The sequence below is a fragment of the Pedobacter cryotolerans genome, assembly GCF_005116475.1.
In the GTDB taxonomy this organism is placed as follows: Bacteria; Bacteroidota; Bacteroidia; order Sphingobacteriales; family Sphingobacteriaceae; genus Pedobacter; species Pedobacter cryotolerans.
Map to the genome: position 1 here is coordinate 115,344 of NZ_SWBO01000009.1, position 42,823 is coordinate 158,166.

Sequence of the window (42,823 nt, forward strand, 5' to 3'; positions counted from 1 at the left end):
CGGTAAGAGAATTTGAGATTGAAGCTGTTCGTGGTAATATTTATTCTAATGATGGTAGTTTATTGGCTACTTCTGTTCCAGAATATGAGCTACGGATGGATATGATTGCGGGTGGAATAGAAAAAGATGAAGTTTTTTACAGTAAGGTAGATTCTTTAGCTGCTGCATTTGCAGGATTTTTTAAAGATAAAACAGCTAAAGAATATTCAAGGATCTTAAGGAATGCCAGAAGAGATAAAATGAGAGCGCTATTGTTAAAACGTAGAGTTTCTTATGAAGATCTTAAAATCATCAAAAAGTTTCCAATGTACAATATGGGAGCTTACTCTGCTGGATTAAAAGCCGAACAACAAAACAAAAGAATTTTTCCATTTAAAGATTTAGCTGCTAGAACCATTGGTTATAAAAAACCAAATATTAGTGTGGGTTTAGAAGGTGCTTACGGAAACTATATTGATGGAGAAACTGGTAAACAAATGAGACAGCGAGTTGCTGGCGGTTTATGGATGCCAATTAATAGCGATGCAGAAATTGCACCTAGAGATGGCGCTGATATCATTTCAACCATCGATATAAATATGCAAGATTTGGTACAGAATGCTTTAAAAGAGGGCTTAATAAAATCTAAAGCACACCACGGAACTGCAATTTTAATGGAAGTGGCAACTGGTGAGATAAGATCTGTAGCAAATTACACTCGGGTAGAAGAAGGCATTTATAAAGAATCGTTCAATTACGCTATCGCTGGTAATCAGGATCCTGGCTCTACATTTAAATTAGCTTCTTACATGGCGTTGTTAGAGGATAAATTTGTAGATACCAATACTTTAGTTAGAACAGGTTGGTACCAAATACCTGGAAAAAGAATTACCGATTCTCATCCTAAAGATGAGATGGTTACGGTAAAAGCAGCTTTTGAGCATTCATCAAACGCGGCAATTGCCAAGTTAATCAACGATAATTACAAAGATAACCCAATGAAATTTACCAATCATTTATACGAATGGGGTTTCAATGAAATGTTAGGTTTACAAATTCCTGGTGAAGCTAAACCAGTGGTGAAAAATATTGAGGCTAACAAAAGCTGGAATAAGAACATGACTTTACCACAAATGGCTTATGGTTATGAGATGCAGCTAACGCCATTGAAAATGTTAGCTTTTTACAATGCGGTTGCTAACGAAGGAAAATTTGTTTCGCCAATCTTTGTAAAAGAAATTAGAAGGTTGGGTAATCCAATTGAGCAGTTTAAGGCAAAAGTAATCAATGAAAAAATCTGTTCTGATGTAACGTTGAGTAAAATTAAAGCGATGTTGGAAGGGGTGGTGCTTAACGGTAGTGGTAAGCAGGTTGTGTACAATCCGCTTTACAAAATTGCTGGTAAAACGGGTACTGCTCAAGTAGCTGATGATGATAGAGGTTACAAAGGTAAAAAACAATATCAAGCATCTTTTGTAGGTTATTTTCCTGCAGAGAAACCAAAATATTCTTTAATCGTGGTAATTAATGATCCAAAGGGAGAATATTATGGTGCTTTAGTTTCTGGTCCGGTTTTCAGAAAAATTGCTGATAGAATTTACGCTGGTGATGTAAATATGTATAGCGGTGTTAAAGAAAATTTAATTGGTAACACAGTTGCTCCTGCTGCTAAAGCTGGGCACAGCAAGGCAACTCGAAAAGTATATAATGCTTTTGGTATTAAAGCGCTTTATGCTGCAAAATCAGATTACTTCAACACTGTTGATACCAGTAATGGTGTAGCATACCAAGAAAATACACCAATAAAAGGTGTGATGCCAAATATTGCTGGAATGGGTTTAAAAGACGCCATGTATTTAATCGGCAATGCCGGCTTAAAAGCAAGAGTTAAAGGAAGTGGTAAAGTAATTAAACAATCCATCCTGCCGGGAAGTAGAATTGGCAAAGGGTTGATGGTAGAGATAGAGTTAAATTAAAACAAGGTTGAATGATTGAATTTTGAATGATTGAATATTTGCAACATGCTAATTCTATCATTCTCTCACTCTCTAATTCAAAATTATAATAAATATGAAGTTACAAGATTTACTGTACGGAGTAGCGATTAAAAGCTTAGTTGGACAACCAGATATAGAGGTTGCTGATTTGGCTTTAGATTCGCGTGCGGTAAAAAATGGAACAATGTTTTTTGCAATTAAAGGTACCGCGGTTGATGGACATCAGTTTATTGCGCAAACTGCAAAAGCTGGAGCTGCGGCAATTATTTGTGAAGAAATGCCTGCAGAATTTACTGATCTTGTTACCTATGTACAGGTAGAAAATTCTTCAGTTGCTTTAGGTCAGGTGGCCAGTAATTTTTACGGTAATCCGTCTACAAAACTTAAACTGATTGGCATTACAGGTACGAATGGCAAAACCACAATTGCTACTTTGCTCTTTCAGCTTTTTAGAGAGTTGGGTTATAATGTTGGATTAATCTCAACTGTTCAAAACCATATTAACGATAATATTATTCCATCAACACACACCACGCCAAACCCAATTGCATTAAATGCATTGTTAAACGATATGGTTAAGGCCAAATGTGAATATTGCTTTATGGAAGTGAGCTCACACGCGGTTGTACAACACCGTATTGAGGGTTTAAATTTTGTGGGCGGTATTTTCTCAAATATTACTCACGATCATTTAGATTTTCATAAAACCTTCGATAGTTATCTAAAAGCTAAAAAAACATTTTTTGATCAATTGCCAAAATCAACTTTTGCCTTAACTAACGCTGATGATAAAAATGGAATGGTGATGTTGCAAAATACCAAAGCCAGCAAAAAATCTTACGCCTTAAAACAAATGGCAGATTTTAAAGCAAAGGTAGTTGAAAACAAATTTAGCGGTTTGCATTTGGATATTGATGAGACCGAGGTTTTCTTTAAAATGGTAGGCTCTTTTAATGCTTATAATTTATTAGCAGCCTATGGAACAGCTATTTTATTAGATCAAGATAAGTTAACTGTACTAACCATTTTAAGTACACTCGCAGGTGCCGAAGGTAGATTTGATTATACCGTTGCCAAAAGTGGCGTAATCGGGATTGTGGATTATGCACACACACCAGATGCAGTTCAGAACGTGTTAAGCACTATTGCCAACATCAGAAAAGGAACCGAGCAAGTTATTACTGTTTTAGGTTGTGGTGGCGATAGAGATAAAACTAAACGCCCGATTATGGCACAAGTAGCCTGCGATTGGAGCGATAAAGTGATTTTAACATCTGATAACCCACGTACCGAAAATCCTCAAGAAATTATTGCGGAAATGGAAAAAGGCGTTTCTCCAACCAATCAGCGAAAAACATTAAGCATAGCTGATAGAAGGGAAGCAATAAAAACAGCATGTCACCTAGCAAACCCAGGAGATATCATTCTGGTTGCTGGAAAAGGGCATGAAAAATACCAGGAAATTAATGGTGTTAAACATCATTTTGATGATAAAGAAGTATTAACCGAACAACTAAACCAAATCAACTAATGTTATATTTATTATTCGAATATCTGCATAAGCACTATGATTTTCCTGGATTGGGTTTGTTCCAATACTTAACTTTTAGAGCGTCATTATCTATTGTGCTTTCCCTAATTATTACTACCGTTTATGGTCGTAGAATTATCGATTATTTGCACCGTAAACAAGTAGGTGAAACGGTTAGAAACTTAGGTTTAGAAGGTCAAATGCAAAAACAAGGTACGCCAACAATGGGTGGTATCATGATTTTATTAGGTATTCTTATTCCTACTTTGTTGTTTGCAAATCTGACTAACGTATATGTAATTTTAATGATCATTACCACATTGTGGATGGGAGCTGTTGGATTTTTAGATGATTACATCAAAGTTTTTAGAAAAAATAAAGAAGGTTTAGCTGGCAGATTTAAAGTTGTTGGTCAAATTGGTTTGGCTACAATTGTAGGTTTAACCATGTTTTATCACCCAAATATTGTAGTTAGACAAACTGTTGATGAAACTGCAGTTACTAAACATGCTGCGCCAATGGTTTTGAGACAAAAGGGCCAAAGTTTTTATTACACCCAAGATGTAAAATCAACCAAAACGAATGTTCCTTTTTATAAAAATAACGAGTTTGATTACGCTAAAGTTGTGAAATTTTTGGGTGATGGATATGAAAAATATGCCTTAGTAGTTTTCATGTTTTTTGTAATCTCTATAGTTACAGCAGTTTCAAATGGCGCAAATTTAACAGATGGGATTGATGGTTTGGCCACAGGAACATCGGCCATAATTGGCATTACACTCGGTATTTTGGCTTATGTTTCGGGTAATACCGTAATTGCCGACTACCTCAATATCATGTACATTCCAAACTCTGGCGAACTCATTATTTTTGCTGGTGCATTTGTGGGGGCCTGTGTTGGTTTCTTATGGTACAATTCTTATCCAGCTCAAATTTTTATGGGCGATACAGGGAGTTTAACCATCGGAGGTATCATCGCCGTTTTTGCAATTATGATTCGCAAAGAATTGTTAATTCCAATCTTATGTGGTGTTTTCTTGGTAGAAGTTTTATCGGTAACACTACAGGTTAGTTATTTTAAATACACTAAAAAGCGTTTTGGTGAAGGAAGAAGAATTTTCCTGATGTCGCCTTTACATCATCATTACCAGAAAAAAGGATACCACGAAGCTAAAATCGTTACGCGTTTTTGGATCATCGGAATTATGTTGGCCATTATCACTTTTGTAACCTTAAAACTACGCTAATGGAAACTAAAAGGATAGTAATTCTGGGGGCGGGAGAAAGTGGAGTTGGAGCGGCAATGTTGGCGCAAAAGCAGGGTTATGATGTTTTTGTTTCAGATTTTGGTGGTATTGCCGATCGTTATAAGACTGTATTACAAGAATTAAATGTCTCATTTGAAGAGAAACAACATACCGAAGCATTGATTTTAAATGCAACGGAGGTGATTAAAAGTCCGGGTATACCAAATACTGCTCCAATTGTAAAAGCATTGGTTAAAAGTAATATTCCTGTAGTCTCAGAAATTGAGTTTGCAAAGCGATATACAAAAGCAAAAACGGTTTGTATCACAGGTTCTAATGGCAAGTCTACAACATCACTGTTAACTTATCATATCCTAAAAAATGCTGGATTAAATGTCGGTTTAGCGGGTAACATCGGTCAGAGTTTTGCAGCGCAAGTAGCAACAGCAGATTTCGATTGGTATGTTTTGGAGATATCGAGTTTTATGCTCGATGATATGTTTGAATTTAAAGCAGATATCGCCGTGCTTTTAAATATTACGCCAGATCACTTAGATCGCTATGATTATAAATTAGAAAATTATGCTGCATCAAAAATGCGGATCGTTCAAAATCAGACCGAAAATGATGTTTTCATTTACTGTGCAGATGATGAGGAAACACAAAAAGCATTAAAATTTACCAAAACACTAGCTAAACAATATCAATTTTCTATCCATAAAAAGATTGAAGCTGGAGCTTATTTAGCAGATGAAAATATACAAATCAACACACATCCTAAAGACCTATTTACCATGTCAATTTCAGAGTTAGCTTTACAAGGAAAACACAATATCTATAACTCTATGGCTTCGGGCATAGTTGCAAAGGTATTAGAGTTACGTAACAATACCATCCGCGAAAGCATGGGGAACTTTAAGAATATCGAACACAGATTAGAGTTTGTGGCAAAGATTTCTGATGTAACCTACATTAACGACTCAAAGGCAACCAATGTAAATTCTACATGGTATGCATTAGAAAGCGTAGGTACTGATGTGGTTTTAATTATGGGTGGGGTAGATAAAGGTAATGATTACGCTATGCTTAAAGATTTGGTGCGTAGCAAAGTGAGAGCTATTGTGTGTTTAGGTAAAGACAATAAGCGCATTCACGAAGCTTTTGAAGATGATGTTGAAATTATTGTAAACACTTTTTCGGCAAATGAAGCTGTTCAAGTTGCTTATCATTTAGCTAAAAAGGGCAACACCGTATTGCTATCACCTGCTTGTGCTAGTTTCGATTTGTTTAAAAATTATGAAGATAGAGGTAATCAATTTAAAGCGGCAGTTAAAGAATTATAAGCTATGTACAGCGCAAATACACATTTGGGAGAACGCAATAGCGAAGAAGGTGGTGTTTTAAACCGACAATTATCTTGGGTGCAAAAAACCTTAGAACGTACCAAAGGAGACCGATGGATCTGGCTAATTATCATCATGCTATCTATGATTTCTATTATGGCGGTTTATAGTGCAACAGGTGCTATTGCCTACAAAAAAGGTGTTGCAGTAGAAAAGTATTTGCTATTTAAACACATCATTTTTGTTTTAATGGGCATTGGCATGATTTACATTGCTCACTTGTTAGATTATAAATATTATGCCGGAATTTCTAAAGTATTGATGATTGTAACGATACCTCTGCTATTTTACACACTTATTTTTGGTAGTCAAATTAATGGTGCATCTCGTTGGGTACAAGTGCCAGTTATTGGTTTAACTTTTCAAACCTCCGATTTAGCAAAACTTGCTTTAATTACTTTTTTAGCAAGAATGTTAACTAAGAAGCAGGAAAATATAAAAGATGTAAAAAATTCATTTATCCCAATTATGGGTTCTGTTTGTGTGGTATTTGTGTTAATTGCATTGGCTAATTTATCAACAGCTTTAATGTTGTTTGGGGTTAGTATTTTGTTGTTAATTATTGGGCGTATTAGTATTAAGCAAATTGCATTTGTTTGTGCTGGTGGTATAGTATTGCTCATGTTTGTGGTATTTTTGGGGCCTAGAAGAGAAACATACAAGTCTCGTATCAACTCATTCTTGCATCCAGAAATGCAATCATCAGATAAAACATTTCAGTCAGACCACTCGAAAATTGCTTTGGCAACTGGCGGATTATTTGGCAAAGGACCCGGTAATAGCACAGAGCGAAACTTCTTACCGCATCCATATTCTGATTTTATTTTTGCCATTATTATCGAAGAATATGGAACTGTTGGAGGTTTGGGCATAGTTGTGCTTTACATGGTTTTGCTATACCGATGTGTGCGGATAGTCGTCCGAAGTCCGAAGGCTTTTGGTGCTTTGCTCGCCGCCGGACTAAGCTTTAGCTTAACTATACAAGCTTTTGCAAACATGGCTGTGGCGGTAGGCTTAGGTCCAGTAACAGGTGTGCCGTTGCCTTTAGTAAGTATGGGCGGCACATCAATGATATTTACCAGTATTGCATTTGGTATTATTTTAAGTGTAAGCCGAGATGTAGAAGAACATAGCACCAAAAAAGAAGAAAAGGTTGTAGTAGGTACAATACCAGCAATGGGGTAGGATAAAGTCGTCTTTGCGAGGAAGTATGACGAAGCAATCTATCCAGTAAGTAAATAAATAAGAAAGACTGCTTCGTTTCTCGCAATGACGCGGCTTTCTAAAATAAAAATTAGAATTAAACATGAATAATTTCCCAAAAATTATCATATCTGGAGGTGGCACAGGCGGGCATATATTCCCCGCCGTTGCCATTGCCAATGCGCTCAAAAACATTTCGCCTAATTGCGAGATCCTTTTTGTTGGTGCTATTGGTCGTATGGAGATGGAAAAAGTTCCGGCAGCTGGATATAAAATTGTGGGTTTAAATATAAGTGGAATACAAAGAGGGTCTATTTTAAAAAATTTAGGCTTGCCTTTTAAGGTAATCTCAAGTGTTCGCACAGCGATGAAATTGATAGAAGATTTTAAACCAAATGCAGTAGTTGGTGTTGGCGGTTATGCCTCTGGTCCGTTATTGTATGCGGCTAAGTTAAAAGGTATTCCATATCTCATACAAGAGCAAAACTCTTATGCAGGTATAACAAATAAGATGTTGGGTGGTGGCGCTGCTAAAATATGTGTGGCTTTTGATGATATGGAAGCTTTTTTTCCAGCCGAAAAAATACTGAAAACTGGAAATCCAGTAAGGGCTAATATTGTTGACATAAAAGGAAAACATCACGCAGGTGCGGAGTTATTAAAATTAGATCCTTTAAAGAAAACAATTTTAGTTACTGGCGGTAGTTTAGGTGCAGGTACCTTAAATAAAAGTATTGAAAAACACTTGGCAGAAATCATCGCACAAGATGTGCAAGTGATCTGGCAGACTGGTAAATTCTATTACAATGGCGTTTTGGAACGTGTTGGTTTAAACTATCACCCAAACATCATTATTCTAGAGTTTTTAAATAAAATGGATTTAGCTTATGCAGCAGCAGATTTAATTATCTCTAGAGCAGGAGCAGGTACAATTGCAGAGCTTTGTATCATTAAAAAACCAGTGATTTTGGTGCCTTCGCCAAATGTTGCAGAAGATCATCAGACTAAAAATGCAATGGCATTGGTGAAAAATGATGCGGCGATATTAATTAATGATCGCTCTGCAGAAGATACATTGGTTGAAGAGGCTTTAAAACTTTTAAGTAACCAAAAACGATGCGAAATTTTAAGCGAAAATATTAGCAAAATGGCTTATCAAGATGCAGATGTGGTAATTGCCGAAGAAGTGTTGAAATTGGTAAATAAGATATGAGACATTAGATATGAGATATGAGTTTGGGCATTACGTCTCACATCTCATATCTCACATCTCCAATCTAAATAAAATGGAATTAAGTAAAATAAAAAGAGTTTATTTCGTGGGTATCGGTGGTATCGGTATGAGTGCTATTGCTCGTTATTTTGCAAAACGTGGTGTGGTAGTTTGTGGTTACGATAAAACCAGAACTAACTTAACCATTCAATTAGAAGATGAGGGAATTTTGGTTTCTTATCTTGATGAAGAAGCGGCTATTCCGGTAAGTTTTCAGCACAATGATGAAGATATGCTTATCGTTTACACGCCTGCAATCCCTAAAAACTCAGTCATACTTAATCACTTTTTAAACGGAGGTTTCTCCTTAAAAAAACGTTCAGAGGTTTTAGGCATCATTAGTGAAGGTATGTTTTGTGTTGCTGTTGCAGGTACGCATGGTAAAACTACAACTTCATCTATGATTGCTCATATTTTAACCGATACAGGTTTTGGATGCACAGCATTTTTAGGTGGTATTACCAGTAATTACAATAGTAATGTGCTATTTGGTAAAAATAATGTGGTTGTTGTAGAAGCTGATGAATATGATCGCTCATTTTTAACACTTCATCCAGATATTGCAGTAATTACTTCAATGGATGCTGATCATTTAGATATTTACGGCGATGAAAGTCATTTGCATGAGTCGTTTAATTTATTTGCCGATCAATTAAAAGCTGAAGGGAAATTGTTTGTAAAAGAAGGTTTACCAATGCATGGAATTACTTATGCGGCAAATGATAACGCTGCTTTAAGAGCAAGTAATATTTACGTAGAAAATGGAAACTTTGTTTTCGATTTTAGTGATGGTTACACAAGCATAAAAGATTTAAACTTGGCGATGCCAGGCAAACATAATGTAGAAAATGCTGTTGCTGCAATTGGTGTAGCATTAAGTTTGGGCATTCATCCAAAAAGTATTAAAAAAGCAATAGCATCTTTTAAAGGCGTAAAACGAAGATTTGAAAAACATGTAAACAACGCTGAGCATATTTATATTGATGATTATGCACATCACCCAGAAGAGTTAAAAGCTTGTTTTGATGCGGTTAGACAATTGCATCCTGATAAGAAATTGACCGTAATTTTTCAGCCACACTTATTTACCAGAACTAGAGATTTTGCAGATGAATTTGCAAAAGTTTTAAGCACAGCTGATGATGTAATCTTACTAGAAATTTATCCAGCTAGAGAATTGCCAATTGAAGGGATTAATTCGCAGTTTTTGCTGGATAAAATGACTTTAGCTAAAAAAGAAATATGTGGAAAAGATTTGGTTGTTGACTATATCAAAAGCAAAAAACCTGAACTACTTTTGACAGTTGGTGCCGGAGATATTGATACTTTAATAGAACCATTAAAAACAACATTAAATAATGCTTAAAAGAATAAACTGGAAAGCTATTTTTAAAGGTTTTGCTTGGCTTATTAGCTTGGCAGGAATGGTGGTGTTAATGAGTTTTATCAGTATTAAAAAACATGAAGTAAAATGTACTAAGGTTGAGATTTTAATTCCAGGTGCTGATAATTTTATTGAAAGAGAAGAAATTGATGCCATTTTAAAGGCTAATGAAGGAGAATTAGTTGGAAGAAATTTAGAAGCTATTAATATTCATGAAATTGAAAAGACGATTAAAGCTAACCCATACATCGCCTATGTAAAAGTTTTTAACGAGATGAATGGAGTTATTCATATAGAAATTAAGCAACGCCAGCCAGTTTTAAGAATAATTAATGCTGGCGGTCAAGATTATTATATTGATAGTGAAGGATTAAAAATGCCTATGTCGCCAAACTTTACTGCCAATGTTTTGGTTGCTACTGGTAATATATTAGAAGGTTTTAGCGGTAGGGTTGATACTTTATTAACCCCGTTGGCAAAAGACCTTTATAAAACAGCATTATTCTCTAAAAGAGATACTTTATGGGATGCGCAGTTTGAGCAGATTTTTGTAAATGAAAAGAGCGATATAGAATTAATTCCGAGAGTGGGTAACCAGCGAATCATTTTAGGAAATGCAGATTCATTAGCTACAAAAATGAACAACTTATTAGTATTTTATAAACAAGCAATGCCAAAAGTAGGATGGAACGCCTACAAGACAATTAATTTGAAATATTACAATCAGATAGTTGCCGAAAGATATGATTCACTTGCTGTAAAAGAAGCAATTGCAGCAGCCATTGTTGATAGTACTACAATTAAAAGAAAAGCTACTGATTCGGTAATTAGAGATGTAATTAAAGATGAAATAAAAAAAGCAGTTGCCGAAGCAGCTTCAGAGCAGCCAACGGCTAAGAAAGCTACTGTTACTGCTAAACCAGCAACAGATAAATCTGCTATTAAAACTAGTGAGACAAATGCAGCAAAAACTGTAACTGATAAAGGTAAAACTAAACCGGTTACAACAACAAAAGAAAAAACAGATACCAAGAAGAACAAATAAAAAACTCAGCAAAATAATAAAGTTATGGGCAAAGAAAAATCTACCATTCAATCTCCAATCGTAGTAGGATTAGATATTGGTACAACCAAGATTTGTGTAATTGTGGGTCGCAGAACACAACACGATAAAATTGAGGTTTTAGGAATAGGGAAAGCAGAATCGGCAGGGGTAACACGTGGGGTAGTTTCCAATATCCAAAAAACAGTACAAGGTATTGCCGCTGCTGTAGAATTGGCAAGTAGCCAATCTAACGTAGAAATCCGTGTGGTAAACGTTGGTATTGCTGGTCAGCATATTAAAAGTTTGCAACACCGCGGAATTTTAACGCGTAGAGAATTGCAAAATGAAATTAGCAAAAAAGATATCGATAAATTAGTTGATGACATGTTTAAACTAGTGATGCCTCCAGGCGAAGAGATTATTCATGTTTTGCCACAAGAATTTACCATCGATAACGAGCCGGGTATTAAAGATCCAATTGGTATGGCTGGTGTTCGTTTAGAAGCTAATTTTCATATCATATCTGGCCAAGTTACGGCTGTTAAAAATATCATGCGTTGTGTAACCAATGCTGGTTTACAAACCCAAGAATTAATTTTGGAGCCTCTAGCATCGTCTGAGTCGGTGTTAAGTGATGAAGAAAAAGAAGCTGGTGTTTGTTTAGTTGATATTGGTGGTGGTACTACAGATATCGCCATTTTTCACGAAGGCATTATTCGTCACACGGCAGTTATCCCATTTGGTGGTAATAGTGTAACCGAAGATATTAGAGAAGGTTGTTCGGTAATGCGTAACCAAGCAGAATTGTTAAAAACTCGTTTTGGTTCGGCATTGGCAGAAGAAAATAAAGAAAATGAAATTATTTGTGTACCAGGTTTGCGTGGTAGAGAGCCCAAAGAAATTTCTGTAAAAAACTTAGCTTACGTTATCCAGGCCCGTATGGAAGAGATTGTTGAGCATGTTTATTACGAGATTAAATCTTCTGGCTATGAGAAAAAATTGATAGGTGGTGTAGTAATTACTGGTGGTGGAGCGTTATTAAAGCACTTGAACCAATTGGTTGAGTACGTAACTGGCTTAGATTGCCGTGTGGGTTATCCGAATGAGCATTTATCTAAATACGAAGATATGCCTAAGACGATTTACGACGATTTAAAAAGTCCGATGTATGCAACATCAGTAGGTTTATTAATAAAAGGTATACAGAAAGCTGAAGAATTGCTAGAAGAAATGAAGCAGCCGGGTGTTTTTGTAGAGCAACCAAAAGCAGAAAAAGAGAAAAAACGTAGTGGAGGAGGTTTGTTTGATAAGTTACTTAAAAAAACATCAGAATTCATCAAGGATGATATGAATGTGAGTGATGAGGATTACATCAAGCCGTAATATTTTTCCACAATTCGGGATTTTTCCACATTATTAACAGTTGTGGAAAACGCCTGTTAAAAAAGTGTTAATATTACAAAAGGAGATGAACAGAAATTTCAATTTTTAAACAACTGATTCATAACGATATGAAGTTCGAAATGTTAAAAGATAAGTCGTCAATCATCAAAGTAATTGGTGTTGGAGGCGGTGGAGGTAATGCGGTAAACCATATGTACCGTCAAGGAATTACGGGTGTAGACTTTATTATTTGTAATACTGATGCGCAAGCATTAGAGTTTAGTCCTATTCCGAACAAGGTACAATTGGGTGCTAGCTTAACCGAAGGTATGGGTGCTGGTGCACAACCTGAGGTAGGTAAAAACTCTGCTATAGAAAATATTGACGACATTAAAGCAATGTTGGGCAGTACCACTAAAATGCTTTTTATTACCGCTGGTATGGGTGGTGGTACGGGTACTGGTGCAAGTCCTATCATTGCTAAGGCAGCTAAAGAATTAGGCATTTTAACAGTAGCTATCATTACAACTCCTTTTGCTTTTGAAGGTAAAAGACGTAAAATGCAAGCTGATGATGGAATGGAAGAGTTGAAGAAATATGTTGATTCTTACCTAGTGATTTCTAATGATAGGTTACGTGAAATTTTTGGAAACTTAACTTTAGGTTCAGCTTTTGCCCAAGCAGATGATATTTTAACAACTGCTGCCAAAGGTATTGCAGAGATTATTACTGTGCCTGGTTACATCAACGTTGATTTTAAAGATGTAAGCACTGTAATGAAAGATAGCGGTGTTTCTATCATGGGTAGTTTCTCTGCTGATGGTGAAAACAGAGCTTTAGTTGCCGTAGAAGGTGCCTTAGCTTCGCCATTATTAAAAGATAATGAAATTGAAGGTGCTAGATACATCTTATTAAATATCAGTTCTGGCTTGCGTGAAGTAACGATGGATGAAGTTTCGATCATTACAGATTACATTCAGGATAAAGCGGGTTTATCTGCAGATTTAATCTGGGGTAACTGTATCGATGAGAATTTAGGTGATAATTTATCAGTAACAATAATTGCAACGGGTTTTCAAACTACAGAGCAAAGAGCGAAAGATAAAGAAAATGTTAAAAAGATTTCTTTATTAACGCCAGAAGAAGCTCCGCTAGTTAGACCAGTTGAACCTGTAAATTCTTTTATAGAAGCTAAACCGCAACCGATTAGCAATGAGCCTGTTTTAAAAGCTCAAGAAGAGAAACAACAATCAGATTTATTTGGTGATTTATTTAATTTAAGCAGACCAGCAAAAGCTGAAGAGCCAACTAATCAAAATGCAGTTGTGCACCATTTGGTTGAAGAAGAAACGCAAACTAACGAGGCTCAAGAATCTGGCTTTGAGTTTGAAGTTAAAGTTTCTGAAACTGAATTTGTGTTTGAAACTCCTGTAGCCAATTTTGATGTTGAGGAAGAGATTATACCAACTCACGCTGCTCCTGTAAAAGAAGAAGTTGTTGGTTTAGATGATCACCAAAATGATGACTCTATTGAAGATCAGTTGAAAAAATCTAAAGAAAGAATTTTAAAACTGAAAGATTTAAGTATGAAACTGCGTACCACTAACGGTTTGCAAGAATTAGAAAATGAACCTGCTTACAAACGTAAACAAATGCAATTGCAGCAAGTTCAACATTCTTCAGAGTCGCAAGTTTCGAGGTTTACATTAAGTAATGATGAAGATGGTTCTACTGAGATTAGACCAAACAATTCATTTTTACATGATAATGTTGATTAATAAATAAAATAAAAATTTAAAGCCTTAGCAATGTGTTGTTAAGGCTTTTTTGTAAAATAACCTAAACTGGTACGCTGTTTTTTGCATGAGGGATAGCAGTGGAAATCCTTTTGGCATTTTATCCAGCGAATGCGATGGTACCAAAAGATTGCCTGCTTGCGGTAGGCAGGAAATGAATAACCCGACCCTTGCGCAGCTTGGAGCATGTCCCAAGTTCAGTCAACAGTTTGTAGTTTAAGCAGAAAGACAATATTTACACCTTGTTAAATAGCGATTTAAAGCGTAAATTTGGCGCAAAAAATAGATTACATTAAAACAATATAACATTGGATATTTTCGATAAAGTAGCAAAACGCATGGGTCCGATAGGACAACACCAGAAATGGGCTCATGGATATTTCTCTTTTCCTAAATTGGAGGGAGAGATTGCACCACACATGCATTTTAGAGGTAAAAAACTTTTAGTTTGGAGCTTAAACAATTATCTAGGTTTAGCTAATCACCCAGAGGTGAGAAAGGCTGATGAGCAAGGAGCAGCAGAATTTGGTATGGCATACCCAATGGGTGCTCGTATGATGTCTGGAAACTCTAAATATCATGAGCAATTAGAACAAGAATTAGCGGCTTTTGTAGGTAAACCGGATTCTTTCTTGCTAAACTTCGGTTACCAAGGCATGGTTTCTATTATTGATGCTTTAGTAGATAGAAATGATGTGGTGGTTTATGATGGTGAATCTCATGCTTGTATAGTTGATGGTTTACGTTTACACATGGGCAAACGTTTTGTTTATAAACATAATAATGTAGAAGATTGCCGCAAGCAGTTAGAAAGAGCAACTAAACTAGTTGAAACTACTGGTGGTGGTATTTTAGTGATTACTGAAGGTGTCTTTGGAATGTCGGGTGCCCAAGGAAAATTAAAAGAAATCATCGATTTGAAAAAGGAATTTAATTTCCGTTTGTTAATTGATGATGCACATGGTTTTGGTACAATGGGGCCAACTGGTGCAGGTACTCACGAAGCCCAAAACTGCATTGAAGGAGTTGATGTTTATTTCGCAACCTTTGCAAAATCGATGGCTGGTATTGGAGCATTTGTAGCCTCTACTGAAGAGTTAACCACTTATTTTAGGTACAATATGCGTTCTCAAACATACGCTAAAGCATTGCCTATGCCTATGGTAATTGGTTTGTTGAAGCGTTTAGAGCTTTTAAAAAATGCTCCTGAATTAAGAGAGAAGCTTTGGAAAGTAGCTACCACTTTACAGAACGGATTAAAAGAGAGGGGCTTTGATATTGGCGTTACCGATACAGTAGTTACGCCTGTTTTTCTGAAAGGTGAGTTATTAGAAGCAACTGCTTTAACAATGGATTTACGTGAAAATTATAATATTTTCTGTTCTATTGTTGTTTACCCAGTTATACCTAAAGGCATGATTGAGTTAAGGTTAATTCCTACTGCAGTACACTCGATGGAAGACGTGCAAACAACGCTTGATGCATTTAGTGAAGTGTCTGACAAACTGAAAAGTGGATACTATAAGGAAGCTAAAATCCCTGTAACATAGGTTTTTATCAAAAAACTTTAAAAAATGCCCTCACTTAACTGTAGAGGGCATTTTTTTTATAAGTGCATTTAAAGTATTGATTATTAATGTTTTAATATATTTTATTTTATATTCCCTTGTTTATAACCTACTTAAATGTGGAAAAAAACACCAATTTGACACTTTATTTTATCTTTAAAATATTTTTTTATTAAAATAATCCTCTTACTTTAGTATAAGAGTATTAATCAAAACCTTAAAAAAGAACTAAAAAGTATTTTAAAAATGAAAAAATTTGAAGAAGTTAAAGCACTTGTTGCAGCTTTAGAAGCTGATGCAGACAAATTCTACAACAAAGCTAACAGCGCAGCTGGTACACGTGTACGTAAAGGTATGCAAGATTTAAAAAATTTAGCCCAAGCAATTCGCTTAGAGGTTCAAGAAACTAAAAATAAAGCTTAATTAGCTTTCTCGTCTAACAAAAAAAAAGCGCCATTAACCAAGGCGCTTTTTTTGTTTTATCTAGTGATGATCAAATCAATTCTAGCAGTTTAATTAAATAACTTGATTGAAGTGGTTATAAATTTTTTAACTGTTTTGCAATACTATCAGTAAGTGTTGCCGAAGCTTTTACTAATGGCAACCTTACCACATCATCGCAAATACTTAAAGTCTTTAATGCCGATTTAACACCTGCCGGATTTCCTTCAGCAAACATTAACCTTGTGATTTCTAATAAGCCTAGGTGTGCTGGTAAAGCTTCCGCATAATTTCCTTTTAAACAAAGTCTAATCATATCAGACAATTGCTTTGGCAAAGCATTTCCTAAAACGGAAATTACGCCAACAGCGCCAATAGAAATCATTGGCAACGCAATAGGATCATCTCCAGAAATTAGAAGAAAATCTTCAGGTTTGTCTCTCATAATGGCATTAAACTGCTCAAAATTTCCACATGCTTCTTTTGTTGCAATGATATTTTTAAAATCATGAGCTAAACGACAGGTAGTCTCTGCACTCATATTGCTTCCAGTTCTACCAGGTACATTATACAACATAATTGGCATTGCACTTAACTCACTTAAATATTTGTAATGCTGATAAATACCTTCTTGGGTTGGTTTGCTGTAATAAGGGCTAACCGATAATACTGCACTATAATTGTTATTTTCAAAAGTTTTAATGGCATCGCCGATAACCAATGTATCATTGCCACCTATACCAGCAACCAATGGTAATCTACCATCATTAATTTCAGCAGTAAAATCCCACACCTTTTTCTTCTCATCCTTGCTTAATGTGGCTGTTTCGCCTGTTGTACCTAAGGATACAAGGTAATCTATACCTCCATCAACCAAGTGATTGATCAGTTTTTTTAATCCCTGATAATCTACTGATCCGTCTGTGTTAAAAGGCGTAACTAATGCTACACCAGTACCGTGAAATTTGTTCATTTTATATTAATTATTGATTTTTAAATGAGAGAATTTTTAATTTTGAATGATTGAATTTTGAATGAATGTTTACAAATAGCCCAACCCATTCCGTTATTCTGTCATTCCGTTATTCTCTCATTCCATTCTTCTATCATTTAATCCTTCTCTCATTCCATCCTTCTCTCATTCAATCATTTTCTCAAGCTCATCCTCACTTATCAAAGGCACATTTAATTTTGTAGCTTTTTCTAGTTTAGATGGCCCCATGTTATCACCAGCAACCAGGAAATCTAGCTTGGCTGAAATGCCACTTAAAATTTTGCCGCCATTTTCTTCAATTATTGTCTTCAATTCTTCGCGACTATGCTTTTCGAAAACGCCCGAAATTACGAATGTTTTTCCAATTAATTTGTCGCTTTGTAGCAAAATTTCTGTTTCTACCACCTCAAATTGTAATCCAGCTTGTTTTAAAAGCACAATTTGTTGCAAATGATCAGCTTTGCTAAAATACTCTTGTATGCTTTCGGCAATTCTTCCGCCAATTTCGTCAACGGCAGTGAGTTCTTCAACTGATGCACTAATTAAGTTGTCTATATTTTTTAAACCTCTTGCCAATTTTTTAGCTACGGTTTCGCCAACATATCTAATGCCTAATCCAAAAAGCACTTTTTCAAAAGGCATTTCTTTAGATTTTTCTATACCTTTCAGCATATTTTCTATTGAGCGTTCTCCAAAACGCTCAATTTGTTTTAACTCATTGGCTTTTTCGTTTAAAGTATACAGATCGCTAATGTGTTTAACCAAACCACGCTGGTAAAAAGTTTCAATCGTTTCATCACCTAGTCCATCAATATTCATCGCTTTGCGACCAATAAAATGCTGGATTTTACCTACAATTTGAGGCGGGCAACCTTCATCATTTTGGCAATAAAAAGCAACTTCACCTTCTTTTCTAATTAATTCCGTTTCACATTCTGGACAATTTGTAAGGTATACTATCGGAGCCGAGTTAGGTTTCCTTAAATTGAGATTTACTTTGATGATTTTAGGAATAATTTCACCGCCTTTTTCTACAAAAACCGTATCATTTTCATGTAAATCTAATCTTAAAATCTCATCTGCATTATGCAAAGTTGCCCGTTTAACCGTTGTGCCAGCCAATAAAACAGGTTTTAAATTAGCAACTGGAGTAACTGCACCAGTCCTGCCAACTTGGTAAGTTACTTTTTCTAAAACTGTCTGTACTTCTGCAGCTTTGTATTTATAAGAAATTGCCCATCGTGGAGATTTGGCTGTAAAACCCAATTCTTGCTGTTGTGCGTAACTATTTACTTTAATTACAATACCATCAATATCATAACTTAATTTAAAACGCTGCTCTTCCCAATAAGCTATAAATGCTAAAACATCATCAATTGAGTTTACTAATTTGCTATGTTCAGAAACATTAAAGCCCCAATTTTTAACGGTTTGTAAACTTTCCCAATGGGTTTTAAATAATTGATTTTGGCTGTTTAGCGCATAAAGAAAGCAATCTAATGGGCGCTTTTTTACTTCTTTCGAATCTTGCATTTTAACCGTTCCGCTAGCAAAATTTCTGGGGTTTGCATAAGCTACTTCACCTAGTTCTTCACGCTCTTTATTTAAGCGTTCAAAAGCAGCTCTGTGCATAAAAACTTCGCCACGTATCTCAAAAACCTGTGGAATATCATTGCCTTTTAAGTGGTGCGGAATGGTATGTATGGTTTTTATATTATTAGTAACATCATCGCCTTGTGTGCCATCGCCTCTGGTTACCGCTCTTACTAGAACACCGTTTTCATAAGTTAAACTTATCGATAAACCATCAAATTTAAGTTCGCAAACGTATTCAAAATCATCACCTATGGCTTTTCTTACACGTTCGTCAAAATCTCTTAAATCTTGCTCGTTGTAGGTGTTGCCCAATGAAAGCATTGACCATTTGTGCTTTACCGTTACGAAATTTTTGGTGATGTCGCCACCAACTTTCTGGGTAGGAGAGTTGGGGTCGGCAAACTCAGGATGTGCTTTTTCTAACTCGGCAAGCTGCTCTAGTTTTTTGTCAAACTCATAATCGGCAATGGTAGGCATTGCCAAAACATAATAGTTATAAGTATGCTGGTTTAGCTCTGCAACCAAGGCATCCATTTGTTCTTTTACCGCAAAAATAGACATGAAACAAATATAAAAATAGTATTGAGAAGTTAGAGGTGTGAGAACTTTGTTTATTGTTTTTTGAAAAGCAAGTTCAGCACTATGATTAATGTTAGTCCTGCTAAACGCTTTACTCTCCCGATGAAAATCGGGATCGTGCTCGCTAATATCAGGTTTAGATTACTCAGGTTTGTATAGCTATGAGGAGTTGCAAAGGTTGTCCGATTTAGGAGGAATCTAATGGTATGATTTTATCCCAATAGAGATTCTTCTCCGCCGCGGCGAATTTCAATGACAAATATTAAAAATTAGTATTTAATTCTGTTTCAATCTCTTTAAAAATAGTCATATAATCCTTTTCTAAAATTAATTTATACACCTCTAGCTGTTCGGTTAACAATGAGACCGTTTCTTCATCAAAAGGATCTGTCCATAAGCGCATGCAAATTCTTTGTAATGCATAACTGATATTCTCTAACTTTTGGTAACTCAATAAATACCTGCTCGATTTAAAGCTGGTTAAAAACTTAAAAAAGGGGTCTGTATTTTCTGCTCCGCTTGTAGTTAAAAATAGTTTTAGCACTTTATCATCAACGTTGTTTAAGTGATCGTAAAATGCATTGATATTTATTTTTCCATTTATCACCAATAAATGATCTAATACCAACTCTACACCGATGTGAGCTAAAAACGATGGGCGAACTGGACTGTCATTTAATATAGGTAAAAGCAACTGCTTAAGCTTAGCCATTTCGTTAATGAAAAAATCAGAAGAATGAAAGATTTGATCAACTGCTAAGTGACGTTTCCAGCCATCAAGAATTTCATTTAAATTTTTATCGGCAATAAAAAGTTCTGGCTTTTTCTGGGGATATAAGTTCAGCTCTTTCTGTGCATTTTTTACAAAATCTGGCAAAACTGTTCCAATAACCATGTTAGAGTTTAAGTTGTTGCGCTCGAAATAATAATGCGAAAGAAAATTCATTTTGTAAAGATAGTTTTTAGTTGGGAAGTTGAGAAGTCGGGAAGTTGTTGAGTTGGGAAGTTGTTGTTGCGATAAACTTTGGTGTATAGTCTTTCCGCTTTAGTCTTTGGTCTTTGAGCTTCATCTTTGGTCTTTCTGCTTTAGTCTTTCAGCTTAATCTCTTATCTTTGCCCACCTAAAATAATAGAGATGATTAATTTTGTAGAAGAATTGCGTTGGAGAGGTATGTTGCATGATATTATGCCAAATACTGAAGAAAAACTAAACGAGGGCATGACATCGGGATACATTGGTTTTGACCCTACAGCAGATTCGCTACATGTTGGTCATTTAACCCAAATCATGACTTTGATTCATTTTCAAAGGGCTGGTCATAAGCCATTTGCTTTAGTTGGCGGTGCTACTGGTATGGTAGGCGATCCATCTGGTAAATCTGATGAGCGTAACCTGCAAACGCCAGAAATGATTGAGCATAACCTACAAGGTATGAAAAAACAGCTAGCCAAATTTTTAAAATTTGAAGATGCTGGAAATGGTGCCGTTATGGTTAACAATGCCGATTGGTTTAAGGATATGAACTTATTTACATTTATTAGAGATGTAGGTAAGCATATTACTGTAAACTACATGATGGCAAAAGATAGCGTGAAAAGAAGATTGGAAGGAGATTCTGGCCTGTCATTTACTGAGTTTTGCTACCAATTGATACAAGGTTACGATTTCTATTATTTATGGAAAAATAACAACTGTTTGGTGCAAATGGGAGGTTCTGATCAATGGGGGAATATTGTTACTGGTACAGAATTAATTAGAAGAAAAGACCAAGGAACAGCCTATGCCATAACTACTCAACTGATTAAAAAAGCTGATGGAACCAAATTTGGTAAAACAGAAAGTGGTGCAATTTGGTTAGATCCCGAAAAAACTTCGCCGTATAAATATTACCAATTTTGGTTAAATGCTTCTGATGATGATGTGAAAAAGTGGATTAGAATTTTTACCTTAAAAACACAATCAGAAATTGAAACATTAGAAGTAGAGCACGATGCAGCACCACATTTACGCATTTTGCAAAAAGCATTAGCTCAAGAAATTACCATTAAAACCCATTCTGAAGAAGCTTTAGAGACAGCTATTAAAACATCTGAGTTTTTGTTTGGTAACGGCGCATTAGAATTCTTAAAAACATTAGATTCAAAAAGCGTATTAGAAATGTTTGAAGGTGTACCACAATTTAAAATATCTAAAGCAGAACTTGCCGATGGAATTGATATCGCAACGCTTTTAGCTGAAAAAACAACTGTTTTCCCATCTAAAGGGGAGGTTAAGAAAACTATTCAAGGTGGCGGATTGAGCGTAAATAAAACAAAAGTAGCCGAAATTTTAGCGAGTTATTCGACACAAGATTTAATAAATGATGAATTTATCATCGTGCAAAAAGGAAAGAAAAACTATTTCTTATTGATTGCAGAATAAATAAAAAATGTTATCCAGAGCGTAGTCTTTGGATTTTTTATTTATCGAGAAAATATAAATCCCAAGCTGAGAAGTTTGGGATTTTTTTAAAATATTTTTTTAAAATCAGACAAAATGTATATATTTGAGTATAATTGTCTGAAATGAAAAGGAAAACCGAAGATAATCTAAAAGTTGAAGAACCTATGGTAGCTTATGGCATAGCTAATTTTACACCTATGGTAGCCATGATGGGTAATCAATATGCAAACCCTTCAGATTTTGATTTGCTTAAGCTAGCACGTAAAGGGATATCAAAAAAATCTTTATTGGCCTTAGCTAAACGAATATCCTTAACCATAGAAGAAGTAGCATCTGTATTACATATTTCAGAACGTACTTTACAGCGTTACACTCCACAAACCTTAGTAAAAACAGAATATGCTGATAGAGCTATTGAATTGGCACTTTTATACGAGCGTGGCATAGAAGTTTTAGGAAGCGAAAGAGCTTTTAGTAGCTGGATTAAATCTCCCAATTATGCTTTGGGTGGCGAAATTCCATTTAATTTATTAGATACCAGAATTGGTTTTACTATGGTTTTAGATATTCTTGGTCGTATAGAGCATGGAATTTTTAGCTAATGTTGGTTTATAGAATTTCATCTCCAAAATATATTGAAGATTTAAGTGGTGCTGGCTCTAAGCAGTATGGTGCCCGATGGAATGATAAAGGTGTTGCCATGGTTTACTTTGCCGAAAGTAGAGCTATGGCTGTTATGGAAGTTTTAGTTCATTTACGTCCTGAAGACATAGATAAAGATTTTATTTTGGCCGAATTTGAAATTTCAGATGACAGTATTTTAACTATTAATATCAGCGATTTACCTGAAAGTTGGAAAGAGGAGAGTGAAGTTGAAACGTTAAAAGAAATTGGGAATAAGTTTATCAAAGAAAACAAGTTCTTAATAATGAAAGTTCCATCTGTAATTATAGAAGAAGATTATAATTTAGTTTTCAATCCAAATCACCCTCACTCAAATAAAATTAAATTGATAGAAAAACGGATTTTTAAATTTGATGTTAGATTTAAAAACTAATCACTGCACCAACAAATTGCAACCTCTAACATCTGCATTGTCAAACCTTCCTAAGACTTCAAAACTGCCATCTTCATAAACTTTGCCTAAATCTTGGGTAGCGATAAACGAACAGGAATTAAAGTTAGCCAAGTCTATTACATTAATTCCTCCGCTTTGCTTTCCTTTAACCAAACTCAAAGGATCTGAGGTGTCTCTCAATAATATTTTCATCCAAGGTGGACAGTTAAAAATACCTTGCCCATAAGAATAACCTTGCGAAAGCAATTCTGTCATTCCGTATTCGCTATGTATATTTTCTACTCTAAAACCACTACACAAAGTTTCATGTAATTCTTCGCGAACCATTTCTTTTCTTTTGCCTTTCATACCGCCGGTTTCCATTATAATCAGCTCTGGAAAATCGATTTGAAATTGCTCAACAAAATCTAATAAAGCATAGGTTACGCCAATAAGTAATGTTTTTTGTTTGGCGGCTTTTAAAGTCAACAAAGTTGAATAGAGATGAGCCAAATCGTGTAAAAAATATCCACTTTGTGGGTGTTGGCTTTGTTTTAGTAAATCATCTACCATGTAGATTAATGATGATCCTTCTCTTTCTAAATAGGATGGGAGCAAAGCTAAAATGCATAAATCATCCAGCTTGCCATAAAAAAGCTCGAAAGCTTTATTATAACTTTTTTGGTAAACACTTACATCGCTCACCAAATGTTTACTGGTAATTTGCCCCGTAGTACCCGAACTACTAAAAGTAATTTCAGGCTCGGTAGCTGAACTTAATAGTTGATGACTTTTAAAAAAACTAATGGGTAAAAACGGAATTTGAGTATAATGATCAATTCTTAAAAAATCAATTTTTAGATTATTGATGTAAGCCTGATAAATAGCACAGTTTTCAGCTTGATGTCTAAAAACAGTTAAAGCCACTTTGTTAAAAGTAGCTTCATCATTTATAGTAAAAATTTGATCAGCAGAAATGTTCACCCTGTAAAAATACGAAGAATTATGATTTTGGTGCGGGAGTTTTCTTAATTATCATTGCTTTTCTAAACTGGTAGCCACAATAACCCGAGATGCCAGCTGCTAAACCGCCTACTAAACCTGTAGCAATTAATACAATAGGCCAGTATTTTACACTAAGCATTTGTGCCATTCTGCCTGCTAAAACATTATGGTTGGGCAAACTTTTAAATAATGCAACACCAATCCATAGTAAAATGATGGCTAAAAAAGGCTGCCAGAAAGCAATTTTAACAGTTTTGCCAATAATGCCACATGTAGCAAAGCTGATGATAACAACAATCCACCATGGCAAAATAGTTTGTAAAAGAAACGCAGCGATAATGATGACGATGAATACCATATTATTTTTTTGAGATTTTGTAATGAGAAATTATTTTGCCCGATTGATCATCTGGAGATTGCATAAAAAACAATTGATTAAGTTTACCTTCTGCCCAAGTATCAATCATATTATCATAAAACTTGCTACCCGGATTGCCGGATTGCCCACCTGGATAAACACCATAACCTTTTACGTTTTTGCCTAACTCAATAACCATGCGCCAAGATGGACCATTAGTTTCACTCATGGCATTTACCGTACTTTTTGCTCCACCGATTGATAATTTTTTTGAGTTAAAGCCAGGTTTTCTAATCGCAAGATGTGGAATATACGTTCCTTTCACATCGCCCCAATTCCAATTTTTACCTATTGGGCCATATTTGCGCTCTAAACTATCACAAGCAAATTTAAATGATTCGTTAACTAAATCTACCAATGTTTCTGTTTCACTAGTTTTAACATTATCAAACCATTTAGCATTAGGGTCTTTTCTAATCAGCTCAATGGTTCTGTCTCTTGAGGGGTAACGCATTGGTACATCCGCTATGGTAAAATCATCATCCCAAATGTCATAACTTAATCTTTTGGTCCACAAATCAAAAATGCTGGCACCAATTTCTTTCGCTTCAAAATATTTATTCCACTTTGTGATATAGCTTAAACCTTCTTTTTGAGTAGCATTTAATTTGCTTGCATCAATTAATGGTAAAATATGTGGTAATACATCATCGGCCATAATGCTGTATGAATCGCTTTGCAACAAGCGCATGCTATCCACATTAATTTTTGTCATGGCTGCTAGTTTATCATTTATTCTTTGACCACGCTCATAAGGAGAAAACTCCCAGTTGATGTAATAAGGATAACTTAAATCGGTTGATGATTGATTAGCAGAACTCACAAAATTACGTTTAGGATTTTTAACCGTTGGGTTTTGCGAAGCAGGTATCCAACCTTGCCAATCATTACCCGAATCCGAGCCATCTAAAATAAATTTACCTTGGTTTTTCCACTTCAAAGGAAACTTACCATTTGGTGTAATGGCGATATCGTTTGCTGCACTTGCGAAAATAAAGTTTTGAGCTGGTGCCGTATAATAGGTTAAGGCTTTCCTGTAATCATCATAATTTTTACCTCGGTTGAGGTAATAAAAAGTCATCAATTCGTTCGATTGATCATGAGCAATCCACCTTAAAGCATTGCCAATAGGTACATTGTTGGCTCTACTATATTTTGCTTTTTGTAAATAAACAACTGGTCCTTGATGGGTGTAATAAACGGTATCAATTTCATCGGCCCCGCCTCTAATGTTTATTTTTTCTAAACGTTTAGTAGTTTTTTTCCAACTGTTGTTGTACCAATATTCGTTATGGGAATTATCTTTAAATTTAATCTGATAAAAATCTAAAACATCGGCAGCTACGTTGGTAACTCCCCAAGCAATATCCTTATTAAAGCCAATAATTATGCCAGGTGCACCCGGTAATGATACTCCGTAAGAATTTAAGCCAGGCGCATGTAATTGAATTTGATACCATATAGAAGGTAATGTTAAATCTAAATGCGGATCGTTTGCTAAAATCGGTGAACCCGTTTCTGTTTTCGAACCATTTACAGCCCAATTGTTACTGCCGATTCCTTCAATTTTTTGAGCAGTTTTAATATTGCCAGTCATCATTTCGGTATAACCTTTTGGCGTTGGTGGTATAGGTAAAGGCTCAAAATCCCATTTGGTACCTACCGGGATAATCGGACTTTCTTTAAAAGGATAATCAGGGAACAGATCTTTAGTGATTTCTGGGCCGTACTTTTTAAGAATGTTCGTCATGTAAAATTCATCAGAACCCATGGCTAAAACTGCCGACATTTGTTTAAGTAAAAGTGCACACTTTAGCGGTGTCCAATCTTCTGGCTTAAAATCTAATATTTTGTATTCTAGCGGTAGTTTTCCTTTTTTGAGTGAATGAATATAATCATTAATGCCAGCTGTGTAAGCTAAAATCATTTCTCTAGATTTAGGATCAGCCATCATTCCTCTTAAAGAATTTTCGGCACCATAAACCATACCCATTCTACGTTGGTAGCGGTCTACTTCAATGGCTTTATCGCCAACAACTTCAGATAATCTGCCTGCGGCAAAACGTGTTTGAAAATCCATTTGCCAGAGGCGATGTTTTGCCGTTACATAACCTTGTGCATAATACACATCATGATCGTTTTTGGCAAATACATGCGGGATCATTTTGTCATCAAAAAAGATATCAATATTATCTTTTGCACCTTTTAAAGATAGATTTTTAGAGGAAGCAACGATGTCATTTTCAGCATTTTGCCAAAAGCCCATAAACGGATTTAATAGTTTGGCAATAGGTGGGGTGTCGCCAAATTTTGTATTTAGCGCATAGGTTAATAAAATAGGTATGATAATGCAAATAAGCGCTTTTACTTTATTCATATATGTACATAATTACTTTGGTTTGGCTTGTGTTTTAAGTTTTTACTTTAAACAATTGTTGCAATTTAAGATAAAAATGAATTTATTGAGAATCAAATTAGATTTTGTAGATTAAATTTTATGCAGAATAGTATTTGTTAGTTGCGAAATTTGTATTAAGTTTATATTAAATAAACAAATATAAATTATTACGTATGAACAAAATCTTTACAAAAGTTATTTTTGTGCTTTTGATGTTGCTGGTAACTGGTGTTGCCGTACATGCGCAAAATATAATAGTTAGTGGTACTGTAACAGACAAACTAACCAAACAACCTTTACCTGGTGTTAGTGTAACCATAAAAGGGAAAACAGCAGGTTCTTCTACAGATTTAAAAGGACAATTTTCTTTTAATACAACAGAAAAAACACCCTTTACCCTTGTTGTTTCTTATGTTGGTTTTACTCCGGTAGAGCAACAAGTTTCTGGAAATACACAAAATTTAAGCTTTGAGTTAGAAGACGGTGTAGTTTTAGGTCAAGAGGTGGTAATTTCTGCTTCAAGAACGCCAGAACGTATTTTAGAATCGCCAGTAACTATTGAGCGTATGGGAGCAGCTCAAATAAGAGAAGTTGCTGCTCCATCTTTTTATGATGCCATTCAAAATATTAAAGGTGTAGAGATGAGTACGCAGAGTTTAACCTTTAGATCTTACAATACAAGAGGTTTTAACGCCAATGGTAACACCCGTTTTAATCAGTTAATTGATGGAATGGATAACCAAGCGCCAGGTTTAAACTTCTCGGTAGGTAATATTGTTGGTATTACAGAATTAGATGTAGATATCGTAGAGTTATTGCCAGGAGCTTCATCGGCTTTGTACGGTGCTGGTGGTATTAGCGGTACGTTATTAATGACTTCTAAAGATCCATTTAAATATCAAGGGGTAAGTGCACAACTTAAAGTTGGTGTAAATCATGTTAACGATAACAATTCTTCGGTACAAGAATTTAGACAATTTGATTTACGCATGGCGAAATCTTGGAACAATAAATTTGGTGCTAAGTTTGCCTTTTCTTACTTACAAGCAAAAGATTGGTTCGGAACCAACTATTCTAATTTTGATAGAAGCTCTAATATGCCGAAATCGGGCACACGTCAATCAGACCCTAATTATGATGGAGTGAACGTTTATGGTGATGAAACTGCTTATAATATGCGTTCAGTAGCAAACAGCGTTTTGGCTGCTGGTACACAGGGGTATATAACGCAATACGGACAACTTACAGGTGGTTTAACACCAAGTCAAGCTCAAATCAATGCCTTTTTAGCTTCTAATGCTCAAACCAGACCATTCTTTGCAGGTATTAATACTCCAGGTTTATTGCCAAGTCAGGATATCACTAGAACTGGTTACAATGAGATTGATCTAGTAGATTATGGCACTAAATCGTTAAAAATGTCTGGTGGTTTATATTATAATCTAACACCAACTGTGCAGTTAATAGCGCAAGCAAATTGGGGTACAGGTACATCAGTGTATACTGGTTCAGATCGTTACTCTTTACGTAATTTTAATATTGGTTTGTATAAATTAGAATTAAAAGGTCAAGATTTTTATTTGAGAGGATATACCACGCAAGAGCGTTCAGGTGATTCATATATCTCATCAATTTTAGGAGCTTATGTAAGTGAAAAGGATAAATCTTCTCAGACTTGGTTACCTCAATATGTTGGCAATTATATAGGTGCTAGGCTTTCAAATGCAGCAGTAACAGATGCACAAGCTCATGCTGCGGCTCGTCAAGCAGCAGATGCTGGTAGAGCTTTACCAGGAACTGCAAGGTTTGAAACTTTTGCAAATCAGATTAAAGATACCTTCATCAGTCAAACAAATTTAGCAACAGGCGTTTACGGGGCTAAATTTGATGATAAATCTAACCTTTATCACTATGAAGGTATGTATAACTTCTCTAGAGCATTTAATAATGTGGTAGAGTTTCAAGTTGGTGCATCAGCTCGCAGATATGATTTAAATTCTGGAGGAACTATTTTTGATGATTTAAATAGAGAAATTAATATTGATGAGTATGCTGCATTTGCACAATTAGCTAAAAAATTCGGCGAATCATTTAAATTATCAGTTGCTGGTCGTTATGATAAAAGTCAGAATTTTGAAGGTCGCTTAACGCCACGTGTAACAGGTGTGTGGACAGTAGCTCCAAATAACAACATTAGGGCTTCATTTCAAACAGGTTTCCGTAACCCAACTACGCAAAATCAATATATAGATTTAGCTGTAGGTGGTGGTAGTCAGCGTCTAATTGGTGGTATACCAGAATTCTTAAATAAATACAATTTGCTAACCAACAGACCAATTACAGAAGCAAGTTATAGAAATTTAGTTGCAGGAACCGGAGCACCAGTAGTGTATAATTTCGATGCAAGAGGCGTTCGCCCTGAAAGTGTAACTGCTTATGAGTTAGGTTACAAAGGCTTATTAGGTTCTAAATTATTGGTAGATGTTTATGGTTTTATGAACACTTACAAAGACTTTATTACGGCTGTTGTAGTTCGTCAAAACCAAGGTGCGCCTACAGCACCTAATTTTGTTAAATTCGGTGTGCCAGTTAACGCAGCAGGTAATGTTAAAACTTATGGTGGTGCTTTCGGTTTAGATTATGTGATGGGTAAATACACAGTTTCTGGTAACGTATCATACAATAAGTTGCAAGATTTACCTGCAGAATATGACAATGATTTTAACACACCAGAAATTCGTTACAATTTAGGTTTGAGCAATCGCGAAATCATTAAGAACTTTGGTTTTAACATCAATTACCGTTGGCAAGATAGATTTACTTGGTTCTCTTCATTTGCAGGTGGCGAAGTACCAGCATTTGGAACTGTTGATGCTCAAGTGAATTTAAAGGTGCCATCAGTTAATTCGGTAATTAAAATTGGTGGTTCAAATATCTTGAACAAATACTATTTCACTTCTTATGGTAACCCAGAGGTTGGCGCTATGTATTATGTTTCATTAGCGTTTAACCCATAAACAGTTGTTAATATAGAAAATGCTCTCCAATTTTCTGGGGAGCATTTTTTTTGATTTATATTTTGCTAATTCTTTGCGTTTTAAATTAAAAATTTACACTTTCGTTAGTCATATCAACCAAATATAAAATGATGAAGAAATCTATCTTTTTTATACTATTAATTATAGTCCAAATACAGGTTTCCTTTGCTCAATTGGCAGATTTAGAAAGAATTGAACCAATGAATTGGTGGGTAGGTTTTAAAGATCAATCTTTACAATTATTGGTAAGGGGAAACAACATTGCTGATAAAACAGTTAGCCTAAATTACCCAGGCGTAAAGCTAGTGAATGTGCAAAAAGTAGAAAATTCTAATTATCTATTTGTAAACCTGCTCATTTCTTCAACCACAAAATCGGGAACGTTCCCGATAAATTTCGTTAAAAAGGGAGAAAAAACATTATCTTATCAATACGAACTTAAATCTCGGGTAAAACAAAAAAGAGGGGTTACCAATCAAGATTTTATTTATTTGATTATGCCAGATCGTTTTGCCAATGGCGATGTGAGTAATGATCAAATTGCTGGTATGAGAGATAAAAAATTTAACAGAGATTCAATGTATTTCCGTCATGGTGGCGATATTCAGGGCATTATTAATCAATTGCCTTATTTGCAAGATTTGGGAGTTACAGCACTATGGCTAAATCCGGTTTTAGAAAACGATGAAAATAGAACATCTTATCATGGTTATGCTAATACCGAAAACTATAAAGTCGATCGTAGATTAGGAACTAATGAGTTATATAAAAAATTAGTGGATGAATGCCACAAACGTGGGATGAAAATGATTAAAGATTTGGTACATAACCATATTGGCGATCAACATTTTTTATATCAAGATCAACCTGCAAAAGACTGGTTTCATCAATGGCCAAAATACACGGGCACTACTTATAAAGATCAAACATTATTTGATCCTTACGCCGCAAAGGCTGATAAAAAAATAATGACCGATGGATGGTTTGATCGGCACATGCCAGATGTAGATCAAAAAAATTCGTTAGTAAAAAAATACATTACGCAAAGCCACATCTGGTGGATAGAATATGCAGGTTTAGATGGTTTTAGGTTAGATACTTATGCTTATAACGATCGTGATTACATGGCAGAATGGGCAAAGGATATTGCTAAAGAATATCCAGATTTTACTTATTTCGGCGAAACTTGGGTAAATGGAACTGCTAATCAGGTTTTTTTTACCGAGGGCAATACCGCAAACCAAAAGTTTGATACAGGCTTGCAGGCGGTAACCGATTTTCAGACTTATTTTGCCATTAACGAAGCTTTAAACGGCAAATTCGGTTGGACAGATGGCGTTAATAGGTTGTATTCAGTTTTGGCGAGCGATTATCAATATAAAGACCCAACTAGAAATGTAGTGTTTTTAGATAATCATGACATCAGTAGGTTTTATTCGGTAGTGAATGAAGATTTTAACAAATTTAAATCGGGTATTATTTTATTGTTATCACTGCGTGGCATACCGCAAATGTATTACGGTACCGAAATTTTGATGAAAAACTATGCCAATCCAGATGGTAAAGTGAGAGAAGATTTCCCAGGTGGCTGGCCAAATGATAAAATAAATAAATTTATCCCGGCAGGAAGAAATGAAAAAGAAAATGAGGCTTTCAACTTTGTTAAAACTTTAGCAAATTACAGAAAGCAAAACAGCGTATTGCAAAATGGAAAAATGATGCAATTTGTGCCCGAAAATGGTATTTATGTATATTTTAGGTACAATGAAGAGAAAACGGTATTGGTGGTGATGAATAGCAATGAGAAAGAAGAAGTTTTAAAAACAGAGCGTTTTGAAGAAAGAATTGGTAACTGCAAATCGGCAAAAAATATCATTACAAATGAAAAAATTGCCATTGAAACTTTAAAATTACCAGCCAAAACAACTTATATATTTGAATTACAATAATATGTCTAAAATAAAAGCGTGTATTTTTGATCTTGATGGCGTTATAGTTGATACAGCAGTGTATCATTATAAGGCATGGCGCAGGTTAGCCAATCAATTGGGTTTTGATTTTACTGAAGAACAAAACGAAGAATTAAAAGGAATAAGCAGAATAGAATCGTTAAAAATTATTCTAAATTGGGGTAGAGTAACCAAGTCTGCGGAGGAAATGGAAGAATTGGCTACACTTAAAAATACATGGTATGTAGATATGATTACCAAAATGACACCTGACGAAATTTTACCAGGTGCGAAAGAATTTTTGGAGTTGGTAAGGTCAAAAAACTACTTAACAGCTTTGGGTTCGGCGAGCAAAAATTCTGAAACCATTTTAAATCAAATAGGATTAATTAACTTATTTGATGCATTGGTTGATGGAAATAAGGTAACCAAATCTAAACCAAACCCAGAAGTATTTTTGGTGGGTGCAAAAGAATTAAATGTGTTGCCAGAAGAATGCGTAGTTTTTGAAGATGCCATTGCAGGTGTACAAGCTGCCAAAAATGGAAACATGAAAACGGTAGGCATTGGCAAAGCCGATGTTTTAACCGAGGCGGATATAGTGGTTGGTGGATTAAATGAAATGACGATTGAAAAATTGGAGAATTTATAACAAGAATGAAGAATTACATTAAACATAACGAGTGGCAGATTATTGAGAAAGGTTTTGACCCACACTTAAATAAAATATCTGAAAGTATATTTAGTATCGGAAACGGAAGAATGGGGCAGAGAGCCAATTTTGAAGAGACTTATACCGGAGAAACTTTGCAGGGTAACTATGTTGCTGGCGTTTATTATCCTGATAAAACAAGAGTAGGTTGGTGGAAAAACGGTTATCCAGAATATTTTGCCAAAGTACTAAACGCTACCAATTGGATAGGTTTAAATATTACCATTAGCGGTGAAGTTTTAGATTTAAACACCAGTAAAGTATCTGAATTTACGCGTGTGTTAGATATGAAATTGGGTACGCTTACCAGAAAATTTACAGTTGAGTTGGCAAATGGAAATATTCTTAAAGTTGAAGCTATTCGCTTTTGTAGCATTGTTGATGATGAAGCTGGTGTAATTAAATATTCCATCACACCTCAAAATTTTGATGGTAAAATTACTGTTGAATCGAGTTTAGATGGCGATGTGAAAAATCAGGATTCTAATTATGATGAAAAGTTCTGGAATGAAATTACCGCTAAACAAGAAGGCGATTTTGCATTGCTAACTTTAGAAACTAAAAAAACTGCTTTTTGGGTAAGCTCTGCAATTTATACCGCCATTTTTCAAGATGGAAATGATTTAGAATTATCATCTTCTTTTGCTAATAAAGAAAAATATGTATCGCAAAATTTTGAAGTTGATGTTAAGCAAAATGAAGCCATAACGATTTTTAAATATGCAGTTAATTTATCTTCCGAAAATCATGAAAAAGACGCGATTGAGGTAAACGCTATTTCAAAGTTAAAAGAAGTTGTTGCAAAAGGTTTTAAACAAATGTTAGCCGAACAAGCTGCGGCTTGGGCTGCTAAATGGCAAAATGGCGATGTAATTATTGAATGTGATGTAGCTGCGCAACAAGCAATTAGGTTTAATATTTTTCAACTGCACCAAACCTATACTGGCGAAGACGCAAGGTTAAATATTGGTCCGAAAGGGTTTACAGGAGAAAAATATGGTGGCTCAACTTATTGGGATACCGAAGCTTATTGTTTGCCTTTTTACTTGGCCACTGCACCGCAACAAGTAGCAGAAAACTTGTTGATTTATCGTTACAAACATTTAGAAAAAGCGATAGAAAATGCAGAGAAATTAGGCTTTAAAAATGGAGCTGCATTATATCCAATGGTTACCATTAATGGCGAAGAGTGCCATAACGAGTGGGAAATTACTTTCGAGGAAATCCACAGAAATGGAGCAATCGCTTTTGCAATTTTCAATTACATCCGTTATACGGGAGAAAATAAATACTTAGCAGAGTATGGTTTAGAAGTATTAATTGGCATTGCTCGTTTTTGGGCTCAACGTGTTAATTGGAGTATCGACAAAGAAAAATATGTAATGTTAGGCGTTACAGGCCCTAACGAATACGAGAACAACATCAACAACAACTGGTACACCAGTACTATAGCCACGTGGTGTTTAAAATATACTATTGAGGCAATTGAAACAGTTAAACAAAATGATGGATCTCGATTAGATGAAATTGTAGCTAAAACTAAATTCAACCTTGTTGAAGAGCAAAAACATTGGCAAGATATCATCGAAAAGATGTTTTATCCAGAAGATGAAAAATTAGGCATTTTCTTACAGCAAGATGGATATTTAGATAAGGAACAGGTTTTAGTTGCAGCTTTACCTGCAGAAGATAGACCATTGAATCAAAAATGGAGTTGGGATAGGATTTTACGTTCGTGCTTTATTAAACAAGCAGATGTTTTGCAAGGAATTTACTTTTTTGAGGAGGATTACGATTTAGAAACTATTCGCCGTAATTATGATTTTTATGAGCCTCGTACCGTTCATGAAAGTTCATTATCTCCCTGCGTACATGCCATAATTGCAGCCAAACTTGGCGATTTAGATAGAGCTTACGAATTCTATTTGCGTACTTCTCGTTTAGATTTAGATGATTACAATAACGATACCGAAGATGGTTTGCACATCACTTCAATGGCTGGTACTTGGTTAAGTGTAGTAGAAGGTTTCGGTGGCATGAGAGTTAAAAATAACCAGTTAAGTCTACATCCTGTGCTACCAAAAAATTGGAAATCTTACAGTTTTAAAATTGGATTTAGAAAAGCTATTGTTACCGTAAAATTCGATGGTAAAAAAGTGAGCTTAAGTAATGAAAGTGAACAGGCTTTAAATCTGAATGTTTTTGGTAAGGATGAACATTTAGAGGCAAATGGAACATTAGAAATTAATTCTTAATCAGTTGAAAAACGTTATTAAAATAGCATTATCGATAAGCCTAATTTGTGGCTTTTCTGCTTGCGTAAAAAAAAATAAGCTACAAATGTTAGATCAAAATCAAACGACTGCAGAGCAAATAGCAAACCGAAAATTGGTCATCTATCAAGCTTTTGTTCGTCATTTTGGAAATAAAAATACTACCAACAAATTTTATGGTTCTATTGAAGAAAATGGAAGTGGAAAATTTAATGATATCAACGAAAAGGCCTTAAAAGAACTCAAAAAATTAGGCATAAATTATGTTTGGTTCACTGGCGTAATTGAACATGCAACCATGACAGATTATAGCAAATTCGGTATCAAATCTGATGATCCGGATATTGTGAAGGGCAGAGCTGGCTCTCCTTATGCTATTAAAGATTATTATGATGTTGACCCAGATTTGGCGGTTGATGTGAATAATAGAATGGATGAGTATGAGGCTTTAATCAAACGTACGCACGCACAAGGTTTAAAAGTTTTGATGGATTTTATACCTAATCACGTAGCTAGAACCTACCATTCTGATCAAAAACCAACTAATGTAGCCGATTTAGGTGCTACGGATGATACTTCTAAAAGCTTTTCGCCAACTAACGATTTCTATTACATCCCAAACCAGCATTTTGTCGTGCCTAAAGGTTATAACCCAGGGGGGAATGAATTTCAAAGTCCATTAAAAGATGGGAAATTTGATGAATATCCTGCTAAAGCAACTGGGAATAATGTTTTTAATCATGCACCAAGTATTGATGATTGGTTCGAAACCATTAAATTAAATTATGGTTTAGATGTTCAAAATAACAATACCAAAAATTTCGTTCCTCAACCTCCAGTTTGGCGCAAAATGAGAGATATTCTAGCTTTTTGGGCTACGAAAGGAGTTGATGGCTTTAGATGCGACATGGTAGAAATGGTACCTGTTGAGTTCTGGAGCTGGGTAATTACAGATTTGAGAAAAAAATATCCTGATTTAATTTTTATTGGCGAGGCTTACGATAGAAACGAATACAAGAATTTTTTAGTTAATGGAAAGTTCGATTATTTGTATGATAAAGTTGGTTTATATGACGGTATAAAACGCTTAATGTGCAATGAAGCCAACGGAACAGTAAAAGACATCAGTTTTGTATGGCAAAAAGAAAGCAATGGGTTTTCGCAACACATGTTACGCTTTTTAGAAAACCACGATGAAACCAGAATAGCTTCTAAAGACTTTGCACAAAATCCTTGGTACGGCGTACCTGGAATGGTGGTAACGGCTACTTTATCTTCCGGCCCAGTGATGATTTATAACGGACAAGAAGTTGGTGAGCCAGCCCAAGGAGCCGAAGGTTTCGGAGGTGATGATAGTCGCTCTTCTATTTTTGATTATTGGGGTTTGCCAAAACACCAAAAATGGATGAATGATGGTGCTTTTGACGGAGGTAAATTAACCGAGGAAGAGAAAAGCCTTCGCCAGTTTTATAGTAAATTGTTAAATCTGGTTAATGAAAATGAAGCAATAGCTAGTGGTAATTTTTACGAACTTTTACAGGAAAATCAATCATCACAAGGTTTTAACGATAAAGTTTATGCCTATTTAAGATATACCGAAAATAAACGTGTTTTGGTGTTGGCTAATTTTAATAGAAATGAAGCAAGCTTAAATGTAAAATTCCCTAAAGATGTTTTGCAAGCTTTTAAATTAGAAGGAAAGGCTATAAACTTTACCGATTTACTATCTAATACTAAATTTAATACCGCAAATATGAATGAAGGTATAAAAATTAAAATGCCATCAACGAGTGCGGTAATATTAGAGTTTTAATCAAACCTGTCATCCAGCGTGCAACGAAGGATCTCTCTATTGAGTTTTAGCTTAGAGATTCTACGCTTTGCTACCGATGTGAAATCGGTACAAGTTCTGAATGACAAAAAATATAAAAAATCCTTCTACTACGCTCAGGATGACGATAAGTGTCAGTCTGAGCGTAGTCGAAGACCTAACCAAATAAACCATGAACAACCTATCTCACAAGCCAAAACTATCATTCTGGAGTATTTTTAACATGAGCTTCGGCTTTTTGGGTATACAATTCGGCTTTGCATTACAAGGCGGATTTATGTCTCGCATATTTCAAACCTTAGGTGCTAGTCAGGATGATATACCTGCTTTGTGGATTGCTGCGCCATTAACAGGTTTGTTAGTGCAACCAATTATCGGTTACATGAGCGATAGAACTTGGAGCCCACGTTGGGGAAGAAGAAAGCCCTTCTTTTTAATAGGAGCGGTTTTGAGTACAATAGTGCTTTTCTTTTTGCCAAATTCGCCAGTTTTATGGGTTGCTGCGGGATGTTTGTGGGTTTTAGATGCTTCTATAAATATTACTATGGAACCATTTAGGGCACTGGTTGCCGATAAATTGCCAGACTCACAACGCTCTTATGGTTTTGTAATGCAAACCTTAATTATTGGGGTAGGTACTTGGGTAGCGAGTAACTTGCCTTGGTTAGTTAATCAGTTAGGTGTTAGTAATGAGGCTTTACCAGGCATTGTGCCCATGTCGGTAAAAATTGCTTTTGGTATTGGTGGGGTAGTTTTTTTAGCTTCAGTATTGTACACCATTTTTACTACAACAGAGTATCCGCCAGAAGATTTAGAAGAATTTAAGAAAGAAAATGAAGCAAGTAAAGGTTTTGCTAATGGTGTTAAAGAGATATTTGCCAGTATCGGGCAAATGCCCAAAACCATGAAACTATTAGGTGTTATACAATTTTTTAGCTGGTTCTCATTTTTTGCGATGTGGAGTTTGGCCACACCAGCCTTAACTACCCATGTTTTTAATGCACCTGCACCAGTAGAAACGGCTTTTAATATGGCCGATGAGGGTTCAAAAGCCTTATTTATGACGGCAAGTAAATCATACAATGATGCCGCAGATTTAGTAGGTTCTTACATGGGGATGTATGGTTTATCATCGATGGCATTTGCCTTATTGCTTACCTTTTATGCCGCAAAACGAAGCATAAACAGGAAATATATCCACATGTTTAGTTTAATTGCGGGCGGCTTAGGTTTTATATCTATGTACTTTATTAATCAACCTCAACAATTAATTTATTCGTTTATTTTAATCGGTATTTCGTGGGGAAGCATACTCTCCATGCCTTATGCCATGTTATCAAGTGCTATAAATCCAAAAAAAATGGGGATTTATATGGGGATTTTTAATATGTTTATTGTAATTCCGCAAATTATTGCTGCTACAGGTGGTTTAAACTATCTTTACCAATTAATTTTTGGAGAAGCAGTAATTAATGCAATGTTATTAGCAGGAGCTTCATTAATTATTGGCGGCTTGGCTAACTTTTTGATTACAGATAAAAACGTAATCACGCATCAAGCGGAAGACAGAGAAGTATTAAATTAATCGTATTAGGGCAGTTGCACAAATTTATGGCAGAAGATATCAATAACGACGAAAAGCAAATTATAGCAGAAACAATAGTTGGCGAAACAACTGAAGAAGTAGTTCAGCATTTAAATAATCCGGTAACGGATTTAAAGCCTATTGTTAAACAATATTTAACAGAAGTTAAGGGAGTTAAAAAAGAAGGAAATAAATTTTATTTTTCTGATGGGAATGCCCGGGTTGAAGTTCGCGTTGTAAGCGATGAAATTATCAGAGTTCGTTTAGCCCCTCATGGTGTGTTTTTGGATGATTTTTCTTACGCAGTGCCAGTGGTAGACCAGCGAGTTACCACTTTTAGGCTCGAAGAAACCGAAACCCATTATGCCATATCTACTAGTACAGTAACTTGTAAAGTGAGCAAAGCTGATTTTTTAGTTTCTTTTGCTGATAATACTACTGGCATGGTGATGAGCGAAGATGCTTCGCCTATGCATTGGGAAGAAAACGTAGAATTTGGTGGTTATTATGTTTTTGCTACAAAAGACTGCAAATCAGAAGAGAACTTTTTTGGTTTAGGCGATAAATCTGGAAATATGAATTTGCGTGGCAGAAAATTCCAAAACTGGAATACTGATGCTTATTCTTTTGGTTGGGATCAAGATCCATTGTACCGAACCATTCCGTTTTATATAGGCATTCATGAAAGTGCTAGTTATGGTATTTTCTTTGATAACACGTTCCGTTCGTATTTCGATTTTGGTAGAGAGAACAACGACAAAACGAGTTTTTGGGCAGATGGGGGCGAGTTGCAATATTACTACATCCATGGCCCACACATGATGGATGTGGTAAAACGTTACCAAACGTTAACCGGAACCCATAAATTACCACCTAAATGGGCTTTGGGATATCATCAATGCCGTTGGAGCTATTATCCAGAAAGTAGAGTAAGAGAAGTTGCAGAAGGATTTAGGTCAAATCAAATTCCTTGCGATGCCATTTACTTAGACATCGATTATATGGATGGCTATCGTTGCTTTACATGGAACAAAAAATATTTCCCAGATCCTAAAAAAATGATCAAAGATTTGCTGAACATCGGTATGAAAACCGTTGTAATGATTGATCCAGGGATTAAAGTAGACGATAATTATTGGGTATTTAAAGAAGGAAAAGAGAAAAATTTCTTTTGTCGCCGTAGCGATGATTACTTTATGGAAGGCCACGTTTGGCCAGGAAGATGCCAATTTCCAGATTTTACCAATCCAGCCGTAAGAGAATGGTTTGGAGGTTTATACAAAGAATTGGTTGAGTTAGGCGTTGCAGGTTTTTGGAACGATATGAACGAGCCTGCAGTTTTTGGGGCAGGTACTTTCCCTAATGATGTTCGTCATAATTACGAAGGTTACCGTGGTTCGCACCGTAAAGCACACAATGTGTATGGTATGCAAATGGTACGTTCTACTTATGATGGTTTAAAGAAATTGATGCGCAATAAACGCCCTTTTACCATAACAAGGGCAGGTTATTCGGGTATGCAGCGTTATGCATGTGTTTGGACTGGCGACAACGTGGCTACTTGGGAGCACTTAAAATTGGGTAATATTCAATGTCAACGGATGTCTATTTCGGGTGTGCCATTTTGCGGTACCGATATTGGTGGTTTTAGCGGCGAGCCAGATGGGGAGTTATTTACGCGTTGGATACAATTAGGAACTTTTTCTCCATTTATGAGAGCTCACTCTGCAGGTGATACTTCTGTACGTGAACCTTGGAGTTTTGGTGAGCCTTTTACTTCCATTAACCGTAAGTTTATTGAGTTGAGGTATCGTTTAATGCCTTATATTTATTCGGTTTTTTGGGAGCATCACCGTTATGGTTTTCCTATTTTAAGGCCATTGGCGATGCTGGAGCAAGAAAACATCAGTAACCATTTCCGTCAGGATGAGTTTACATTTGGCGATAAAATATTGGTTTGCCCAGTTTTAGAGCAAGGTGCAACTTCTCGTACCGTTTATTTACCGAAAGGGCAATGGTACAATTTCTGGACACATGAATTACTAAATGGCGAAAATGAATATAACATTGAAGCGAAGTTAGAAGATATGCCTTTATTTGTTAGAGCAGGGTCGGTTGTGCCAGAATATCCGGTAATGCAATATGTAGGCGAAAAACCAATTGACGAGCTTTGGTTAAATGTTTATTATGCAGATTACGAAGTAAACTCATTCTTGTTTGAAGATCATGGAGATACGTTTGCGTACGAGCAGGATATTTATTTAGAGAAGAAATTTAGTGTAAGAGGCGATGGCAAAAACTTGTTTATTGAGCAAACTATAGAAGGTTTATATACACCAACTTACGAACTTTATGATTACAACGTTATCGGTGTACCATTTAAAGTGAGCAAAATTTATGTAGATGATAAAGAAGTTACAGATTTTAGCTTCGACGATAAAAAACGTTTGAGATTTAAATCGAACAAAAACTTTATGAATATTAAGATTTTTGGAGTTTAAGATTTAAGGCTTTTTTACCACATAGACACATAGCTTTTTCAGAATTACTATGTGCCTATGTGGTTTTTAATATTTAAGGCATTTTAGCCTATCGGCTGGTGTCCCACCAGCCGAAACTATCAGAAATTTATGGTCGGTGAGACATCGACCAATAAGACAATTTAAAGATTTTTGGTGCTTAGTATTTAAGTTTAGTTTTACCACATTTTAAATTAACCACATAGGTACATAGAAGATATAAGAGCTTGCTATTTGCCTATGTTTTTTTTTATATTGTAATATCTATGGTGTATCAACAGCCGAATCTATTAGTTAAAATCATACGCTGTGATACACAAATCAATAGTTCAAGAAATGCTGTACAAATTGAAGTTTTTGTATTTTAATCATTTTAAAGCAGTATTTGCTCTTAATCTATTTGTTAGCTTATTTTTTTCCTATCTATTTTTTATAAAAGGGTTTGATAAATTAAATCTTTATTTCTACTCAATAATTTTTAAGCTAATGGGATATATTTTATCGGTAATGATAGAAAAGATAATTTTTCCAGAAAGACAATATTTTTTTAGAAACTTAAGGTTTAGTTATCGCAAAATATTCTCTGTTCTTTTTATAACAGATTTTCTTATTTTTATGTTGTTTCTCTTCTTAACTTATCAATTTCCTTAGTGAATTATATGCTACATAGATTAAAGTTTATATTCTTGCACCATTTTAAACTAGTAGCAGTATTAAATTTCAGTCTAACTTTATATCTCACTTATCTCTTCATCCTAAAAGGATTTGATAAAATAAACTTATATAATATTGCAATCGCATTAAAGTTAATTGCTTATGTAATTACTTTGGCAATCGAGAAGTTGTTTTTTGCCTATCGATCTTATTACTACCGTAATTTAGGTTTTAGCTATCGCAAATTATTAGGCTTGTTTTTTACATTCGACTTTCTCCTGTTCCTTTCACTATTCATCATTTCATACCTATGGATGAACTTTATATAGATAGTGTTAATCACCATTACGGAGATAGACAAGTGCTAAGTAGCGTTTTTTTAAACTGTAAAATTGGAGAAATAGTTGGTGTGCTAGGTAGAAATGGTTCAGGAAAATCGACTTTGTTAAAGATTATTTTTGGAGAAATTAAACCTCATTTTATGCATTTAAAAGTTGATGGAGAATTGACTTTTAAAACTTATTTAACAGGTAAAGTTGCCTATTTGCCTCAAGGATATTTCATTCCGCACTATTTAAGGATAGGCGATTTGGTAAATTTATATACCCAAACTTACCAATCGCAATTATTGGAAGTTGAATTGATTAAGCTCAATTTAAACGAAATGTTGGGAAATTTATCTGGCGGAAATAGAAGATTGGTTGAGGCTTTATTGATTATTTATAGCGATGCCAAATATGTTTTGTTGGATGAACCATTTTCGCAATTGGCGCCATTAATTGCTGATGAACTTAAAAATCATATTTCCAAGTTTACTGATGGTAAAGGGTTTATTATAACAGACCACTATTACCGACAGATTTTAGAAATTTCTACTCGAATAGTGTTAATTAATAATGGTTGCAATTATGCAATTAACAATGAAGATGATTTAATACTTAATGGTTATTTGCCTCATTTGGAGTGATGTTTTTACTACGTTTTGTCATCCTGACGAAGGAAGGATCTCTTTAATTGAATTTACTGAAAGGGATTTACTTCGTAGCTGCTTCGCGGTCTTCGCTGCGCTCTGAATGACAAAATTTGATGGTCATTATAACCTTCCTATCGGCTGGTGTCTCACCAGCCGAAACTAACCGAGCCAATTATTTGATGCTTTGAGGGGCAAAAAACCAGCCAAGCACCGCTAACTTTGTAATATAAACCCGACAGCAGTGCAGGTGTTTGTCCTTTAGATTTGTAACAGTATCTTATTTATGGATTAATTGGATTTACAATTAGTTTAGCCTTGAATAAAATATTAAAAAGATTACCTAATCGGTAGCGGCACATTAACGTTTTGTCAAGGTTTTTATACCTATAGCATGATGCAATCCGCTACCGATTTTTCTCCCTTAGTGACCAGATAACAATTAGGGCATTACCCATTATTAAGGACTTGGATCGATGGGTTGGAATTAGGTAAACATTACAAACATAAAAAATAACAGGATGATTAGCAGCACAAAATTTTTTATTGGTA

Annotated in this window: 29 protein-coding genes (1 of these 29 running past the window's edge); 23 read left to right on the top strand and 6 right to left on the bottom strand. The window is 35.3% G+C overall.

Annotation, left to right across the window (positions count from 1 at the left end):
- From FA045_RS14855 to FA045_RS14910, 12 genes are all read left to right on the top strand, one after another.
- A protein-coding gene (locus FA045_RS14855) for a penicillin-binding protein (protein ID WP_136877862.1) crosses the window boundary here: on the top strand, window positions 1–1,955 show its 3' portion. 142 nt of this gene lie to the left of the window's left edge; 1,955 of the gene's 2,097 nt are visible here — the last part of the coding sequence; its start codon lies off the left edge, out of view; its stop codon occupies window positions 1,953–1,955.
- 94 nt (window positions 1,956–2,049) lie between these two features.
- Window positions 2,050–3,507, top strand: coding sequence for a UDP-N-acetylmuramoyl-L-alanyl-D-glutamate--2,6-diaminopimelate ligase (locus FA045_RS14860; protein ID WP_136877863.1), 1,458 nt, complete (start codon window positions 2,050–2,052; stop codon window positions 3,505–3,507).
- Window positions 3,507–4,754 carry a phospho-N-acetylmuramoyl-pentapeptide-transferase gene (gene mraY, locus FA045_RS14865; RefSeq protein WP_136877864.1) on the top strand — a complete coding sequence of 416 codons (1,248 nt, stop codon included), beginning with the start codon at window positions 3,507–3,509 and terminating at the stop codon, window positions 4,752–4,754. Before FA045_RS14860 ends, mraY begins: the two co-directional genes overlap by 1 nt.
- Window positions 4,754–6,097, top strand: a complete 1,344-nt coding sequence (gene murD, locus FA045_RS14870; RefSeq protein ID WP_136877865.1) for a UDP-N-acetylmuramoyl-L-alanine--D-glutamate ligase — start codon at window positions 4,754–4,756, stop codon at window positions 6,095–6,097. The genes mraY and murD overlap by 1 nt, the downstream gene beginning before the upstream one ends.
- Window positions 6,098–6,175: 78 nt before the next feature.
- Window positions 6,176–7,342 (top strand): FtsW/RodA/SpoVE family cell cycle protein, encoded by a 1,167-nt coding sequence (locus FA045_RS14875; protein WP_136877893.1) that lies wholly within the window; start codon window positions 6,176–6,178, stop codon window positions 7,340–7,342.
- 121 nt (window positions 7,343–7,463) lie between these two features.
- Window positions 7,464–8,573, top strand: coding sequence for an undecaprenyldiphospho-muramoylpentapeptide beta-N-acetylglucosaminyltransferase (murG, locus tag FA045_RS14880; protein ID WP_136877866.1), 1,110 nt, complete (start codon window positions 7,464–7,466; stop codon window positions 8,571–8,573).
- A gap of 73 nt (window positions 8,574–8,646) precedes the next feature.
- Window positions 8,647–9,999, top strand: coding sequence for a UDP-N-acetylmuramate--L-alanine ligase (murC, locus tag FA045_RS14885; RefSeq protein WP_136877867.1), 1,353 nt, complete (start codon window positions 8,647–8,649; stop codon window positions 9,997–9,999).
- Entirely contained in the window at window positions 9,992–11,062 is a 1,071-nt protein-coding gene (locus tag FA045_RS14890; protein ID WP_136877868.1) for a cell division protein FtsQ/DivIB, read from the top strand. Before murC ends, FA045_RS14890 begins: the two co-directional genes overlap by 8 nt.
- 24 nt (window positions 11,063–11,086) lie before the next feature.
- The gene (ftsA, locus tag FA045_RS14895) at window positions 11,087–12,445 is read left to right on the top strand and encodes a cell division protein FtsA (protein WP_136877869.1); all 1,359 of its coding nucleotides are present in this window, start codon (window positions 11,087–11,089) and stop codon (window positions 12,443–12,445) included.
- Between the two features lie 128 nt (window positions 12,446–12,573).
- The gene (ftsZ, locus tag FA045_RS14900; RefSeq protein WP_136877870.1) at window positions 12,574–14,223 is read left to right on the top strand and encodes a cell division protein FtsZ; all 1,650 of its coding nucleotides are present in this window, start codon (window positions 12,574–12,576) and stop codon (window positions 14,221–14,223) included.
- A gap of 326 nt (window positions 14,224–14,549) precedes the next feature.
- Window positions 14,550–15,791 (top strand): aminotransferase class I/II-fold pyridoxal phosphate-dependent enzyme, encoded by a 1,242-nt coding sequence (locus tag FA045_RS14905; protein ID WP_136877871.1) that lies wholly within the window; start codon window positions 14,550–14,552, stop codon window positions 15,789–15,791.
- Between the two features lie 264 nt (window positions 15,792–16,055).
- On the top strand, window positions 16,056–16,232 hold the full coding sequence (locus tag FA045_RS14910; RefSeq protein ID WP_131553158.1) for a histone H1: 177 nt from the start codon (window positions 16,056–16,058) through the stop codon (window positions 16,230–16,232).
- Window positions 16,233–16,347: 115 nt separating this feature from the next.
- On the opposite strand, the gene dapA is transcribed toward FA045_RS14910, so the two are convergent.
- From dapA to FA045_RS14925, 3 genes are all read right to left on the bottom strand, one after another.
- Window positions 16,348–17,223 (bottom strand): 4-hydroxy-tetrahydrodipicolinate synthase, encoded by an 876-nt coding sequence (gene dapA, locus FA045_RS14915; protein ID WP_136877872.1) that lies wholly within the window; start codon window positions 17,221–17,223, stop codon window positions 16,348–16,350.
- A 165-nt stretch (window positions 17,224–17,388) separates the two neighbouring features.
- Window positions 17,389–19,401, bottom strand: a complete 2,013-nt coding sequence (gene ligA / locus FA045_RS14920) for an NAD-dependent DNA ligase LigA (RefSeq protein WP_136877873.1) — start codon at window positions 19,399–19,401, stop codon at window positions 17,389–17,391.
- Between the two features lie 280 nt (window positions 19,402–19,681).
- Complete coding sequence (locus FA045_RS14925; RefSeq protein ID WP_136877874.1) at window positions 19,682–20,365, bottom strand: ACP phosphodiesterase; 684 nt, start codon at window positions 20,363–20,365, stop codon at window positions 19,682–19,684.
- 192 nt (window positions 20,366–20,557) lie between these two features.
- On the opposite strand from FA045_RS14925, the gene tyrS reads away from it, so the two are divergent.
- The 3 genes from tyrS (at window position 20,558) to FA045_RS14940 (ending at window position 22,919) form a co-directional block, all read left to right on the top strand.
- Window positions 20,558–21,841 (top strand): tyrosine--tRNA ligase, encoded by a 1,284-nt coding sequence (gene tyrS, locus FA045_RS14930; protein WP_136877894.1) that lies wholly within the window; start codon window positions 20,558–20,560, stop codon window positions 21,839–21,841.
- Window positions 21,842–21,984: 143 nt separating this feature from the next.
- Window positions 21,985–22,464 (top strand): type II RES/Xre toxin-antitoxin system antitoxin, encoded by a 480-nt coding sequence (gene parS, locus FA045_RS14935; protein ID WP_136877875.1) that lies wholly within the window; start codon window positions 21,985–21,987, stop codon window positions 22,462–22,464.
- Window positions 22,464–22,919 (top strand): RES family NAD+ phosphorylase, encoded by a 456-nt coding sequence (locus FA045_RS14940; protein ID WP_136877876.1) that lies wholly within the window; start codon window positions 22,464–22,466, stop codon window positions 22,917–22,919. The genes parS and FA045_RS14940 overlap by 1 nt, the downstream gene beginning before the upstream one ends.
- Here the strand turns inward: FA045_RS14940 and FA045_RS14945 are convergent, their stop codons facing one another.
- From FA045_RS14945 to FA045_RS14955, 3 genes are read right to left on the bottom strand one after another with little or no spacing between them, the layout of a single operon-like run.
- Window positions 22,920–23,903 (bottom strand): LuxE/PaaK family acyltransferase, encoded by a 984-nt coding sequence (locus tag FA045_RS14945; protein WP_136877877.1) that lies wholly within the window; start codon window positions 23,901–23,903, stop codon window positions 22,920–22,922.
- A 19-nt stretch (window positions 23,904–23,922) separates the two neighbouring features.
- Complete coding sequence (locus FA045_RS14950; RefSeq protein ID WP_136877878.1) at window positions 23,923–24,282, bottom strand: hypothetical protein; 360 nt, start codon at window positions 24,280–24,282, stop codon at window positions 23,923–23,925.
- A gap of 1 nt (window position 24,283) precedes the next feature.
- Complete coding sequence (locus FA045_RS14955) at window positions 24,284–26,719, bottom strand: penicillin acylase family protein (RefSeq protein WP_136877879.1); 2,436 nt, start codon at window positions 26,717–26,719, stop codon at window positions 24,284–24,286.
- A 194-nt stretch (window positions 26,720–26,913) separates the two neighbouring features.
- Between FA045_RS14955 and FA045_RS14960 the strand changes: the two genes are divergently transcribed.
- The 8 genes from FA045_RS14960 (at window position 26,914) to FA045_RS14995 (ending at window position 42,268) form a co-directional block, all read left to right on the top strand.
- Window positions 26,914–29,757: a TonB-dependent receptor gene (locus FA045_RS14960; RefSeq protein ID WP_136877880.1), complete on the top strand. Its 2,844-nt coding sequence runs from the start codon at window positions 26,914–26,916 to the stop codon at window positions 29,755–29,757.
- Window positions 29,758–29,885: 128 nt separating this feature from the next.
- Window positions 29,886–31,727, top strand: a complete 1,842-nt coding sequence (locus tag FA045_RS14965; RefSeq protein ID WP_225871355.1) for a glycoside hydrolase family 13 protein — start codon at window positions 29,886–29,888, stop codon at window positions 31,725–31,727.
- A 1-nt stretch (window position 31,728) separates the two neighbouring features.
- The gene (gene pgmB / locus FA045_RS14970; RefSeq protein WP_136877881.1) at window positions 31,729–32,379 is read left to right on the top strand and encodes a beta-phosphoglucomutase; all 651 of its coding nucleotides are present in this window, start codon (window positions 31,729–31,731) and stop codon (window positions 32,377–32,379) included.
- Window positions 32,380–32,384: 5 nt separating this feature from the next.
- A complete protein-coding gene (locus FA045_RS14975) occupies window positions 32,385–34,694 on the top strand; it encodes a family 65 glycosyl hydrolase domain-containing protein (protein ID WP_136877882.1) in 2,310 nt (769 codons plus the stop codon).
- Window positions 34,695–34,779: 85 nt separating this feature from the next.
- On the top strand, window positions 34,780–36,525 hold the full coding sequence (locus FA045_RS14980; RefSeq protein ID WP_136877883.1) for an alpha-amylase family glycosyl hydrolase: 1,746 nt from the start codon (window positions 34,780–34,782) through the stop codon (window positions 36,523–36,525).
- A gap of 190 nt (window positions 36,526–36,715) precedes the next feature.
- Window positions 36,716–38,128, top strand: a complete 1,413-nt coding sequence (locus FA045_RS14985) for an MFS transporter (protein ID WP_136877884.1) — start codon at window positions 36,716–36,718, stop codon at window positions 38,126–38,128.
- A gap of 26 nt (window positions 38,129–38,154) precedes the next feature.
- Entirely contained in the window at window positions 38,155–40,629 is a 2,475-nt protein-coding gene (locus FA045_RS14990; protein WP_136877885.1) for a glycoside hydrolase family 31 protein, read from the top strand.
- A 982-nt stretch (window positions 40,630–41,611) separates the two neighbouring features.
- Window positions 41,612–42,268, top strand: a complete 657-nt coding sequence (locus FA045_RS14995; protein WP_136877886.1) for an ATP-binding cassette domain-containing protein — start codon at window positions 41,612–41,614, stop codon at window positions 42,266–42,268.
- Window positions 42,269–42,823: the final 555 nt, after the last annotated feature.

What these genes read in the sequence shown, in the direction of transcription:
- FA045_RS14965 (WP_225871355.1), top strand. Translation starts at nt 29,886, where the DNA reads ATGATGAAGAAATCTATCTTTTTTATACTATTAATTATAGTCCAAATA.
- ligA (WP_136877873.1), bottom strand. Translation starts at nt 19,401, where the DNA reads ATGTCTATTTTTGCGGTAAAAGAACAAATGGATGCCTTGGTTGCAGAG.
- murC (WP_136877867.1), top strand. Translation starts at nt 8,647, where the DNA reads ATGGAATTAAGTAAAATAAAAAGAGTTTATTTCGTGGGTATCGGTGGT.
- FA045_RS14925 (WP_136877874.1), bottom strand. Translation starts at nt 20,365, where the DNA reads ATGAATTTTCTTTCGCATTATTATTTCGAGCGCAACAACTTAAACTCT.
- murG (WP_136877866.1), top strand. Translation starts at nt 7,464, where the DNA reads ATGAATAATTTCCCAAAAATTATCATATCTGGAGGTGGCACAGGCGGG.
- FA045_RS14910 (WP_131553158.1), top strand. Translation starts at nt 16,056, where the DNA reads ATGAAAAAATTTGAAGAAGTTAAAGCACTTGTTGCAGCTTTAGAAGCT.
- murD (WP_136877865.1), top strand. Translation starts at nt 4,754, where the DNA reads ATGGAAACTAAAAGGATAGTAATTCTGGGGGCGGGAGAAAGTGGAGTT.
- FA045_RS14980 (WP_136877883.1), top strand. Translation starts at nt 34,780, where the DNA reads ATGTTAGATCAAAATCAAACGACTGCAGAGCAAATAGCAAACCGAAAA.
- dapA (WP_136877872.1), bottom strand. Translation starts at nt 17,223, where the DNA reads ATGAACAAATTTCACGGTACTGGTGTAGCATTAGTTACGCCTTTTAAC.
- FA045_RS14955 (WP_136877879.1), bottom strand. Translation starts at nt 26,719, where the DNA reads ATGAATAAAGTAAAAGCGCTTATTTGCATTATCATACCTATTTTATTA.
- FA045_RS14950 (WP_136877878.1), bottom strand. Translation starts at nt 24,282, where the DNA reads ATGGTATTCATCGTCATCATTATCGCTGCGTTTCTTTTACAAACTATT.
- FA045_RS14940 (WP_136877876.1), top strand. Translation starts at nt 22,464, where the DNA reads ATGTTGGTTTATAGAATTTCATCTCCAAAATATATTGAAGATTTAAGT.
- FA045_RS14985 (WP_136877884.1), top strand. Translation starts at nt 36,716, where the DNA reads ATGAACAACCTATCTCACAAGCCAAAACTATCATTCTGGAGTATTTTT.
- mraY (WP_136877864.1), top strand. Translation starts at nt 3,507, where the DNA reads ATGTTATATTTATTATTCGAATATCTGCATAAGCACTATGATTTTCCT.
- FA045_RS14990 (WP_136877885.1), top strand. Translation starts at nt 38,155, where the DNA reads ATGGCAGAAGATATCAATAACGACGAAAAGCAAATTATAGCAGAAACA.
- FA045_RS14995 (WP_136877886.1), top strand. Translation starts at nt 41,612, where the DNA reads ATGGATGAACTTTATATAGATAGTGTTAATCACCATTACGGAGATAGA.
- FA045_RS14890 (WP_136877868.1), top strand. Translation starts at nt 9,992, where the DNA reads ATGCTTAAAAGAATAAACTGGAAAGCTATTTTTAAAGGTTTTGCTTGG.
- ftsZ (WP_136877870.1), top strand. Translation starts at nt 12,574, where the DNA reads ATGAAGTTCGAAATGTTAAAAGATAAGTCGTCAATCATCAAAGTAATT.
- ftsA (WP_136877869.1), top strand. Translation starts at nt 11,087, where the DNA reads ATGGGCAAAGAAAAATCTACCATTCAATCTCCAATCGTAGTAGGATTA.
- parS (WP_136877875.1), top strand. Translation starts at nt 21,985, where the DNA reads ATGAAAAGGAAAACCGAAGATAATCTAAAAGTTGAAGAACCTATGGTA.
- FA045_RS14960 (WP_136877880.1), top strand. Translation starts at nt 26,914, where the DNA reads ATGAACAAAATCTTTACAAAAGTTATTTTTGTGCTTTTGATGTTGCTG.
- FA045_RS14975 (WP_136877882.1), top strand. Translation starts at nt 32,385, where the DNA reads ATGAAGAATTACATTAAACATAACGAGTGGCAGATTATTGAGAAAGGT.
- FA045_RS14860 (WP_136877863.1), top strand. Translation starts at nt 2,050, where the DNA reads ATGAAGTTACAAGATTTACTGTACGGAGTAGCGATTAAAAGCTTAGTT.
- pgmB (WP_136877881.1), top strand. Translation starts at nt 31,729, where the DNA reads ATGTCTAAAATAAAAGCGTGTATTTTTGATCTTGATGGCGTTATAGTT.